Source organism: Halomonas sp. Mc5H-6, from assembly GCF_024124705.1.
Lineage (GTDB): Bacteria > Pseudomonadota > Gammaproteobacteria > Pseudomonadales > Halomonadaceae > Vreelandella > Vreelandella subterranea.
Genome location: NZ_JAMXSI010000013.1, coordinates 57,172 through 103,792, shown reverse-complemented (window position 1 = coordinate 103,792; position 46,621 = coordinate 57,172). Strand labels below are relative to the sequence as shown.

Sequence of the window (46,621 nt, the reverse complement as noted above, 5' to 3'; positions counted from 1 at the left end):
TCCGCCTAAAAGGCGGGAAACGGGCAAAAAACACACACATAACGGGAGAAGCGTGTCTGAATCTTTGATTTTTTGTCGACTCAAACCGCGATTGGCGATAATCGGCAGTTATTCAGACCTTCCCTAAGTAAACATGCAGGTGCGTTTATGCAATCATTAGGACGCTCCGTCTAACACCTGTTATGCATTTTATGAGGATATGTAGAATGGCGAAATTTTGCCTTTTCTTGTTAGTTTTTATCAGTGGTGCGACTTTCGGTGGTGATGCTGAAGGGAGTACGGCGAAGATGTACACGATTGACCTGTTCTCAATACTATCTTTTGCTCTAGCAATTGCAGCATTCTTTGTCTCAGCATTTTTAGGATGGCTTTCTTGGCAGTTCTATATGAAATCCAGCGAGGTCTCAGAAAAAACTAATGAGGCCGTCTCTCGGGTGGAAACAAGCATTTCAGGTATTCAGAGCGACATCACAGAGATTGTGAGGAGGGCTGTTGGATATTGGGTCGATGGTTCTGGAACAAATGATTCTCCAGAACAGATTGATGATTTGAATGATAAAGTCGAAGAGTTACGTAAACAAATATCAACCCTTGGGAAAGGGAAGCCAGAAGCTGAAGATATTGAGAAAAAGTTCGAGGATCTACTAAGTTTTCAGAGGAATCAACTAAAAAACCTAAACACCTCTCTGTTCGACGCAAAGGTTCGCTCGATATTTCCCTCGGCAGATAAAGGGCCAGCTGTCGAGTTGACTCAAAACACAACTAAGAACGATAAAAAGGCCAAGGAAGGGCAGTTGATTATCGAAGTAACGCGTCCGGTAAAAATTGCTACTGCAACAGGTAAGTTTTCTCCTCCGTTCGAGGATATCCCCGATCTTTCAGTAGAGCTTGAGTCATCGCCCTACGGAGATGGGGGCGACGTAGTTATTACCTCAGGGGTTGGGAAAACAAGCGATTTCAACGTTCATCTGAAAAGCTATGAAGGGCTGCTGAAATCAGGGCAGTACGTAGTGAACTACGTCGCAAAAGACAATGCATAACCAGTGGCTGTTGTCGGACGTACCTACGCTAGCGCTCCGGTGGGCCGCAAAGCCAAAGCGTTATGCGTCCGGGTAGTATGGAAGAACTATATATAAAATTGAGCGACATAGATGCGCTAGAAACATGGAAAGATCATGTTCAAGGCTTTTCTAGGCCTGACGTGGCAGAGGCATATGAGAGAGCGCAGCCTCTATGGGTTCATAGGATGATTTGTGAGAACAAGCTCTATTTACACCCTGATGTAATTGAGCAGCTTGAGCGGCAAAGCTGGATTCCAAATGATCTGCATAAGCGGATGATATGGGCTAGCCTCATAGCTTCTGATGAAAGCCCAAATAGCAAGAAGAGAATGTACAAGATAAAGGATAGCCTTATCAGAAAATATGGTAAGGATTGGTGGGAAGATGTTTATTTTCGCCTTAAGCATGTGTACGCAGCCAAAGAAAGAATAAAGAAAATTCACTCTGGGCCAGCGGTGTCAGCCTTTATTACTAATACATTCATTGGTTCAGAAGCCGCCAATGACGAACGAATTAAAGCGCTAAGAATGATTCCACGATCATGATGCACATAACAAGCCGCTGCAAGGGAAAAACTACGATCCGCTCTGTTTTTCCCCTGAGCGCGGCGTTAACTAAACAAGAGAGGAAATATGACGTCTGCCATCAACAAAGCAATTTTGCGACTTCCAAAACGTGCAGAGTCGTCAGCGAGACCAAAACTGATCCAGACTTTCGTCGATGTAGGTCCTTTATTTTCTCTCTTAAGTGGAATAGACCATCAGATTCTCTACGGAAGGCGAGGCACCGGAAAAACGCACGTATTAAATTACTTAGCGGATAGCAAAGAAAAAGAAGGCGATGCCGTTGTAGTCACAGACTTAAGGAATATCGGCTCTAGTGCGGGGTTATACGCTGATGCAACAGTTCCCCTTCCTGAGAGAGCAACGAGGTTGCTTGTTGATGCCCTGTTATCGATACACTCTTCTCTCTATGAGTTCTTCTTGGATCGAGCCGAAGAATTAGACTTGTCTCGGAGCGGACCAGCATTAGATCGATTGGCTGACGCAATTACTGAAGTGAAAGTTGTTGGAGATGTAGAGACTAGTAAGACTATATCGCATTCGCGCAGCCAAAGTTCGAATATTAGATTTGAATTGGGTGTTGCAGCGAATCCATCCGTTAAATTGGGATCTTCGGATAATGCCTCAGAAAACCAAAGCGGAGAAGAGACAACAAGCAGAAGTGGGAGAGAGCAGCTTTATGTAAACTTCGGTGCGACTAGCTCAGCATTTAGAGAGATCGTTTCTTGTCTGAATGGAAAGCAACTGTGGGTTCTATTAGACGAGTGGAGTAGCATTCCGATCGAGCTTCAGCCGTATCTTTCAGATTTGATACGAAGATCTCTATTTCCCGCTTATGGGATAACTGTGAAAATTGCAGCAATCGAGCACCGCTCAAACTTCATGATATATAAAAGTAATGGGGATTATACAGGGATTGAGACAGGTGCTGATGCTTCTGCAGATGTAAATCTGGACGATTTCATGGTTTTCGATAATGACTCTCATAGGTCTCAGGTTTTCTTCCAGGAACTTTTGGCTCAACATATTATTGCAGCTGCAAAAGATATTGGATTAGAAGATGATATTCCAAACAAAACGAGAGAGCTAGTCCGGCAATCTTTCACCGAGAAGCGAGCAGTAGAGGAGTTTGTCCGAGCATGTGAGGGCGTGCCACGAGACGGGATTAATATAATTTCTTTGGCCGCTCAAAAAGCGATAGACAGCGCAATCTCTGTTAGTGATATTCGAGCTGCGGCTAACAATTGGTATCAGCGGGATAAAGAAAAGGCTGTAAGTTCCAATACGATCGCAAGGGATCTCTTGCATTGGATTATTGATCAAGTAATTGGGCAGCGTAAGGCTAGGGCCTTCTTGCTACAAACGGGTGAAGAAAGCGAAATAATAGAAGCGCTATATGATTCCAGGGTTCTCCATATTCTGAAACGAGGAATCTCATCGCGTGATCAACCAGGTGTTCGATATGATGTTTACAAGCTTGATTATGGTTGCTACGTAAACTTGTTAAGTACGTCAAAAGCGCCGCAGGGGCTGTTACCCCTAGAGGATAGCTCTTCAGATGACTTTATTGATGTCCCGCCAGACGACTATCGCTCCATTCGTAGAGCGATTCTAAAATTGGATGAATTTCTTGAAGCTCGTCCCGTCAGTTAACCAAAGGCTCCAGCCGACAGGTTTTTCGCTATCGCTTCAAACTTGCGGCTGAGCCTCGCTTTATGTGTCAGCACTCAAAGATTAAGGATGGAACACCACAGGCATGATTAAAGCATATGACTAGGAAGTTTCTGCAAAACCCGCTTACGGAGGCGGCTCGCCAATCAGAGGAACACGGCAACTGGATGGTTGCTACTGTTGACCCTCGTATGAGCTGGCCTAATCAACGCCAGCTTGTTACGTTTAACGGGAAGGAATTTGTTCTTTTTCCCGATTCATCTGATGCAGACCAAACAGCTGCAATAGCCTTAAGGTCAGATCGTTATGGGTTAAGCTCCGAAGAAGCTCGCCAAGAAATAATGCGTTTCTGCAGTGCGCTCTCTTGGACAGAAGGAAGCGGCGTCTCAATTATTGCTTGGAGTGGAGGAAATCTTCCAAGACCTATTGGTGTTCGAAGGGGGCGAATCATCACTGATTTTTTAGAAGTCAGGGATATGCCGACTCCAAATACCGCTCAGGAGCGAGCAGCAATTGCGTTTTATCGAGAAGGAATATCACTTGATAATCCCTTTTATGGTTTTTTGTCGCTATTTAAAGTAATTGGTGCGCTTCTTCCTAAAGGAAAGCAGCGTGAAGCATGGATCACTGATGCATTAGAGCGTGTGGACGATTATCGAGCCAAAGAGAGGCGTGAGGAGCTTAGGTCACACAGTATAGATGTGAGCAAGTATTTGTGGGACGAATGCCGTAATGCTGTAGCGCATGCTGAGAGAGATCCGTATGTAAACCCTGACGAGGTTGATGACCATTTCCGATTATCGAAGGATATCCCCCTTTTAAGAAATCTCGCAGAATTAGCTATTGAAGAGAATACAGGCCTCAAAAGATCACATACGCTCTGGCGAGAACACCTTTATGAGTTGGCAGGGTTCAAGGAGTTTCTTTCAGAGGAAGTGATAGAAAAGCTGAAGAACTCGGTCCCGATTCCAGATGGTACAACTGTTCAGATACCAGACTCGTATACGGTAGTGGCTCGTCGTGGAGCTGAAGTTTATGCATTTGAGAACATGAAGCCAGAAATTGCGGGGCAGATTGAGGGAGGCATGGTTTTTGACCTAGTTTCAGATGACAGCGCAGTTCGTTTTAGAACTGTGCTGTCATTCGCCGATGAGCGATTGGTTTTTGATCCTGTTCAAGGGATAGGGTTTACACCAGATCGAGGGGATCAGACTCTTATTCGTCACGAGTTAAATGTGCTCCGCTTTCAACGATGCATACTAAGTAATGGGCATTTGGAAGTTTGGGATCAGGAGAGTGAAGTGATGCTTGGGCGATCTGAAGCATGTATACCCGTGAACTGCTTTGTTAATATGGAATATTACGATACAGAGTTCGCTACATTAGAGAAGTTGTTAAATGATGATTCTGAAGGCCTATAACAATCACATTAAATTCACTCCCTATCGGTCGCCGGACGCTCGTACCTCGCGCCGTTTATGTGGGTGTTATACGGCAGTTGGACCATCGGCGTGAGCCAATTTCTTGCATCTTTCGATAATCGTGAAATAGCGGCATTGTTTTGGCTCTCTGCAGCGCTTATTGCAGCAGCTTTGCACCCCAAAATTCGGGCCTCAATGGTGAGAGTGCTGCGAGCATTCTTCGTTCTGCCAATCTTGGTCGGCGTCCTTCTTTTGGTTGCATATTTTGGGTGTGTTGTCCTGCTTTTTGCGCAAATTGGTATTTGGGCGCCATCTCAGTTGAAGCTGACGCTTTTGTGGCTTGGGACGGCGGGATTTCTTGGCCTTTTCTCCGCGCCTAAAGTCAGCGAGGATCCTGATCTCATTTCGAAAGCTGCGAAGGAAATATTCCAGTTAACGGTCGTGTTTGAATTCTTCGTCAACTTGTATCGCATGCCTCTTGTGGCGGAGATCGTCTTCGTTCCACTATTAGTGCTTCTGGGGGCACTGATCGCAGTATCTGAGCTGGATAAAGCTCAACGCTCCGTCAACAGACTCTTGACGGGGTTTGCCGTTGTCATCGGTTTCGTGTTCTTGGCTTATGCCGCTTGGAAGACAATTAGTGATCCTGCATCTGTCGCTACCTTTGAGACAGCTCGGAGTTTCATTCTCCCAATTGTGTATTCGCTTCTGCTCCTGCCATTCGTTTGGGCGGTCGCAGTATATATCGCCTACGAGTCCATATTCATTAGGCTAAAGTTTGTGGCGAAAGATGAATCTCTCCATCCCTATATCAAACGATCCCTGATTCTCAGGTTTCGTGGCAATATTCGGTATCTTCGGGCTTGGTTTCAAGCCGCCTGGTTTCGCACATTCGCTACGAGGAAAGACGTAGATGATTCCATCCGGTCCATGCTCGACGGTGTATCTGCCGTATAACCCAAACGTTGGGTGGATGTTTGATAGGAGAATTGTGTGTCTATTGATCCAATTGCAGTATGGGCGAATATGAAGTAAAAAAATTTGGCCTGAACGGTACTGGATGCTGGATCTGGTTGATGCATCAGCCCCAAAGCTGCTAGCTTGTTTATCGAAAGTGCTAACCGCTATAGCTGTTTGATCCGTGATCAAGCGGGTGTATCAGCCATTGTCGAGGAAACAGCATTTAAGCGATTAAAATCCGAAGTTCCGGTTAGGGGGGGGGGCTTCGGTCCGTGCCGAGTCGTGTCGACGGATGGAGACCTTCCATTCGATGTCATCGGATTCTTTCGCCCTGTTTTAGAATTGTTAAATGATGAGGGGATCAAAGCAGGCCCTCAGTGTGGTGCCGTGTTCGATCACCTGTTTATTTACGAACGGGATGTCGAGCGTGCAAGCTCTCTGCTAGAGGACTTCATTAGTAAGGCTCGGGATATAGATGATCCCACCCAACAATGCACGCCACATGGATGGCTTTTTCAGCTCCGCTCCAAAAGGCTACCGGTACGCTCTGCGTTATGCCGAAGGAGGCAGACCTAGGAACAGTAATGCGTAGTCGAGACGTTTACGTAATTGGTGGCCTTGGCGTTTTTCTCGTTGTCGCCACAGCTTGCTCGTTGTGGGCGGGTATCCTAGAGACTTCATCGGCAATTGGAGCGTTGGCCACCTTGTTGGCGGCGTTTCTTGGCGCATACTTCGCGTTTGCATTGAATGAGCAGCGAGAGTTGAGGAAAGTCCACGATGAGCAGAAGGTTGCACTCAACCGTTCATTGTTTGTCCTGGCTCGCCAAATTAATGCGATTGAGAACTATTATTTTCAAGCGGCGCCTTTCAGCTCGCCTCACGAAAGAGCATTTAGTATGCCGGCATTCAAGCCTCCCAGCTATGCGGAGCTTGCTCATGATTTCGACCGGCTCGCGTTCCTGCTTGACTCCTCCGAGTCTCAACTCTTGATGGATTTGACTGTAGAGCAGGAAAGATTCGAGCAGGTCATTGAATCAATCAGGATCAGAAACGAGTTCTACGTGGGCGAAATCCAGCCTGCAATGATTGAGCATGGGCTGACCGGAAGGCCGTTTACTTTCGAAGAGCTTTATCAGGCGCTAGGAGAGAGGCTTGTTTGTGGCGCGATGGATGGTTCAAAAAATGTCTGGGAACACCTTGAGGGATCCCGGAAATCATTGCCCGAAATGCATAAGAAATTGCTTGGAATGGGGCGAAAGCTTTTCCCAGGGGAAAGTCTGGTGATGTGGAACACTGAGGCATAACCAGTCGCTGTTGCCGGACAATTTTTCCACCGCTGCGCGGCTACAAAATTGCCGCAAAGCCAGGCGTTAACTGCGAATGAGCCCATGAACCAGAATCTTGCGGATGAGCTGGTCACTATGATGACAGAAGACCAGTGGTTGTTGCAGCAACTCTACGATTCCGGAAAACTGCCATCTGAGTCTTATCATCCCCGGATGAAAGCCTTGCATGAGCACAATGCTTCCCGACTGAAGGTGATTATTGCTGATAACGGCTGGCCCGGCGTTTCGTTAGTTGGGGAAGAGGCTGCCAAAGCTGCATGGCTGGTCATTCAACACTCTGTTTCAGATCCCGAGTTCATGGGTGAGTGTGTCTACTTACTAGAGGATGCCGTTGCGAGAGAGGATGTAGCGGGCTGGCAGTTGGCATTCCTCCAGGATCGGGTGCGTACGCTATCTGGCAGGCCTCAATACTACGGCACCCAGTTTGATGTTGATGAAAGCGGTTGGCCAACACCGTTTCCTATCGAGGATTCTGCTACGGTTAATGAACGCCGTGCGCGTCTTGGGCTGAACTCCATCGAGGAGCGCCAAGAACAAATGACTGAGCAGGAGCGGAAGCGCCGTGCCAATATCGAACAAACCAGTTAACAAAACGCGGCTCTCGTACGCCCTTGTATCTGTTTCGCTGCGTCAAGGTCGCCGGTCCGCTCTGTGTTAGAGCATGAAAAGTATGGACATATTTCTGTTGAGACATGCCGAAACTGAGTCAAACCAAGCTGGCTCACTCGCTTCGGGGAGTGGGGATGCGTTGACTGAGTATGGAAAATGGCAGGCCCAAGCGATTGTCGGCGACCTTATGAATTTAGATTTAGAAGCTATTCTCTGCTCTCCCTACTCTAGGGTTTTGGATACGGTTGTGCCTCTCGCTCAAACCGCTTCGATCCCCGTTGCGGTTCACCCCTGTTTAGCCGAAGGCCAATTGGTGCTTGATAGCTCAGTCTCTCACGAAGAACCCGTTTACATGCCGCACACGTCCGGCCAACTTTATCCAGCAGAAGATGAGCAAGCTGGCGCATTTCTCAGGCGAGCTTTGCAGGCGAAAGAGCTAATCTTGTCTCAATCCGCATCTAAAATCTTGGTAGTGACTCACGGGCACATGATCCGTGAGCTGCTGAACATTATTATGGATTTGCCAGAAAAAACACGATTCCCCCACGACAACTGCGGACTAAGTCTCGTTTCTTTCGGGGAAGTAAACACGATAGGCTTCCTTAATCGGGCTATGTGCTCTAACAAAACCGTGCACCGGAGGCTATAAGCGTCGCTCTCGCGTCACTTTTGGCTCCGGTGACGGCAACGCTATTTGTTGAGTACAAAAAGTACACAATGTGCTACATTTGACACATGAAAGCCATCACATGGAACCCAGAGAAGAATAAGCTTCTCCAAGAGGAAAGGAGCATCTCGTTTGAGGATGTGGTTTTGCACATCTCGATCGGAGGCATCCTGGATACGTTCGAGCATCCGAATCAGGAACGGTATCCGGGCCAACAAATCCATGTGATTGAGATAGAGGGGTATGCGTATTTGGTCCCCTTCGTGGAGTCGGAGGATGAGGTTTTTCTGAAAACGGTCATCCCAAGCCGAAAAGCGACCAAAACCTATTTGGGAGGTCCAAAATGAGCAGACTGTATAAAGAAGAGCAGGAAATTCTGGATGCGTTCGAGGCAGGAGAGTTGCAGCGTTCGCCAGACAGGGAAGACATGAATGTGCGGCATCAACAGTACGCTGAGGCCATGTTCAAGAAAGATGCCCGTATTAACATAAGACTCTCCTCCAAAGATCTTAGAGGGCTCCAGAAGAAAGCCCTGGCGGAAGGCATCCCCTACCAAACACTGGTTGCCAGCATCCTGCATAAATATGTGGAAGGTCGCTTGCACGAGGATCGATAGCTAACCAGGTCATGCACCAGATGCCAAAACCTCGGCTTCGTGCTGATTTTGTCACTGGTGGTGGCTGGCGTTAGAGCAGAAAAATATGATCCACGAACCGATTGCTCTCATCGTCATCGACATACAGCGCAGCATGAAGAGCCCCGGTACCTGAGGGAGGAGCAATGCTGGCGTCGTGATTGATGAATGCGCGAAGCCGATGCAATCATTGAGGGCAATGAACCAAAGCGCTTTTTCAGTCTACACTTTCAGTATTTGCCGCAGTCACCAAGGCTCAGCATCAGTAGAGTCTGCATGATATTTGGCAATAGACGGAGGAGCCTATGAACGACAACCGCATCAGCGTGCAGTGCGTGGTGGGCGATATTGCCCAACAGCCCGATGTCGATGCCGTGGTCAATGCTGCCAATGCGCAATTGAGAACCGGCGGTGGTGTCGCCGGTGCGCTTCATCGCGCTGCCGGGCCAGGCTTGGCGGAAGAAGGGCAGCCTATGGCGCCTATCGCCCCGGGCCAGGCGGTACTCACTGGCGGCCATGACCTGCCTAACCGTTGGGTGATTCATTGTCTGGGTCCGGTGTATGGCGTGGACAAGCCCGAAGATCAGTTACTGGCAGACTGCTACCGTAATGCGCTGACACTGGCTGAGGAGCACGGCATTGAGCGGCTGGCCTTTCCGGCGCTTTCCACGGGTGCCTTTGGCTACCCGGCGGAGCAGGCCGCACAAGTATGCGCGACGACCCTTGAAGCCATACTGCCCACTTTGCACAAAGTGCGTCTGATCCGCTTTGTTTTATTCGATGAAGTGGCCCGGCAAACACTCCACGACGCATTGTCTCAACGCTTGACCATTGATCCAGCGGGCTAGTAGCGGCGTTTATTCCCTCATTGAGACTACAGTGGGGGCATCAGAGTTGATGGAAGCACAACTGAAGGAGACCAAGATGGCATCTACCACACAGCGTCAGGGGGCTTGCCTGTGCGGTCTGGTCAGCGTCACTGTTACCACCAACAGCCACCATGTCGGCGTTTGTCACTGCTCAATGTGTCGAAAGTGGGGTGGCGGCCCGATGTTTGCGGTTGAGTTTGCCGGTGATGTGGATTTCCAAGGCGCAGAGCATATTTCCATCTTCAGTTCCTCAGAATGGGCCGAGCGTGGTTTCTGCCAGCAATGTGGCACTCATCTCTTCTATCGCTTAAAGCAGGATGGTCATTACGCGCTTCCCGTTGGGCTGCTTGATGGCTCGGATGATTGGCAAATAACCGAGCAAATATTCATCGACCAAAAGCCGCGCTACTATTCGCTAGCAGAAAAAACCAAGCAGCTGACCGGCGAAGAAGTGTTCGCCCAGTATGGTGAATAAAGGCCAGTCGACGGGTGCGTCTCCGTTTAAGCGATGAGGCGGGTCATTTCTAAAGAGGGAAGCGTCAATGTCTGAAAAAGGTCGGCACGATTATGCCGCTACCGTTGTCTGGACGGGGAGCTCAGGCGAGGGTACTAGGCATTATCGCGCCTTCTCGCGTGACCACGAGATAACGTGCGCCAGTAAACCGGCAATCTTCGGGTCGGCAGATCCCGCCTTCCTGGGCGACTCGTCCCGTTATAACCCGGAAGAGCTATTGTTAAGCTCACTGTCGGCATGCCATATGCTTTGGTATCTGCATCTGTGCGCCAACGCTGGCATTACGGTAACGGAGTACACAGACAACGCCACGGGTCGAATGATCGAGACGACCAATGGCAGTGGCTATTTCGAGAGCGTAACGTTGAAGCCACGCATCCGAATCGGGGCGGCTGACGACAGCGAACTGGCGACATCCCTGCACGATAAAGCACATTCGTTCTGCTTTATTGCCAATTCTGTCAATTTTGACGTTGGATGTGAGCCTGAGATTCTCACCGGGTAATCGACGTGCCTGACAAGTGCAGGCATTAACGGTACATGACGAATAAGGATGTAGCGTGGTAGAGCATTATGAACACCAGTTCATCAGCTTCATTAACGCTGAAATGGAGCAAGACACGGCGCATGATTTGAATCATGTATTGAGAGTCGTCAAAACCACCAAATCGTTATGTGCAATAGAAGGGGCGAAACTTGAAGTGGTTTTGCCGGCCGCGTATTTACATGATTGCTTTTCATTCCCCAAGAATCATCCCGACAGGGCGCGGAGTTCTTTTATCGCCTCCGATAAGGCGTTGGATTTTCTGGCGGCCATCGATTATCCGCCTGAGTATCACAGCGACATAGGACATGCGATTGTCGCGCATAGTTTCAGTGCGAATGTATATCCTCAAACGATAGAAGCACAGATTGTGCAAGACGCCGATAGGCTGGATGCGCTTGGGGCTATCGGGATTGCAAGGTGCCTTCAGGTGAGCACAGGTTTAGGGGTGGGGCTGTATGACCCAGAGGACCCGTTCTGTGAAGCTCGTGCGCCAAATGACCGTGTTAATACGGTTGATCACTTCTATACAAAGCTACTTAACATTGCTGAAACCATGAACACGAAATCTGCCAAGGAAGAGGCGGACAAGAGAACCGCCTTTATGAAGCAGTTTTTGACTCAGTTAGGCGCTGAAATATAAAGGGAAGCACGTATTCGAAAGCCAAGGCATTAACGCCTACCTTCAAGGGGGAGGTTGAGCCGTTAAAGGAGGCGTCACCCTGCCATGCGAAGGAATGCGTCTTCGATAAATGGGAAGGGCTTGAAGGGAGGTCGGCTCTACTGCCATTGCCAAGCCATCGAGGATCCGGAATACGTCAGTTTTAGACATCGGGAGGTTAAATCACGTGCAGATCGAAGACGCTACCTGGCAGACGTTACGTGAAGAGGTGCGCGCTCTGGCAGGGTCAGAGCCGATCCTGGCGAGCTACCTGCATGCGACGGTAATCAACCATTGTGAGCTGGAAGATTCGCTGTCTTACCTGCTTGCAGGCAAGCTTTCCTCGCCTGATCTCCCTGCCATGAGCCTTCGGGAGGTGATTTCTCAAGCCTTCGCTGATTCCCCCGACATCAGGAAGGCGATCCGCAATGATCTGGCGGCGGCCGCTGATCGTGACCCGGCGGCGCATGGTTTTGCGAATCCTTTTCTGAACCACAAGGGGTTTCACTCCTTGCAGGCGTATCGGGTATCCCACTGGTTCTGGACGAAAGGGCGGCGGTCTCTGGCGCTCTATCTGCAGAGCAGGGTCTCCGAGGTATTTGCTGTGGATATCAATCCTGCTGCTGTCTTGGGTGATGGGATATTCATCGACCATGGCAATGGCGTTGTCATCGGTGAGACGGCGGTGGTTGGCGACAACGTGTCCATGCTTCAGGGCGTAACGCTTGGTGGCACGGGGAAGGAAGCAGGGGATCGGCATCCCAAGGTTGAGAGTGGCGTCCTGCTGTCGGCAGGCGTCAAAGTGCTTGGCAATATCCGCGTAGGCGCTGGCTCCAAGGTTGGTGCAGGCAGCGTGGTGCTTCAGGATGTGCCGCCGCATACAACGGTCGTCGGCGTCCCGGCACGAGTCGTCGGTAAGCCTGGCAACGAGCACCCGGCTATTTGCATGGACCAGCGCTGTGAACAGGCAGGCAATACCTGACCACTGCCGTCGAGAAGCGGCCACCTGCCAAGGCAGTTAGTCAGAATACCAACAACAAAACTCATGGAGGATCACTAATGCGTACATTAATCACGGGCATCATGCTCTTGCTACTGTTGCCCAACCTTGCCTTTGCAGGGCAGCTTTGGGGGCCGACCAACGCCGGGATGACGGTAGAGGAGGTGTTGCACGCGGTGGATGGGGCCTACCGGGTAGAGGATGGTGGTCGCCTGGCCACCACGGCGATAGAAGAAGTGCGCAAGGATGATGTGGCGCTAGCCGGCGAGATATTTACTCAGCAGTTTTACTTCATGAACGGCCAACTTACCCAAGTCACCTTCAAGCTGGACGACGCGCGAGATTTCGAGACCAATCTGGGGCTGGTGGAGGCGCTGACGAACGACCTGCGCGAGCAATATGGGGAAGAAACGGATGCCGAAACCACCAAGGCCGGTATCATGCGAAAAGCTACCGTGACCTGGATCGAGGGTAGCCGCAAGATAAGGATTTTTCTGATGTCGATGGGGCAGGACAGTTCGTTGCTGAAGGTGAACTACCAGGCCTATTTTGGCGATTAGGCGTGAACTGAGGGATTGCGCGCCAAATACCTCGTCCCGGTACCCAAGTCTGGCATTGCCGCTTTGATGTGCCTTGTCGTCAATTATTCGCTTCTGCTTTCTTCCAGTGCCTCGATCATCATGCGCGCGGCGTTGGAGAGCGTGCGGTTGTTGTGCACCAGATAACCCAGGGGTCGATGGAGCGGGGCGGTGGCAACCTTGAGCTCCACCAGATCGTGGTCGATCATCTTTTCGGGCAGCAGGCTCCAGCCGAGCCCGACGCTGCACATCATCTTGAGCGTTTCCAGGTAGTTGGTCGCCATGCTTACCGGCAGTTCAAGCCCCGCTTGTTCAAACCGTTGGGCGATCAGCGAGCCGGTAAAGGTTTTGGCCCCCGGCATCACGCAGTTGTGTTGGCAAAGGTCGGCCAGTGACAGTGCGCTTTGCTGGGCGGCGAGCGGGTGGTCGGTGGCGCAGACAAAGCACAGCCGGTCGCGCCAGAGCTCCACGACATGCAGTTGCTCAACGGGGTGGGGCGCCAGGGTGACCACACCCATTTCCAGCGAACCATCGCGCACGCCCTGATAGGCGAATTCCGAATCAAGAAAGTGCAGGTCCAGCGCCACCGCTGGGTGGCGCTGGGTATACTGCTTTAATACCGGCGGTAAACGGTGCAGGCCAATATGGTGGCTGGTCGCAAGCGTCAGCGGCCCGCCCACCTGGCCGGACAGGTTGGCAAGCGCCCGGCGGCTGTCCTCGACCGTGAACAGAATTTGCCTGGCCTGGGGGAGCAGCACGCTACCCGCCTCGGTTAACGCGATGCGTCGGCCAATGCGGTCAAACAGTCGTGCGTCTACCTGCGATTCCAGAGTGGCAATGCGCTTGCTCACCGCCGGTTGGGTCAGGTGAAGCTGTTCAGCCGCCCGGGAGAAACTTTGCGTGTCGGCTACGGCCAAAAAGGCTTGAAGGCTTTGGGTGTCCATCGCGTCATGTATCCACTTGGCAAACTGTCTTGTATTCTAGTTTGGAATCTATTCTATGAATAACATGAATTGCTTTTATCTTCGAGCCGCGTGACACTCCTACAACACGTTAAAAAAGCAGCGCCAAAAAAGCTGCCGCTATGAACTAGCAGGGCCTAGCCCGGGAGAAACACATGTCAGGTCAAACGCTTTACGACAAATTGTGGAATCAGCACCTGGTCAAGCAGCGCGATGACGGCACCGCGTTGATCTATATCGACCGCCATATGCTCCACGAAGTGACCTCGCCCCAGGCCTTTGAAGGACTGCGTTTGGCGAACCGCAAGCCCTGGCGCCTGGATACCAACCTCGCGACCACTGACCATAACGTGCCGACGACCCTGATAGAGCGTTCTCAGGGTAATAGCGGTATCAAAGACCCGGTGTCGTTGATCCAGGTGCAAACCCTCGACGATAACTGTGTCGAATACGGGATCACCGAGTTCGGCATCAACGACCCGCGCCAGGGCATCGTGCATGTGGTCGGGCCGGAGCAGGGCGCAACCCTGCCGGGCATGACCGTCGTCTGCGGCGATTCCCACACCGCCACCCACGGTGCTTTTGGTGCGCTGGCCCACGGCATCGGCACCTCGGAAGTCGAGCACGTACTGGCGACCCAGTGCCTGCTGACCCAGAAGATGAAGAACATGCAGGTGCGGGTTGAAGGCGAGCTGGGCCTGGGCGTGACCGCCAAAGACGTGGTGCTGGCGATTATCGGCAAGATTGGCACGGCGGGTGGCACCGGCTATGCCATCGAGTTTGCCGGTAGCGCCATCGAATCGCTGTCCATGGAAGGCCGTATGACCGTGTGTAACATGGCCATTGAGGCGGGCGCACGGGTCGGCATGATTGCCGTGGACGACACCACAATTGACTACATCGGCAACCGTCCCTATTCGCCGACCGGCGAGCAGTGGGAAGCCGCCGTGGCAGACTGGCGCAACCTGGTATCCGACCCGGATGCCGTCTTCGACAACGTGGTTACCCTGAATGCCGAAGACATCGAACCCCAGGTGAGCTGGGGCACCAGCCCTGAAATGGTCACCGGTATTTCCGGCCAGGTGCCCGACCCCAACGCCGCGCCGGATGAAACCGTGCAGCGCAGCCATACCCGTGCGCTTGAGTACATGGGGCTGCAGGCCAACCAGAAAATTACCGATATCAAGCTGGACAAGATTTTCATCGGCTCCTGCACCAATGCGCGCATTGAAGACCTGCGCGAAGCCGCCAAGGTGGCGAAAGGCAATAAAATCGCCGACTCCATCAAGCTTGCCATGGTGGTGCCCGGTTCCGGTTTGGTGAAGCGCCAGGCGGAAGAGGAAGGCCTGGACAAGATCTTCATCGACGCAGGCTTTGAATGGCGCGAGCCGGGCTGCTCCATGTGCCTGGCGATGAACGCCGACAAACTGGGCGCGGGCGAGCACTGTGCCTCGACCTCCAACCGCAACTTTGAAGGGCGCCAGGGCTATGGCGGTCGCACTCACCTGGTAAGCCCCGCCATGGCGGCAGCGGCGGCCATTGCCGGTCACTTTGTCGATGTGCGCAGCCTGCCCGCTAACGATGCAACCCACGCTCAGGAGGCCTAAGTCATGAAAAAGTTCGAACGTTTTGAAGGCGTCGTCGCGCCTCTTGATCGCGCCAACGTGGACACCGATCTGATCATCCCGAAGCAGTTTTTGAAGTCGATCAAGCGGACCGGTTTCGGGGTCAATCTGTTTGACGAGTTACGCTACCTGGATGAAGGCGAGCCAGGGCAGGATTGCTCGCAGCGGCCGCTGAATCCGGATTTCGTGTTGAACAAGCCGCGTTACCAGGGGGCCGAAATACTGCTGACACGGCGTAACTTCGGTTGCGGCAGCTCCCGCGAGCATGCTCCCTGGGCGCTGGAAGACTTTGGCTTCAAGGTGGTGGTGGCACCCAGCTTTGCCGATATTTTCTACAATAACGCCTTCAAAAACGGCATCCTGCTCATCACCTTCGACGAAGACACGATCGATCGCCTGTTCGATGAAGTGGAAGCCAAAGAAGGCTACCGCATGGACGTGGACCTGGAAAATCAGCGCGTGATTACCCATCGCGGCGAAATTCTTGAGTTCGAGGTCGATGCGTTCCGCAAGCACTGCCTGCTGGAAGGCCTGGACGATATCGGCTTGACGCTGAAAGACGAAGACGCCATTCGACGCTTTGAGGAAAGCCATCGCCAGGCACGGCCTTGGTTGTTCCGCAAGCCTGCGTAAGCCACCGCTTGAATAAATGCTAAGGACGTTGCATGACACATAAGGTTCTATTACTGCCGGGTGACGGTATCGGCCCCGAAATTGCTGCCCAGGCAGCGCGCCTGCTGAAAGCCTGCCAGGACGCCGGGCTGGATATCGAGGTGGATGAAGCGCTGGTTGGCGGTGCCGCCTACGATGCCCACGGCGATCCATTGCCTGAGCAGACGCTGGATAAAGCCAAGGCCGCAAGTGCCATCCTGCTTGGGGCAGTGGGTGGCCCCAAGTGGGACAAGATTGAAGATCTATCCAAGCGGCCCGAAAAAGGCCTGCTGGGCCTGCGCAAAAACCTGGGGCTGTTCGGCAATCTGCGCCCGGCCATGCTCTACCCCCAGCTTGCCAGCGCCTCCAGCCTGAAACCGGAACTGGTGGCCGGGCTTGATATCATGATCGTCCGCGAGCTGACCGGCGGTATCTACTTCGGCCAGCCGCGCGGCATCGAAGAACGCAACGGCGAGCGGGTAGGCTTTAATACCTACGTATATTCCGAAAGCGAGATCGAGCGTATCGGTCGCGTGGCCTTTGAAATGGCCCAGAAGCGTGGCAAGAAGCTTTGCTCGGTGGATAAAGCCAACGTGCTGGAAGTGACGATCCTGTGGCGTGAGGTCATGGAACGGCTGGCACCGGAATACCCGGACGTTGAGCTGTCGCACATGTACGTGGATAACGCCGCCATGCAGTTGGTGCGCGCGCCCAAGCAGTTTGACGTAGTGGTGACCGGCAACATGTTCGGTGACATTCTCTCCGACGCCGCCGCCATGCTCACGGGGTCCATCGGTATGTTGCCTTCTGCTTCGCTCAATGAAAGCGGGCAGGGCATGTACGAGCCCTGCCACGGCAGCGCACCGGATATCGCCGGTAAAAACATTGCCAACCCGCTGGCGATGATGCTTTCTGTGGCCATGATGCTGCGCTACTCGCTGGGCGAAAACGCCATGGCCGAGCGTATCGAAGCCGCCGTGGGCAGCGTGCTGGATGACGGCCTGCGCACCGCGGATATCGCTTCCGAAGGCATGCAAACTATCGGTACCGACGCCATGGGTGATGCGGTGCTGGCGGCGTTTGGAAAACAGTAAATGAGTTGGTGGGCTAACCCGGCGATAGGCCTACGAGGGGGCGCTGTAAACCCTTCCCTGGGCGCTACATTTGCCATCCATGGCAAATAACCCCCTCTACGGCCTATCCCCGGCGCCCTTGCTTATCCATTCGTTATTATGGAGCCGCTCGGAACGGCTTCAAAATCACCATCAAGAATCGTGTATAATGCAAGTACTCATTCTTTGCAGGAGGACTTCAGATGTTGAAAGTCGGTTTCGTGGGATGGCGCGGCATGGTCGGCTCGGTGCTGATGCAGCGCATGCAGGAAGATGGTGATTTCAACGGCATTGAGCCGGTGTTCTTCACCACTTCCCAGGTCGGCCAGCCCGGCCCCGACATCGGTGTGGACGTCCCTCCGCTGAAAGACGCCTTTGATATCGAGGCGCTCAAGGCGCTGGATGTGGTGGTCACCTGTCAGGGCGGCGACTACACCAAGCCGGTCTACAAGGACCTGCGCAGTGCAGGTTGGAAAGGCTATTGGATCGATGCCGCCAGTACGCTGCGCATGGAAGATGAAGCGACCATCGTGCTGGACCCGGTCAACCGCGGCGTGATCGACGCACAGCTGGCCAAGGGCGCCAAGACCTTTGTCGGCGGCAACTGCACCGTGAGCCTGATGCTGATGGGGCTGGGCGGTCTGTTTGAAGCCGATATGATCGAGTGGATGACGTCCATGACCTATCAGGCGGCGTCCGGCTCGGGTGCCAAGCACATGCGCGAGCTGCTCAACCAGATGGGCACGCTGCACGATAGCGTCGGCGAAGAACTGAAAGACACCTCCAGTGCGATTCTGGATATCGACCGTAAAGTGACGGCGGCCATGCGCAGCGGCAACTTCCCCACCGAGAACTTCGGTGCGCCCTTGGCCGGTAGCCTGTTGCCGTGGATCGACAGCAAGCTGGAAAGTGGCCAAAGCCGCGAAGAGTGGAAGGGCAGCGTTGAGACCAACAAGATTCTGGGTCTCGACAACAACCCGATCCCCATCGATGGCCTTTGCGTACGTATCGGTGCCATGCGGTCGCATAGCCAGGCGTTCACTATCAAGCTGAAGAAGGACGTGCCGCTGGACGAGATCGAAGACCGCATCGCCAAGCACAACGAGTGGGTCAAGCTGATTCCCAACGAGAAAGACGCCACCAACGAAGGCTTAACGCCTGCTGCGGCGACAGGCACCCTGCAAGTGCCGGTTGGCCGCCTGCGCAAGCTGCAAATGGGCGGTGAGTATCTCTCGGCATTCAGCGTTGGTGACCAACTGTTGTGGGGCGCGGCTGAACCGCTCAAGCGCATGTTGATGATCCTGCGCGAGCAGTAAGTTTCCGTCGAGGCGAACCCGCCTCCTAAGCGGACGAAAACGGGGAGCGAATCAAGCGCTTCCCGTTTTTTTATGCGCGCGGATTTTGTGCCAGAAAGACGGTACTGTGGTAAAAACGCTATTGTGGTAAAAAAGTATGAAAGCGCTGCACAATCGAAGCGGCGGGTTATATAAAAAAGTTCAATTGGCAACAGGGGCATCCATGAAACAGCTAGGCGCGCTGGCCGTAGGGCTTTGGCTAAGCATGGTGGGGTCAATTGGCTGGGCGCTTGAGTTGGGGCCTGCCCAGGTTCAGTCGCGGCTAGAGGCCCCGTTGCAGGCCGTACTGCCGCTAGTGGATGGCGATGGGTATTCGCCGTCAGCGATTGAGGTCAGCGTCGCCGGTGAGGGCGCCTTTGCCGACGCAGGCGTTGAATGGACACCGATGGCGGGGCGCGTCCAGGCCGTTATTCAAGAGCGCCAGGGGCAGCCCGTGGTGGTGTTGACCAGCAACCAGCCCATTACCTCGCCTTGGCTGGACCTGCTGCTGACCGTGGAATCCCCCGATGGACGTCAATCCCAGGCCATCACCCTGTTGTTTGATCCTGCTGACTACGGTGCTGCCGATCGACCGGCGGCGTCAGTAGCGCCTCAACCTGCCGCCGGGAATCCTGCCGCCGGGAATGATGCCCCTGCCGTGCCGCAAAACCGTGAGGCCGCCCAGGGCGACGCGTACGTGCGCAGCGGCGATACGCTATGGAGCGTTGCGGCGCGTACCAAGCCCGAACAGGCCAGCGTCCAGCAGATGATGCTGGCATTGCTGGAAGCCAACCCCAGCGCCTTTCCCTCGGGCAATATCCATGAAATACGCGCCGCCCAGCGGCTGACGTTGCCCGATGAGTCGCGGGTGATGGCGCGTTCGGCGGAGCAGGCGGCCGAGACCATCCGGGCGATGAACGCGGCCTGGCAGCGCCGCGATGAAAATGGCCCGGCGCCGGTGGCAATGCCCGAGGTCGATGACCCTGCAGAGAACGCCACGGCCACTGACGCCGGTCCAGCTGCAAGCGAGCCCGTAGAAGAACCCCAGACAACCTCGCAGACACAGGCCTCCTCCGTCGAGGCGACTGCGCTCAGTGCGGCGCGAGTGCTAGCCAATGCGGCGACGAATGCAGCATCGCCGTCCACCTCGTCATCACCGGTGCCTTCCGCTGAAGCCGAGCCCAGTCCGCGGGTCCAGCAGTCGCTCGAGGATATGCGCGAGGAAATCACCACGCTCCGCGAGGAGGTGGATCGGCTGAGTGAAACCGTGGCAGCGCAGCAAGCGGTGCCCCCGTCGGCGGCGCCGGCAGTTGAACGGCCATCTTTCATGGAAAGCGTCAGCGATTATCAGTGGTGGCTGCTGTTACTCGCGCTGGTGCTGCTGGTGGTATTGTTGGTGGTGATGCGTCGTCGTCGCCAGCAGTGGGAAACGCCGCCGACCATGTCGGCGGCGGGCGCAAAGGCGCCTCAACAGCCTGCACCATCGACCGCTGGCAGGCCTCGCGTGTCTCCCTCGGTAGCACCGGCCGCATCTTATGATGATGCACCAGCGGTGACGCCAGAAGCGATGGATCAACCAGCGGCAAGCGAGGCAGCGAGCCAGGCGCCACCCAAGCATACCGACGAGACATATACCGAGGACGAGACGCCCTTTGATCGCTCGGCCATGGTCAATACCCAGGCGGCCGGGCTGGTCGAGTTGGGCGACGAGCGGCGGCTGGCGTTGAACGCAACCTCTGGAGGGCATAAGCCGTCGTTATGGCTGGCGCCGCCCGCTGACCCTGAGGCCGTGGCGGCCATGCTTTCGTCAATGGGTGCCAGCAAGGTGGATGATGCCCCGGCGTCTGAATCCAGCCAGGCGACAACAGCCCCGGACGATGAGGGGGCGTGGATTATCGATTATGAGCCGCCCACGCTTGCCTCGGAAAGCGCAACCCGGGAAGAAACGCCCATGCAGCCCACCGTTGATTTTGAAAGCAAGCCAGCGACGCCCTCGACGGCGCCTGCGTCTGCCGCTGCCCGCGAGCAAGCCCCAGAGCAGGAGTGGGAAATCGAAGAGGTGGCATTTGCGCCCACTCCTCGCGATAATGGCGCGCTTTCCTCCCCTGGCAATGTTGATAAGAGGCGATGACGCTGTTTTACCATTTTGATGAGACACAACCGTTAACCGGCCGCCTGGCGATGGGCATCGAATACGATGGCACGCGCTTTTGTGGTTTTCAGCGACTCAAGCACGCCGCCTCGGTGCAGGCATCGGTGGAAGACGCGCTGAGCAAAGTGGCGGGTGCGCCGGTACAAATTCATGCCAGTGGGCGAACCGACTCAGGCGTGCATGCCACCCGTCAGATCATCCACCTGGACCCACCCGCCCAGCGCTCGGAAAAGGCCTGGGTGTTTGGCGCGAATACCTACCTGCCGCGGGATGTGTCGGTTCGCTGGGTCAAGCCGGTATCCGATGATTTCCACTCGCGGCTGGGTGCGCTGGGGCGCCGTTACCGTTACCTGCTGTTGAACCAGATAAGCCGCCCGGTACTGGAACGGCACAATGTCACCTGGTGCCGCGATCCGCTGGATGCCGACGCCATGCATCGAGCCGCGCAGGCGCTGGTGGGGGAACATGATTTCTCGACGTTCCGCGCAGCGGGCTGTCAGTCGAAAACGCCGTGGCGACAAATGCACTTTATCGATGTCAAACGCTTTGGACCGCTGGTCATGATCGATATCCAGGGCAATGCGTTCCTGCACCACATGATTCGCAATATCGCCGGTGCCCTGGCAAGCGTGGGTCGCGGTGCCCAGGACGAAGGCTATATCGAGCGGCTGCTGGCGCTCAAGAACCGCAAGATGGGCGATGTCACCGCACCGGCCTGCGGGCTGCACTTTGTCGACTCGATCTACGATGAGCGGTTTGCGCTGCCCAAAGAGCCCTTGGGGCCAAACCTGCTGGTCTTTTCCGGCGAATGGACCGGCGAGCGCGAACTCCCCGAGACCCCGCGCGTGGCGGCACGGCGAAAGCTGACCTTTGCCAAGAAGCCCCAGGAGACACCGTGACACATACTGAGTCCATGCAACGCACACGCATCAAGTTCTGTGGCTTTACCCGCCAGGACGACATCGACACGGCGGTGACGCTGGGCGTGGATGCCCTGGGCTTTGTGATGTGGTCCAAGAGTTCGCGCAGCGTGGGTATTGAACAATTGGCAGCGCTGGCGGCAAAGGTCCCGGCGTTTGTCAGCCGCGTGGGGCTATTTGTCGACCCGTCTGCCGAGTGGGTCGAGGCATGTCTACCGCACCTCGACCTGCTGCAATTCCATGGTGATGAAACGCCCGAATTCTGTGCCAGCTTTGACCGCCCCTGGATCAAGGCGCTGCGCATGCGCGACACCATCGATCTAGCCTTTGAGGCAGAGCGTTATGCCCAGTCGCAAGCCTTGTTGCTTGACGCTTATCGCCCTGGCACGCCCGGCGGTACCGGTGAGTCGTTTGATTGGTCGAGAATCCCCGCAACGCTGGCAAAACCTGTTATTCTCGCAGGGGGATTGACGCCGGAAAATGTCTCGCAGGCCGTCCACCAGGTGAGGCCCTATGCGGTGGATGTTTCCGGCGGGATCGAGGCCTCGCGTGGCTGTAAAGATGCTTCCAGGATGGCGTCTTTTGTCCGTCAAGTGGCGTTGGCCGACGCCCGTTAAGTTCCTGGGTCCGCTCAGCTTGTCCCGGGCTGCGTTTTAAAGTGAATTCATTTATTGTTTGCCTGTTCTGGCGATCTTGTGAGGTATCCCTGTGACAGTCTCAGCAACTGGTGCTTCTGAAAGCGTTTCAAAAACACGTTTCAGTGAGTTGACTCAAATGCCGGATGCCCGTGGCCATTTTGGCCCCTACGGCGGCCGGTTCGTGTCAGAAACCCTGAGCTTTGCCCTGGAAGAATTGGAGCAGACCTACTTGAGTCTGCGTGATGACCCCGACTTTCAGGCTGAGTTTGACCGTGATCTTGCCCACTTCGTGGGGCGGCCATCGCCGTTGTATCACGCCGAACGATGGTCACAGGCCCTCGGTGGGGCGCAAATCTGGCTCAAGCGCGAAGATCTGAACCATACCGGCGCTCACAAGGTGAACAACACCATTGGTCAGGCGTTACTGGCCAAAAAGACCGGCAAACCCCGTGTCATTGCCGAAACCGGCGCGGGTCAGCACGGCGTGGCAACCGCCACGGTGGCGGCGCGTCTGGGGCTTGAGTGCGATGTTTACATGGGCGCTGCAGACGTCGAACGCCAGAAGCTTAACGTCTATCGCATGCGTTTGCTGGGCGCGCGGGTGATTCCGGTCGAGTCGGGCACTCGTACCCTGAAAGACGCCATGAACGAAGCGCTGCGCGACTGGGTCACCAACGTCGATAACACCTTTTACATCATCGGTACCGTGGCAGGGCCGCACCCGTATCCCCAACTGGTGCGTGATTTCAACGCCGTGGTGGGTCGTGAGGCACGCCGCCAGTCGCTCGAGCAGATCGGCCGCCTGCCTGATGCGCTGGTGGCCTGCGTGGGCGGCGGCTCCAACGCCATTGGCTTGTTCTATCCCTTCGTGGAAGACGACGATGTCGCCATGTACGGTGTCGAAGCCGGTGGTGACGGGGTGGAAACGGGGCGTCACGCGGCGCCGCTGTCTTCCAACGCACCGCGGGGTGTGCTGCACGGTAACCGTACCTACCTGATGTCGGATGAGGCCGGGCAGGTGTCGGATACCCACTCGATTTCGGCCGGGCTGGATTACCCGGGCGTGGGCCCCGAACATGCCCTCTGGAAAGACGTCGGTCGGGTAAATTACGTGGCCGCCAACGACAATGACGTGCTCGAGGCGTTTCGCGAACTCACGCACATGGAAGGCATCATGCCTGCCCTCGAAACGGCCCACGCGCTGGCCTACGCCAAGGTGCTGGCGCCCACCATGCGCCCTGACCAGCATATCGTGATTAACCTGTCAGGCCGTGGTGACAAAGACATTATGACAGTGGCCAAGATTGACGGCATCGACATTTAAGGGTCGGCAAGTTTTCAAGGCCAGAAGTATCCAAGGTCAGACGTTTTTAAGGTCATCAGTTTCTAAGGGCAAGCATGAACCGTATTGATCAGCGTTTCAGTGAACTAAAACAGCAGGGCCGCAAGGCCCTGATTCCCTTCATTACCGCCGGGGACCCGGCGCCCCAGCACACCGTTGGCTTTATGCATGCCCTGGTGGAAGCCGGTGCGGATATCATCGAGTTGGGTGTACCCTTCTCAGATCCCATGGCAGACGGCCCGGTCATTCAAAAGGCCTGCGAGCGCGCGCTCAAGCAGGGCACCCGGCTGGTCGACCTGCTCGACATGGTGGCCGAATTCCGCCAGACCGATACCACCACGCCTGTCGTACTGATGGGCTATCTCAACCCCATCGAGCGCATCGGCTACGATACCTTTGCCGATAAAGCCGCAGCAGTAGGCGTCGATGGTGTATTGACCGTGGATATGCCCCCGGAAGAAGCGGACGTGTTTGGACCGCTTCTGAAAGCGCGCGACCTGGCGGCTATTTTTCTCGTTGCACCTACCACTTCCCATGCCCGGGCCGCTACAATATGCGCCCACGGCGAAGGGTACCTGTACTATGTGTCACTCAAGGGGGTGACCGGTGCCGCGACGCTCAATGCCGCCGACGTGGCAGAGCATCTCGAGCCGTTACGCGGCATGACCGACCTGCCGCTGTGTGTGGGTTTCGGTATTCGTGACGGTGCAACCGCCGCGGAAGTCGCCAAGGTGGCTGACGGCGTGATTGTGGGGAGTGCGTTGGTCAACCGCATCGCCGAGAGTGCCGATGCCCCGGATACCATTGCCGCCCAGTTAAAGCAGGTGCTTGGCGAAATGCGTTCGGCCATGGATGCCTGATAAGTTATTTCATCGTCTACACTAACTGACATTAGTTTGACCCCATTCATCAAGCTTGGTCCCGCCAAGCGTTGACGTACAACGGAAGTCTTTTTGATATGAGCTGGTTAGATAAGATTGTGCCCTCCATGGGGCGTATCCAGCGTAAGGACCGTCGCGCTAGCGTTCCCGATGGTCTCTGGCGCAAATGCCCTAAGTGCGAAGCCGTTCTCTATCTTCCCGAGTTAGAGAAGCATCAAAGTGTTTGCCCGAAGTGCAATCACCACCTGCGATTGACCGCGCGCAAGCGGCTGGATTGGTTCCTGGACAAGACGGGTCGCGAAGAAATTGCGGCTGAGATTGAGCCGGTCGACCGCCTCAAATTCCGCGATTCCAAGAAGTACAAGGATCGCTTGACCGCAGCGCAAAAAGAAACCGCCGAAAAAGACGCGCTGGTTGCCATGCGTGGTGAGTTGAATGGCTTGCCCGTGGTGGCCGTGGCGTTCGAATTTACCTTCATGGGCGGCTCCATGGGCGCGGTGGTTGGCGAGAAGTTCGTGCGCGCCGCCACCCTGGCGCTTGAATCTCGGGTACCGTTGATTTGCTTTGCGGCTTCCGGCGGGGCGCGCATGCAGGAAGCGCTGTTCTCGCTGATGCAGATGGCGAAAACCTCGGCAGCGCTTGAAAAGCTCAAGCAGGAAGGTATTCCGTATATCTCGGTGCTGACCGATCCGGTCTTTGGGGGCGTTTCTGCATCGCTTGCCATGCTTGGTGACCTGAATATTGCCGAACCCAATGCACTGATTGGTTTTGCCGGCCCGCGGGTCATTGAGCAAACCGTGCGCGAAACCCTCCCGGAAGGCTTCCAGCGCAGCGAATTCCTGCTTGAGCACGGCACGGTGGACATGATCGTGCATCGTCACGACATGCGCGAGCGCGTTGGTGGTGTGCTGCGCAAGCTGACCCACCAGCCGCTGGCCGGTAGTGATCCTGAGCCTGAAGAAGAGCCGCTGGTGTTCGAACCGGTCGTCGACGAACCCCAGGTGGCCGAGCAGGCGGAAGACCCCGAGTGGATCGAGGCGATTAACGGCAGCAGCCAATCAGACATTGCCAAGCGCGACGATTCCTCCCGCAATGCCTAAAACGCTGGCACAGTGGCTTGACCATCTGGAAACCCTCCACCCGGTGGGGATCGAACTGGGGCTGGATCGGGTCAGTCGGGTAGCTGACCGAATGGGCCTGTTGCAGCGCCCCATTGCCAAGCGGGTCATCAGCGTTGCGGGGACCAACGGCAAGGGCTCGACCCTGGCAATCATCGATAGCGTGGCGCGCGCACACGGTCTGCGAGTGGGGACCTATACGTCTCCCCATTTGCTGCGCTACAACGAGCGCGTTCAGCTTGATGGCAGCATGGCGAGCGACGAACAGCTGGTCGCGGGCTTTGAGACCGTCGAGCAGGCGAGGCTAGCCGCACCGGCGGTCAGTCTGACCTACTTCGAAGCCGGGACGCTATGTGCCCTCTGGTGCCTGTGTCAGCAGCCGCTTGATCTGGCCGTGCTTGAAGTAGGGCTTGGCGGGCGTCTGGATGCCGTCAATATTGTCGATGCCGATGTGGCGATCGTCACCACCATTGCCCAGGATCACGCCGGGTTTTTAGGTACCGACATTGCCCAGATAGGGCGCGAGAAAGCCGGTATCTTCCGTTCGCAACGGCCTGCCGTCTTGGGCAGCCGCGATCTGCCAGAGAGCGTGGCGGATATCGCCGACGCCCTGTCAGCCCCCGTTTATCAACTTGGACGTCACTTCGAGCATACAGCAGACCCCGCATCGGCCTGCTGGCGCTGGCAGGGCCACACCACCTCAGGCGATGCGCTGACACTCGATGCCTTACCCGACCCAGGCTTGCCCATGGATAACGCCGCGACGGCACTGCAAGCCTTGGTGCTGGCTGGCGTTGTGCCGGAGGCGTATCCGACCCAGAGGGCCCTGACCAACCTGGTGGTGCCCGGGCGAATGCAGTGGCACGGTCAATGGTGTCTCGATGTCGGGCATAACCCCCATGCAGCGGATTATCTGGCGCGTCACCTGCCCCTTGTCGCGGCAGGTGCGACGCAATGGGGGCTTATCGGCATGTTAAGTGATAAAGATGCCGATGGCGTGATCGCCGCGCTATCATCGCGTATTGGTGACTGGGTGTGCGTGAGCCTTGACGGTGAGCGCGGCCGTGAAGCCACTGAACTCGCCGAGCGGATTGCAGCCCTGGGCGGACGCGTGCATCATTGCGCGGCATCCCCGATGGCGGGAGTGGAGTGGCTGGCGACGCGGCTGGGCCCGGAGGATCGTGTGCTGGCGACAGGCTCTTTTTTCACGGTGGCGGCGCTATCAGCGCAGCCATTGCCACAGGCGTAGCATCGCTTGATGGAGAGGGATATGAAATACGGTAAAACGGAACGGATCAGCGGTATCGTCATTCTGCTCGCGCTGTTGGCCATCATCGTGCCGTGGCTGATGAGTGACCCGGCGCCGCGTGAAGAGCGTCCCCAACCGAATTTTGTCATCGAGCAACCGGTGGAAGTCGAGCGCCGTGATGTTGACCCTCCGCAGCGCCCTGAATCGATTGGCGACCCCGCCGAGCAGGTAGATCCGAGCGTGGCCGCTCAGGCAACTGAGGAGCCGCTTGAAGTGGATCCCGCCAGCCCGGATACTGATCAACTGACTCGTAATGATGATGGCGCCTCAGACGAAGCGCAGGCAGCCAGTGACGCCGACGAAGCACCAGCGAGCGAGCAGAGCGATCCGATTGCCGACCTGATCGCTTCAAATAGCCAGTCAGTGAGTGATACGCCTGAGGAGCAACCCGCTGGCGCCCAGGCAGCGTCGACGCCGCAGGCCGATTCAGCTGGCGAATGGGCGGTTCAGGTTGGCAGCTTCGGCAACCCTGATAACGCTCAACGCTTGAGTGAACAGCTAAGCAGTGAAGGCTTTGCTGTCTACCAGCGCGACCGCGACAATGACATGACAACCGTCTATGTCGGCCCCTTTGCGACTTCGGAAGAGGGTGAAGCGGCAATGAGCGATGTTAAACAGCGAGCCAATGTCCAAGGCCTGCTGGTTCGAGTTCGGGAATAATCATGGCGCTTACCTGGATAGACGCCGCCTTTTTAGCGGTGCTGGCGTTGTCAATGCTGGCGGGGTTTGTACGCGGTTTTGTCCGGGAAGCGCTGGGGCTGGCGGCCTGGGTGATTGCCCTGATGGTGGCCAGGGTGCTGGCTGAGCCCGTCGCCGAGTTGATGAGCGGTTTCATCGACAGTTTTGACGCGCGCCTGGTGCTGGCCTTTGCGTTAGTGATTTTTGCGGTCATTCTGCTGTGTGGCATTGTTATCAGGTTGGTGCATGCGGCGGTCGAGTGGGTCGGCATGGGGTTGCTTAACCGCTTTGCCGGTGCGGCGTTTGGCATCGCGCGTGGGGCGGTCATCCTGCTGGTGGTGACCGTGCTGATTATGCTGACGCCACTATCAGAGCTTCAGGCTTGGCAGCAGGCAACGCTACGCCCCACCTTTATCGAATTGCGCAACTACGCCATTAACCGGCTGGATCAATGGGGCGGTGAACTTCCCGAAGCGCCGTCCACGCTCAACGACATCACGCTGCCGGATTTACGCCAGGGGCGTGAACTTTGATAGTTTTATCTGACATGTACCGGCTTACGTAGGTTAAGCCAGCATCAAGCGAGGTAACGGGAATGTGCGGTATCGTCGGCCTTCTGGCCAAGCAAGCGGTAAATCAGGGTATTTACGACGCCCTGACCGTTCTTCAGCATCGCGGCCAGGACGCTGCCGGGATGATGACTTGGAGCGAGGGACGCTTTTTACTGCGCAAGAGTAACGGCCTGGTGCGCGATGTGTTTCATACGCGTCACATGGCGCGTTTGAAAGGCAACCTGGGTATCGGGCACGTCCGCTATCCCACCGCCGGTTCCTCCAGCGAAGCCGAATCGCAGCCTTTTTATGTCAACTCCCCTTATGGTATCGCGCTTGCCCACAACGGCAACCTGACCAATTCCGAACAGCTCAAGCAGGAACTGTTTTCGACGGACCTTCGCCATATCAACACCAGCTCGGACTCCGAGGTGCTGCTCAATGTATTTGCCCACGAGCTGGGCAAGCAGGGCCTGCACCTGGAAGCCGAGGATATCTTTGATGCCGTACGCCGGGTGCATCGTCGTTGCCAGGGGGGCTATGCCGCCGTCGCGATTATCAACGGGTTTGGCATGGTGGCGTTTCGTGACCCTCACGGCATTCGGCCGGTGGTGTTTGGTACACGCCAGGCAGAAAACGGCCAGGATGTCATGATCGCCTCCGAGTCGGTTGCCCTGGATGTGGGTGGCTTCGAGCTGGAGCGGGATCTGTCGCCGGGTGAAGCGGTCTTTGTCGATATGCAGGGCAACGTGCATACCCAGGTGTGTGCCGACCGTCCCCAGCTGCGCTCGTGTATTTTCGAACACGTTTACCTGGCACGGCCCGATTCGATTCTCGACGGCGCCTATGTCTACGGTACCCGCATGCAGATGGGGCGTAAGCTCGGTGACCGTGTGCTTAATGAATGGCCCGATCACGATATCGACGTGGTGATTCCGATTCCCGATACGTCGCGTACCTCGGCGCTGGAAATGGCGCAGCACCTTGGCGTTACCTACCGCGAAGGGTTCATGAAGAACCGCTATATCGGTCGAACCTTCATCATGCCGGGGCAGACCCAGCGCAAGAAATCAGTCCGCCAGAAGCTGAATGCCATCGACATCGAGTTTAAAGATAAGAATGTGCTGCTGGTGGATGACTCGATTGTGCGCGGCACCACCTGCAAGCAGATCATCCAGATGGCCCGCGACGCCGGAGCGCGGAAAGTCTACTTTGCCTCTGCGGCACCGCCGGTGCGTTATCCCAACGTTTACGGCATCGACATGCCTGCGGCTTCTGAGTTGATAGCCCATGGGCGTACGGAAGAAGAAGTCGGCGAGTTGATAGGTGCCGACCGGATTTTCTATCAGGATATCGAGGACCTGAAAGATGCCTGCCGTGAAGTGAATCCCGAACTGGAAGCCTTTGACTGTTCGGTATTCGACGGCAACTACGTCACGGGGGATATTGACGATGCCTACCTGGCGGTGCTGGAGGCCAGCCGAAATGACCTGGCCAAGGACCAGAGCGCCGGTGACCATGCCCTGGTCGACATGCATAATCAGGATGACGACGACCTGGACGATTAAATGGTGTGTTTGAACAAGAGACTAGCCCATGCAAGATGACAGCCAGCAAGACGCGTGGTCGCTGGAAACGCTAGCGATTCGGGCGGGACACGAGCGTACCTTTGAGCAGGAACACGCGGAGCCGATTTTTCCCACGTCCAGCTTCGTGTATGACAGCGCCGCTGAAGCAGCGCGCAAGTTTGGTGGTCGCGAGGCTGGCAACGTTTATTCCCGCTTCACCAACCCGACCGTTCATACCTTTGAGCGCCGGTTAGCGGCGCTGGAAGGCGGCGAACGCTGCGTGGCCACCAGTTCGGGAATGTCCGCTATCCTGTCAACGGTGCTGGCGCTGCTATCGGCAGGCGATGAAATCGTCGCTTCGCGTTCATTGTTTGGCTCCACGGTGAGCCTGTTCGATAAATATTTCGGCAAGTTCGGTATTACCACCCGCTATGTGGAGCTCTCCGATTTGGCGGCGTGGGAAGCGGCGATCACCCCCAATACGCGCTTGCTGTTTGCTGAAACGCCGTCGAACCCGCTGTCTGAAGTAGCCGATATCGCTGCGCTGTCAGCGTTGGCTAAACGCCATGATGTCTGGCTCGCGATTGATAACTGCTTCTTAACGCCGGCACTTCAGCAGCCCATCGCACTGGGGGCTGACCTGGTGATTCACTCTGCAACCAAGTACCTCGATGGGCAGGGGCGTGCGGTAGGCGGTGCCGTGGTGGGTAAGCACGACGTGCTGGAAGAGGTGTTCGGGGTCGTACGCACCTGTGGCCCGTGCATGAGTCCGTTCAACGCCTGGATATTTACCAAAGGGTTGGAAACGCTCTCGCTGCGGATGAAGGCTCACTGTGAACAGGCACAAACCCTTGCCGAGTGGCTTTATGCCCACCCGGCGGTTAACAAGGTGTTCTATAGCGGCCTTGTCGACCATCCGCAGCATGAACTCGCCAGGCAGCAGCAGGACGGCTTTGGCGCGGTGCTTGGGTTCGAGGTCCTCTATGGTCAGGAGGGCGCGTGGCAGGTGATTGATGCGACCCGTATGCTGTCGATCACCGGCAACCTGGGAGATGTCAAAACGACGATCACCCATCCCGCCACGACCACGCATGGCCGCTTGAGCGATGAGCAACGAGCGGCTGCCGGTATTTCGCCGGGGCTGGTGCGTGTCGCCGTCGGGCTGGAAAACCAGCGAGACATTCAAAATGATCTCGCCAGAGGGTTGGATGCCTTGCTGGCAGGTTAGTCGCCTGCCAAACGCGATCTGAAACCGGCCCATGGCCGGTTTTTTTAGCCCGTCCTGATTGTGTAAAGGCGTTGTCCAACGTTTTTTACGAATGGTGTGTTCTGCTTTTTTCAGCGGTTTACAATCCATTTTGCCGCTATCATCACTTTCAGATCACGCCTAAGGAAGGCGTCCAAGAAAGGAATATCCGATGTGGGGAAACACGCAGGCTGGCTGGGGCATCATCAGTATTATGTTGCACTGGCTAAGTGCCATCACGATTGTCGGGCTCTTTGCCCTGGGCTGGTGGATGACCGGGTTGGGGTATTATGACCCCTGGTACAATCTGGGCCCCTGGGTACATCGCTCGATTGGCATGCTGCTTTTCGCCGCGACCCTGGCGCGCATCGCCTGGCGGTGGTCGCAGCCTACGCCCCGGGGGCATGGAAGCCGACTTGCCATTCTGATGGCGCACCTGGGCCACGTAATGCTGTATGTCACCCTGCTTGTGGTCATGACCACGGGGTATTTGATCTCCACGGCGGATGGAAGCGGTATTAATGTGTTTGACTGGTTTGTGGTGCCTGCGCTGGTGCATGGTTTGCCCCAACAGTCGGTGATTGCCGGTGACCTGCATTGGTACAGTGCCTGGGCCTTGATGTTGCTGGCTGTGGGGCACTCGCTGGCAGCCTTCAAGCACCACTTCCATGATCGCTACGACACATTACGGCGTATGTTGAAACCCACATCGCGTTGACGTATCAGGCTTTCCCGACGGGATGGCTTCAAGGAGCACCTTTCAAGACGGTGCTTTTCATCGAGAAAGGAGTTGCAGCATGTTGAAGAAAACCTTACTGACCACGGCCGTTGCCGCCGCAGGGCTTGTCACGCTGGGCCAGGCTCAGGCAGCTGATTACACCATCGATACTGAAGGGCAGCACGCCTTTGTTCAGTTCAAGATCAGCCATCTGGGCTATTCCTACATCCTGGGTAGCTTTGAAGATTTCTCGGGTGAGTTTAGCTACGACGCCGATGATCTCGATGCATCATCTGTCGACATGGAAGTCCAGGTAAGCAGCCTGAACAGCAACCATGGCGAACGCGATCGTCACATTTTGAGCAGTGATTTCCTCAACGCAGAAGAATATCCCACGGCTACCTTCACTTCGACAGGTTTTGAGTCGACCGGTGATGATGAAGGTGTGGTGACCGGCGATCTGACCCTGCATGGTCAAACCCAGGAAATTGAAATGCCCGTTACCCTGATGGGCGAAGGCGAAGACCCCTGGGGTGGCTACCGTGCTGGCTTTGAAGGTAGCACCATGATTACGCTGGGTGATTTTGGTATTGATATGAGCGACTTCCCCGAAGCGATGCATGAGCTGGAGCTTTATGTGACCTTCGAAGGTATTCGCCAGTAATTCAGCGCTTCTAAAAGCGCCACCACGCCTTCGGGGGTGGTGGCGTTTTTTGCGTTTATTCAACAGGAGTATAGGTGTTGGCGGCTAGCACTCAGCAAACGGCAGGATTGGGCAAAACCCTGTGGCAGCAAACCTGGCCGATGGCGATTGGGGTATTGTCGCTACTTGGGTTTCAACTGGTTGATAGCGCCTTTATTGCCCGCCTGGGCACGGTACCGCTGGCTGCCCAGTCGTTCACCTTCCCGCTGTCGTTTCTGATCATCGGGATTCAGGTGGGGATGGGAATCGCCATTGCGGCGTTGATATCCCGTGCGCTGGGGGCTGGTGAAAAGGCCCGTGCCAAGCGGTTGAGCAGTCTGGTGCTGATGGCGGGTGGCGCCGTGATTGCTTGTCTAGCTATGCTGCTGTGGGCCTTTCAGATGCCGATATTCAGTTTGTTAGGCGCCGAAAGTAACACCTTTGGGTATTTGCGCAGCTATTGGCCACCGCAGCTTCTGGCAGCCTGGCTGGGGGCGCTGCTCTATTTTGTCTACAGCGTTTTTCGTGCCCATGGCGATACCCGGCTGCCGGGAAAAATGATGGTGATCACCAGTCTGATCAACCTGGTCCTGGATCCTGTGCTGATCTTCGGCATAGGGCCGTGGTCCGGCTGGGGACTGCCGGGAGCTGCCTGGGCGACGGCGATTGCCTTTGGCTGTGGGTTGCTGGCAACCGGGGGCCGTTTGTTGAAACGCGGCTGGGCTTCGCGAGAAGGGCTATGGCAGGAAGGCCGACAGTCTTGGCGGCCTTTCATGGGCATTGCGGCGCCGGCCATGGTGAGTCAGCTTATGCCGCCCCTGGCCGCCATGCTGGCGATTTCGGTGGTGGCTGGCCTGGGTGAGAGCCAAGTCGCTGCCTGGGGCTTGGCAAGCCGCCTGGAAACGCTGTCGTTAATGGTGATCTTAGCCATGACGATGTCGTTGCCGCCCTGGCTGGGTCGTTGTTATGGGGCCGGTGATTGGGACCAGATCCATCGTCTTCTACGCCTGGCACTGGGTGTGGCGGTGGTCTGGCAGTTGACCCTGGGTATATTGCTGGCGCTGGGGGCGCCCTGGCTTGGCATGGCGCTGGCAGGCAACCCGGATGTGCAGCATGAACTGGTGCTGCTGATTCGCTTCCTGCTGCCAAGCTATGCGGCGCTTGGCGTCTGTATGCTGGTGGTGTCCGCGGGCAATGCGTTGGGCTGGCCGCTACGCGCGATGCTGCTGTCTGGCGCACGCTTGTTTGTGTGCTACTTACCCTGCCTGTGGCTCGGTGAGCAATTGGCCGGATGGTGGGGATTGGCCGCCGGAGCGGCCTTGGGTAATGTGCTTGCCGGGTTAGTCGCCTGGCTGCTGCTGAGACGTATTCTGTCCCGTCCTCACCGGCAAGCGGGGGTTAATGCGGGCTAGATGGTGTGGGCTTTTCCTGAAACGCAAAGTAGCCGAACAAAAGTGCCATCGCCAGATAGCCCATGCTGAAACTGGGCGCCGCGTTGATGCCGAGCTCTGACGCGTGCATCAAGCCGACAAACGAGAAAGCCGCTGCGATCAGGGCGAAGATGGCTGCCCGTCGAAACTGATGATCAATCACGGAGACCGTCATGGCGCCCAGGAAAATGGCCATGAACATGGCGCCCTGGCCGGTGGCCACAATGGCGGTGGAAATATCGCTGACGATGTCTTCAGCGCCACGGTTAAAGCGGGTCATCACGTAGTTGGCAAAGTAGGGCAGCATGGCCAGCGCGACCGCGGGGTAGTAACGGCTGTCGTTGGACTGAAACGCCGTGGCGATCATGGAAATGCCCACAAAGACCAGGATAGGAGCGACCACCGAGACGGGGATGATCGCCGAAATCATGGCGATTAACCCGAACATGGTGGCGATGGCGTAAACGGCTCCGTTCAGCAGGCTATAGCCACGCCCGGCCCCCATCCACTTCGCCCCAACGGTGGCAATATACACCGTGGTGGGGAAGACGCCGCCAAACAGGGCGCCCAGCATGGTGCCTACCCCATCGACCGCCTGGCATTCACGTACGTCGTACTTGTCGCCGGCGGCTTCCATGGCCTCGACGTTGTTCATGGTTTCAATGGCGTTATACAGCGTAATCGGCAACACCACGGTCAGAATGGCAAGCATGCCAGTGGCCAGCAGCCCCAGGCCTTCCCACCAGGCCAGGTTGGGCAGCAGCGGGTAAAAACCCAGGTGGGTAAAGGCGTCGCTGAAGCGATCTCCGCCTGCATCACCAATCAAGTAGGCCATGGCGGTGCCCAGGATGATCGCGAATAGCGAGGTGGGGATTTTCAGTGGCATGCTGACCCGGGCAAGCAAGCCGACAATGATGATGGCCAGTACCAGCAAGCCAATCACCGGCATTTCCAGCGTTTTGAACAACATTTCGCCAGCAATAAAGGTCAGCGCCACCCCGGCAACGGCACCGAGCATGGCAGCTCGCGGAAGATGATATTGTACCCAGCGGCCGATCAGGCTGATGGCGGCTTCAATGGCGCCGCTGATAAAGCAGGCGGCCACTGCCACCTGCCAGGCGAGGGTGACATCTCCCGTCAGCTCCTTGGCGGGCAGCAAGACGCCGAACAGGAAGACGAACATGACCGGCGTGGAAATGCCGTAGGACAAGGCGGTCACATCCGTGCGCTGCTCTTTGCGGGCTAGCCGTGAGGCGCTCCAGGCGTAATAGAAATTGCCGACCATCACGGCAACCGCCGCCCCGGGCAGCACTTGTCCATAGACGATGGAGGCAGGAAAACCCATGCCAAGCATGGTGATGGCAATGATGACAAAGTTCGCAATGTTGTTCTGGAACAAAGCGAAGAATGCGTCGGTGTCTTCTTTCTTGTACCACGGGTAGTGATGTTGCGTCGCCATGACTGCCTCTGGTTAATGGGGTGTCGGTGAGGGGCTAAACAAAAATGCCCAGGCAAGCCTGGGCATGGAAACGCACTCTGCCTGCGTGTTTAGTCGTTAACCGCGGCAATCGCCTTCGCCAGGTAAGGCAGGTTTTCCTGGGAGAAACCGGCCACGTTGGCGCGGCCTGAGCGCACCATATAGATACCGAACTCGTCGCGCAGTCGGTCGACCTGTTCCGGCGTCAGGCCGGTATAGGAGAACATGCCGCGCTGCTCGGCAACACACGCATACTTCTCATCCAGCCCGTAGGGTTTCAGGGCTTCGACGAAATCACGACGCAGGGTGTTGATGCGGTCGCGCATTTCGGTCAACTCCTCGCGCCACATGACGGACAGTTCCGCGTCATGCAGAATCTCGCTGACAATGGCACCGCCGTGGGCGGGCGGGTTGGAGTAGTTTTCCCGCGCGACAATGGCGACCTGTGAGCGGATGTTTTCCATCTGCTCGGCATCTTTGGCCACCATGATCAGGCAGCCGGTGCGCTCGCAGTAAATGCCGAAGTTTTTCGAGCACGAGCTGGTGATGATCACCTCGTCCAGCTGCTCGGCAAACAGCCGAACACCGTAGGCATCTTCATCCAGGCCTTCCCCGAACCCTTGATAGGCAAAGTCGATGAGCGGCAGTAACTGGCGCTCTTTAACCACCTCGAGCACTTGCTGCCACTGGGACTTGGAAAGGTCGAACCCGGTAGGGTTGTGGCAGCAGGCGTGAAGTACGACCACATCGCCTTCGGGGATCTTCTTCAACGCCCCCAGCATGCCGTCAAAGTCGAGGCGGTTATCGGGGTCGACATAGGGGTACTTGTGCAACTCGATACCCGCGGCGGTAAAGATGCCATGGTGATTCGGCCAGGTCGGGTCGCTGACCCAAATGCCCCGGTCGGGCAGTTGGGTGGCAATGAAATCGGCCGCTAGACGCAGTGCCCCAGTGCCCCCGGGCGACTGGGTGGCGCTGGCACGATTGGCTTCCAGTACGGGTGAATTGGCACCCAGTACCATTGGCAGCACAACGCCCCCGTAGGCGGGAGCGCCGTGTGAACCAATATAGGTTTTGGTGGTTTCATTGCTGAGCAAGCGAGCTTCGGCCTCTTTGACCGCACGCATTACCGGCGTATTGCCGTGCGCATCGCGGTAAACGCCAACGCCTAAGTCGACTTTCTGAGGATTGGTGTCTTTTTTGAAAGCTTCGATTAGCCCAAGAATGGCGTCTCCGGGGACTCGCTCAATATGCTCAAACATTTATTCGGCTACCTCGTCGGTTCTAGCGGCAAGAATGAAATCATTTTGGTGCAGACCATCAATCGCGTGGCTCCACCAGGTGACCGTGGTTTTCCCGTACTCGGTGGTGATCACGGGGTGATGGCCCGCCTGTTCGGCCAGTTCGCCCACGCGCTGTGTGAACGCCAGCGCATTGGCAAAATCACGAAACGTAAAGCTGCGTGACAGCTTCATAATGCCATCGTGATCGACAATTCGCCACTCGGGTAGGGTCTTTAGCTGGCTTTCGCACTCGCTGCGCGTCATGGGGCGTGCGTCGCCGCTGCAGGGTTCACACTGTTGTTGGGCCAGTGAGGTCATTTGACTACCTCCTTAATAAGGATGATGAATGTCTTGCACTATCAGGATAGAAGGCAGACGCAGTCACGACCAACATCTTTGGCACTATAAAGCGCCTGATCCGCGCGCTCGATCAGGCTCGCGATGGGTTCGCCACAGCGATACTCGGCAACGCCGATGCTCAGCGTGACCTTGCCGACGCCGATGCCGAAATCATGTTCGGCAATTTGATGGCGTAATCGGTCTGCCAACTGATGGCATTGCTTGACCGGGGTAAGCGGCAAGAGGGCCATGAATTCTTCACCCCCCAGTCGGGCAATCATGTCTTCACTGCGCAGTAGCGATTGCGCCAGGGTGGCCAGCCGTTTCAGGACGTCATCGCCCTGGAGATGCCCCCATCGGTCATTGATATGTTTAAAGTGGTCGATGTCGAGCATCATGATGGATAGCGGAGTGCCGTGTCGCGAGCTCAGCGATGCCAGGTGGGTCAACTGGACCATTAGCTTGCGCCGGTTAGGCAGGCTGGTAAGGGGGTCGGTATCGCACAGCTTGCGAAGCCGCTGTTCTTCGCTGACCTGGTCGCTGATATCCATCATGATGCCATGCCAGCGAACGCCATTCGGCATGGGTTCGGGGGTGGCGCTGACGCCTATCCACTTTGCTTTATGCCCGGGTGGCGCAAGGCGGAACCGAGTGGCCAGCGGCAGCATGCCCTGGGCCGAACGTTCAATGGCTGACATCAGTTTCGGATAATCCGCGCCGGTCAACTGCTCGAGCGCCGTATGGGCATCTTCTGCCAGTTGGTCGCGATCAATCGGTGCTGACGTCACCCCGGCGCCTTCCATGAACGGAATGGACATATGGCCATTGTGGTGCCGGAAGAACTGAAAGACGACGCCAGGAATCTGACTGATAAGTTGCTCGGCGTTGAGCGATAAGGGGATATCATTCACGGACATGCGTGAATCTCCGAAGCTGTACCATTGGAAAGCGGTGCCATCAAAAAAACAATCGGCTAGGATAGCCTTAAAAACGTAATTGGAATGTAAGCCATTTCCTACAATTTGATACATTTACATATTTTTTTGCTATATCTAAAAAATCAATGAGACTAAAAAGATATATAATACGTTGGTTTAACGTTGCTAATGGCATATACGAGCGAAAAGCATTACGTTTATGCATATAAAATATTCTTTTTATTCCGATGAGGTGTGTTTTGTCGCACAGCACGTCTATACAAGATGACGCATGCATGCAGGGGCGCGTCAGCCTGGTAGGGGCTGGGCCAGGGGATCCTGAGTTACTGACGCTCAAGGCGTTCAAGCGCTTGCAGCATGCGGATGTGGTGTTGCACGACCGCCTGGTAAGCGACGAGATCCTGGCGCTGCTGCCGTCAAGGGTTCAGCAGTTTTATGTAGGCAAGGCACGTTCGTCGCACAGCGTCCCTCAGGAGGGTATCAACCAGGCCCTGGTGGACTGGGCCAGGGCAGGCAATCGCGTGGTTCGGCTCAAGGGGGGCGACCCGTTTATTTTTGGCCGTGGAGGGGAAGAGCTTGAAACCCTGATAGAGGCGGGTGTCCCCGTGGAGGTGATTCCGGGGATTACGGCAGCGTCGGGCTGTGCAGCCTATGCGGGTATTCCGCTGACCCACCGCGACCATGCTCAATCGGTGCGTTTTGTCACCGGCCATCTCAAAAACGGTGAGTGTGATCTGGACTGGCAGACATTGGCGTGCCCGGGTCAGACGCTGGTGTTTTATATGGGGTTGGGGAGTGTCGAGGTGATCTGCAAAGCGTTGATCACTCACGGTATGGCCGACGATACGCCGCTGGCGCTGATTGAGCAGGGCACGACACAGCAGCAACAAACGCATATTGGCAGCTTGCGCGCCCTGCCTGATACTTTCTATACCGGTTACATAAAGCCGCCGACCTTGTTGATTGTCGGTCATGTGGTGTCATTGAACGCACAGCTGGCATGGTTCGACGTGGATCAGACCGATGCCAAGGGGTTTCGACAAGGTAAGCACCCAACGCCACCCGCCGGTTCTGGCGACTAGCGTTAAACTGTCAACGCTAGCGTCTTGTCCTCAGAGTGGCTAGATACTCTAAGCTGTGTATGCTGGTAGCTAGCAGGCTGATAGTTATCACTGTCTGCTGCCCAATGCGCAGCCAACACCGGTACGCGTAACGCGCAGCGAATACCAAAGGGAGAGGCGACATGTCAGACGAGCAGCAAACCGATCAAAAGCCGACCGACAGCAAGCCGGATATGAAGACACTGTTTCGTGATAATCGCGTGAAGGGGATCGCGGGTATCGCCGCAATAGCCGTGATCTGGGCGATCATGGCGCAGTCAAACGTCGGCACCAGCCGGGACCGTGTCGCGGCGCTGGAAGAGCAGGTGGCAAACGTTGAGGAAGAAAACACATCGCTGACCCAGCAACTCAACGAAGTTGACGATGCCGAAGCGAATCTATCGGCGTTGCAGGAGGAAATGGGGGCGCTTGAAAACCAGCAGTCCGAAGAGCAGCAGGCCCTGGAAAACCTCCAGCAGCAAGTGAGTGATACGCGTTCTGAGCTTGAGTCATTGCAAGAAGAGCGCGACTCGCTGCAAACCAGCGTTGACGAACTGAACCAGCAGGTAAGCGACGCAGAAAGCGAGCTGGAAACCCTGCGCGCAGAGCGTGATCAGGTTCAGCAGGCCAGCGAGGAAGCTGATCAGGCGCGCCAGGAAGCCGAAGAGGCTCGTCAGAGCGCTGAAAATGCGCGCCAAGAGGCAGAAGAAGCCCGGCAGGAAGCGGCCAACGAACGCCAGCAGGCGGTTGAAGAGCGTGACGCCGCCAGAGAAACGCTGGATGACGTCAACAGCCAGATTGAGCAGGCGAATGAGCGCTTGTCCAGCCTTCAAGACGACATCGCCAACGCTGAAGCTGAGCGCGATGAGGTTCAGCAGGCCCGTGACAGCGTTGCCAGCGAGCGCGATGCGTTGCAAGAAGAGGTCGATTCGCTGAAAGCGCTGCGCGAGGAGGAAGAGAGTAGTCTGAACGATGTGCGCAGCGAGATGGAAGATATCATGGTCGCCATCGAAATGGGCCGCGAGGAACTGGCCAAGATTGAAGATCAGGTGTCTACCCGTGAAGAGCAACTGGAGCGCTTGGAAACCCAGTTGAATGAATGGCGTGACGAGCTATCCACGCTGGATTCGCGTACCGGTAATGCGGCCAATGATGCCGGTGAAAGCGCCAATCAAGGGGGCGGCGATGACGATACTAGCCAGAGTGGTGACGAGCCATCGTCTGACAGCGAAAGCGACAACCAGGAAGACGAAGCCAGCTAGGCATTGTTGACCAGCGTCGTAGCCTGGATGAGCGGGTGCTGATACGTCAGCACCCGTTCTTTTTGGTGCCGGTTTATGATTTGGCCCGCGAGGAGTATGATTCTTGCACTTATTGATTCAATGCCAGACGAGGAGTCTGTCTAAATGGAAGGCGTAAAACATATCATCGCTGTGGCCTCGGGTAAGGGGGGCGTCGGCAAGTCTACGGTTACCGTGAACCTGGCGCTGGCGTTATCTGCCCAAGGCTATCGTGTGGGGGTTCTGGATGCGGATATCTATGGCCCCAGTCAGGCGCAAATGCTAGGGGTCGCCGAGGGCGTGCGGCCGCAGGCGGCGGGTGACGATAAATTCCTGCCGCTTGAGGCCCATGGGCTGCAAGCCATGTCGATGGCGTTCATGGTCAATACCCGGGAAGCCATGGTCTGGCGTGGGCCCATGGTGGTGGGCGCTTTCCAGCAGATGCTCAATCAAACCCAGTGGGATAATCTGGATTTTCTGCTTATCGACATGCCACCCGGCACTGGCGACATCCAGTTGACCCTGGCCCAGAAAGTCGCCGTTTCCGGGGCTGTGATCGTGACCACGCCGCAAGATATCGCCCTGCTGGATGCGCGGAAAGGCATCGAGATGTTCCGCAAGGTGAATGTGCCTGTACTGGGTGTGGTGGAAAACATGAGCCTTTACCACTGCGAAAAGTGCGGCCATGAAGCCCCGATATTCGGTGCTGGCGGCGGCGACCGTATTGCCGAGGAATATGACACCGAGGTGTTGGGTCGTTTGCCATTGACCCTGTCCATTCGTGAGCTGACCGACTCAGGTCGGCCAAGCGTCGTTTCGGAGCCGGAAGGGTCGGTCAGCCAGACGTTTGCCGCAATTGCCACGCGGGTGGCGCAAAGTGTTGATGGCCAGAATAAAGAAAGTCCCACTATTTCCTTCAGCGAGTGACGACGTAACTAATGAGCATCAAGTCCGATAAATGGATCCGGCGCATGGCAGAAAGCGATGCCATGATTGAGCCTTTTGAAGCGGGCCAGGTCCGTTACATTAACGACCAGCGCGTTATTTCCTACGGCACATCCAGCTATGGCTATGATGTCCGTTGCTCGGATGAATTCAAGGTCTTTACCAATATTCATTCGGCGATCGTGGACCCTAAAGCGTTTGATGATAAAAGCTTTGTCGACGTCAAAGGCGATGTCTGCATTATTCCGCCCAATTCCTTTGCGCTGGCGCGGACGGTGGAGTATTTCCGTATTCCGCGCAATGTGTTGACGATATGCCTGGGTAAATCCACCTATGCTCGTTGTGGGATCATCGTCAATGTCACTCCCCTGGAACCGGAGTGGGAAGGGCACGTCACCCTGGAGTTCTCGAACACGACCAATCTGCCGGCCAAAATCTATGCGCACGAGGGTGTCGCGCAGATGCTGTTCCTGGAATCCGACGAAGTGTGCGAGACCTCCTACAAGGATCGTGGCGGCAAGTACATGGGCCAGCGCGGCGTGACGTTACCGCGTACCTGAATGATGCCTGTCTGCCAAGCAAAAAAGCCGAGCGGTGTTGGCCGCTCGGCTTTTTTGTACGATGGCGTAGGGCCTGCCTAGACGGACTCGGACTCGTCGAGCTCTTCGGCAGCGTCGGCGTGGGACAGTCGCATGCCATGGAGGGGCAAGAGGTGGCCGTCCATGGTGGCGCCGTCACCGCTGTATTGAAGGCGCCCCTGTAAAAACCACTGTACGGCGATGGGCAGGATCAGGTGCTCACGGGCCTGGACTTTCTGCTTCAGCGATTCAACGTCATCGTCAGAGGTGACGTTGAGTTCGGCCTGTAAGACCACCGGCCCGCCATCCAGCTCCTCGGTAACGAAATGAACGCTGCAGCCATGCTGCTTGGCCTCGTCCGCGAGGGCGCGAGCGTGGGTGTTGAGACCCTGGTAAGCCGGTAACAGCGAGGGGTGGATGTTCAGCATCCGGCCCAGAAAGCGCTGCACAAAGCGGGGTGTCAAAATACGCATGAAACCCGCCAGCACGATGAGGTCGGGCTCATGGCGTTCGATCACCTTGATCAGTGCCCCGTCGTAAGCCTCACGACTGTCGTATTCCCGGTGCGGCAGTGCAACGGCATCAATACCGGCGTCACGGGCGCGCTTGAGGCCATAGGCATCGGCTTCGTTGGATATAACGGCCACAATCTCGCCGCCCAAACGGTCGTGTGACTGTGCCTCGATAAGCGCTTGCAGGTTGCTGCCACTGCCGGAAATCAACACGACCACACGAGGCGGCGTAGTGGGCTCGGGGGTCATGTCCGTTAAGGTGTCGCTGTTGTAGTCGGTGCTGCTCATGCCGGTAAATTCTCCAACACCACGGCATCCTGCTGGCGTGGTTTAATCTGTCCCAGTCGATAGACGGTTTCGCCTTGGGCTTCGAGGTGGCGAATTGCCTGGCTGGCCTCGGCTTCAGGGACGACGACGACCATACCGATACCGCAGTTCAGAACCCGGTACATTTCGGTGTCGGTGACATTTCCCTGGGTTTGAAGCCAGTCGAATACCGCTGGTCGCGTCCACGCCTGGGTGTCGATGCGTGCTGCGAGCGAGTCGGGGAGCACGCGGGGAATGTTCTCGAGCAGCCCGCCACCAGTGATGTGGGAAAGCGCATGAACCGATAGGTCTGTGTCTCGTAGCAGGGAAAGCAGCGCCTTGACATAAATGCGCGTCGGCGCCATCAGGGCATCGCCCAGCGCAACACCGTCGACCTCGGTATCCAGTGGCGCATTGCTGTGCTCGATAATCTTGCGAATCAGCGAGTAGCCGTTTGAGTGAGGCCCGGAGGAGGCCAGGCCGAGTAAAACGTCGCCTTCCGCTACGCGGCTGCCATCGAGGATCTCGCTTTTCTCGACCACGCCAACGCAGAATCCGGCCAGGTCGTAGTCGTCACCTTCGTACATGCCGGGCATTTCGGCGGTCTCGCCACCGACAAGCGCGCAGCCTGCCTGTTCACAGCCGGCACCGATACCGGTGACCACGTCCGCCGCGATATCGACATTTAATTTACCCGTGGCATAGTAGTCGAGGAACAACAAAGGCTCGGCACCGGCAACGATAAGATCGTTGACGCACATGGCCACCAGGTCAATGCCGATGGTGTCGTGTTTGCCGAGCGTCATGGCGAGACGCAGCTTGGTACCCACGCCGTCGGTGCCGGAGACCAGTACCGGCTGTTGATACCCTTGAGGTAGCTCGCAAAGCGCGCCGAATCCGCCGAGCCCGCCCATGACTTCCGGGCGCGTCGTGCGCTTGGCAACGTGCTTGATGCGATCTACCAGCGCATTGCCAGCATCGATGTCAACGCCTGCGTCTTTATAACTGAGTGACGGTCCCGATGAGGCGTGCGAAGAAGAGGTGTCGGTCATGACAGGTCCTATGGAGCAAAGTACGGTGCGATAGTGACTGGCGTACGCCGCCAGAGCCGGGCAATGATTGAACGGGATTGTAACACCCGGTGGCAAGGCTCGCATCGGCTGGCGTATGACGTTAACAAAAGCAGGCGGTTTTTCTTTATATCCGGCATAGTAGGCTATCGTGACAGTGGCCATCTAAAGGAGTTATATGCGCAATTCATGGTGGGGGATCCTGTTATTAGTCCTGGTGTTCGGACTGCTGTATTTACTGGATGCCGTTTTAATGCCGTTTATTGCCGGTATCATCCTGGCCTATCTGGCGGACCCGCTGGCCAATCACTTCCAGCGCTGGGGGATGAATCGTGCGGTGGCCGTCAGCAGCGTTTTCTGTGTGCTGCTGTTGGTGCTGGTTGTTAGCCTGCTGATCATCATCCCCCTCGTGATTCAGCAGTTGAAGCAGTTAAGTGACGCCGTGCCGGGTATCTTTGCCTGGGGGGAAAATACCCTGGCGCCGCAGGTGTTCGAATGGACCGGTTACGATCTGCGTTCTGAACTGGTCAATGTGCGCGAGACGCTGGTCGAGAACTGGCGCGATGCCGGTGGTTATCTGGCCCAGGCACTCGGGCAGATAGGCCGCTCCGGGATGGCCTTCGTGTCTTGGATCACCTACGTGGCGCTGATCCCTGTCGTGACGTTTTACCTGCTGCTGGACTGGGATCGCCTTATCACCAATATTGGCAACCTGATCCCTCGCCAGTGGGCGGATGATGTTAGCCGCCTGGTGAGCCGCTGTGATGAAGTGCTGGCGTCGTTCCTGCGTGGCCAGCTGCTGGTCATGCTTTGCCTGGGCATTATCTATGCAAGCGGGTTGACCCTGATCGGGCTGGACTTTGGCTTGTTGATCGGGGTGGTTTCCGGCCTGGTGAGCATCGTGCCGTTTCTTGGCTTTATCCTGGGGCTGTGCGTAGCGCTGATTGTCGCGCTTTTCCAGTTTGGTACTTGGTGGGGACTTCTGGGTGTTGTCGCCGTGTTTACGATTGGCCAGGTGGCGGAAAGCGTGGTGTTACAACCCAAGCTGTTAGGCGACAAGATAGGCCTTCACCCGGTCGCGGTTATTTTTGCAGTGCTGGCGGGTGGGAACTTGTTCGGCCTGACGGGGGTGTTGCTTGCCTTGCCCGCCGCGGCGGTCATCATGGTGCTGCTGCGCGAGGCCAGGGACCGTTACATCAACAGTGATCTGTATAACGCCGATGACGATCACAACGCCCACGAGATGCCCGCGATCGGCGATGATAGGGAGTCTTCATGAGTCAGGTGCCGGCGCAGCTTCCCCTCGGGGTGGGTTTGCGCGACGACGCTACGTTTCATAACTATTACGCTGGGGAGGTCAATGCGGCGTTGCTTGACCGCCTGCAGCAGCAGTGGGCGCAAACCGGCGAGGATTTCATTTATTTATGGGGCCTGCCGGGTTCAGGGCGCAGCCATTTATTGCAGGCTGCCTGTCATGCCGCTTCCGATCGAGACAAGCGGGCCCTTTACCTGCCGTTGGCCGAGCTAGGTCATTTTCCACCCTTGATGCTGGAAGATATCGAGCGGCTCGACCTGGTCTGTATCGATGATCTGGAGCAGGTGATAGGCCGAAAGCGCTGGGAGGAAGCGCTTTTTCATGCTTTCAATCGCCTGCGCGATGCCGGCAAGCATCTCGTGATTGCCGCCAATGCGCCGCCTCGCCAATTGAAAGTGGTATTACCCGACCTGGCCTCGCGGCTGACCTGGGGGACGGTGTTCCACCTGCATCCGCTCAATGACGATGACCGTCTGGCGGCACTAAAGTTAAGGGCCCATGCCCGCGGGATGCAATTGCCCGACGATGTAGGCCGCTATATTCTGCATCGCGGGCCGCGTGAACTTGGCGCGCTTTGCCGAGCGCTGGAAACGCTGGATCAAGCCTCGCTTTCCGCCCAGCGTAAATTGACCATCCCGTTTGTGAAATCCGCACTGGGCTGGTAATGCTGGTCGGGTAATAAGGCCAGGGCAATAAAAAAGCCACCAGCGGTGGCTGGCGGCTCGTCAAATATCGTCTACCTTTATGCGCATGACGCTCGGTCATGCAAGCGACCCGTTATGCCAATCAGGCCGTTTTACCCATCTTGCTGGCAGCCGTTTGCGCCTGCTTGATGTTGTCTTCGGTAATCTTCTGGCTTTTCTGAACGAAGTCCTGCTGTAGAGAAACAACGTTATCCGCATCGCTTTTGAGGCGTTCTGCCACTTCTTTAGCCACTTTCTGCTGATTTTCCATGTAGCTGCGAAGTTCTTCGGCGTCTTTGACGCTCATCAGCTTGCGTGCCTGGGCAAGGCTGGTATCGACATAGGCTTTCTGCGCATCAAGCTGCGCATTGAAAAGCTTTTCTGTCATGTCGACACTCAGCGCGGCATAAGCGCGTGCGGGAGCCATGAAGAAGTTGTCGAACTGCTGTGTCCACTCGTTGGTGTTGAAAGTGCTCATGATCAAATCTCCTGATTTAGCGGTGCTAACGCATCTAAATGAAAGGGGTAGCATCGCTGGACGAGACATCGTCCTGTGGTGCTTTTCCCTTGTGTCATGCGCTGCAGCATAGCAGGCACTTTTGTGCAGTGCAACATGCGTGCGGTGCAATTTGATCGGGCAATAAGGCTGATAGCAGGTCGCTTGAGTTTTATACTGCGGCCATTAGTCTAGAATTAAATCCGTTTCACGATGGCATGTCGGTAAATTACCGTGCCGACGTTTACCTGCCGATATCGACAAGGAGGATTACCATGAAAACG

Annotated in this window: 49 protein-coding genes (1 of these 49 cut by a window edge); 41 read left to right on the top strand and 8 right to left on the bottom strand. The window is 56.2% G+C overall.

Going from position 1 to position 46,621, the window contains the following annotated elements; genetic code table 11:
* Positions 1–206 precede the first annotated feature (206 nt).
* From NH395_RS15800 to NH395_RS15725, 16 genes are all read left to right on the top strand, one after another.
* A complete protein-coding gene (locus NH395_RS15800) occupies positions 207–1,040 on the top strand; it encodes a hypothetical protein (protein WP_253026223.1) in 834 nt (277 codons plus the stop codon).
* Positions 1,041–1,117: 77 nt separating this feature from the next.
* Positions 1,118–1,606, top strand: coding sequence for a hypothetical protein (locus NH395_RS15795; protein WP_253026221.1), 489 nt, complete (start codon positions 1,118–1,120; stop codon positions 1,604–1,606).
* 87 nt (positions 1,607–1,693) lie between these two features.
* A complete protein-coding gene (locus tag NH395_RS15790; RefSeq protein WP_253026219.1) occupies positions 1,694–3,277 on the top strand; it encodes an ATP-binding protein in 1,584 nt (527 codons plus the stop codon).
* A 116-nt stretch (positions 3,278–3,393) separates the two neighbouring features.
* Entirely contained in the window at positions 3,394–4,716 is a 1,323-nt protein-coding gene (gene mauJ / locus NH395_RS15785) for a methylamine utilization protein MauJ (RefSeq protein ID WP_253026217.1), read from the top strand.
* A gap of 90 nt (positions 4,717–4,806) precedes the next feature.
* Entirely contained in the window at positions 4,807–5,673 is an 867-nt protein-coding gene (locus NH395_RS15780; RefSeq protein WP_253026215.1) for a hypothetical protein, read from the top strand.
* A gap of 587 nt (positions 5,674–6,260) precedes the next feature.
* Positions 6,261–6,980 carry a hypothetical protein gene (locus tag NH395_RS15775; protein ID WP_253026213.1) on the top strand — a complete coding sequence of 240 codons (720 nt, stop codon included), beginning with the start codon at positions 6,261–6,263 and terminating at the stop codon, positions 6,978–6,980.
* A gap of 84 nt (positions 6,981–7,064) precedes the next feature.
* On the top strand, positions 7,065–7,610 hold the full coding sequence (locus tag NH395_RS15770; protein WP_253026211.1) for a DUF6624 domain-containing protein: 546 nt from the start codon (positions 7,065–7,067) through the stop codon (positions 7,608–7,610).
* 73 nt (positions 7,611–7,683) lie between these two features.
* Positions 7,684–8,280 carry a histidine phosphatase family protein gene (locus NH395_RS15765; RefSeq protein WP_253026209.1) on the top strand — a complete coding sequence of 199 codons (597 nt, stop codon included), beginning with the start codon at positions 7,684–7,686 and terminating at the stop codon, positions 8,278–8,280.
* Between the two features lie 86 nt (positions 8,281–8,366).
* Positions 8,367–8,645: a BrnT family toxin gene (locus NH395_RS15760; protein ID WP_253026207.1), complete on the top strand. Its 279-nt coding sequence runs from the start codon at positions 8,367–8,369 to the stop codon at positions 8,643–8,645.
* Positions 8,642–8,914, top strand: a complete 273-nt coding sequence (locus NH395_RS15755; protein ID WP_253026205.1) for an antitoxin — start codon at positions 8,642–8,644, stop codon at positions 8,912–8,914. The genes NH395_RS15760 and NH395_RS15755 overlap by 4 nt, the downstream gene beginning before the upstream one ends.
* 323 nt (positions 8,915–9,237) lie before the next feature.
* Positions 9,238–9,780 carry a macro domain-containing protein gene (locus NH395_RS15750; protein WP_253026203.1) on the top strand — a complete coding sequence of 181 codons (543 nt, stop codon included), beginning with the start codon at positions 9,238–9,240 and terminating at the stop codon, positions 9,778–9,780.
* Between the two features lie 76 nt (positions 9,781–9,856).
* Positions 9,857–10,276, top strand: coding sequence for a GFA family protein (locus NH395_RS15745; protein ID WP_253026201.1), 420 nt, complete (start codon positions 9,857–9,859; stop codon positions 10,274–10,276).
* Between the two features lie 67 nt (positions 10,277–10,343).
* Positions 10,344–10,820, top strand: coding sequence for an OsmC family protein (locus tag NH395_RS15740; RefSeq protein WP_253026199.1), 477 nt, complete (start codon positions 10,344–10,346; stop codon positions 10,818–10,820).
* 55 nt (positions 10,821–10,875) lie between these two features.
* A complete protein-coding gene (locus tag NH395_RS15735; RefSeq protein ID WP_253026197.1) occupies positions 10,876–11,502 on the top strand; it encodes an HD domain-containing protein in 627 nt (208 codons plus the stop codon).
* Positions 11,503–11,707: 205 nt separating this feature from the next.
* On the top strand, positions 11,708–12,502 hold the full coding sequence (gene cysE / locus NH395_RS15730; protein WP_253026195.1) for a serine O-acetyltransferase: 795 nt from the start codon (positions 11,708–11,710) through the stop codon (positions 12,500–12,502).
* Positions 12,503–12,579: 77 nt separating this feature from the next.
* Positions 12,580–13,080: a hypothetical protein gene (locus NH395_RS15725; protein ID WP_253026193.1), complete on the top strand. Its 501-nt coding sequence runs from the start codon at positions 12,580–12,582 to the stop codon at positions 13,078–13,080.
* Between the two features lie 83 nt (positions 13,081–13,163).
* On the opposite strand, the gene NH395_RS15720 is transcribed toward NH395_RS15725, so the two are convergent.
* Entirely contained in the window at positions 13,164–14,042 is an 879-nt protein-coding gene (locus tag NH395_RS15720; protein ID WP_253026191.1) for a LysR family transcriptional regulator, read from the bottom strand.
* A 173-nt stretch (positions 14,043–14,215) separates the two neighbouring features.
* Between NH395_RS15720 and leuC the strand changes: the two genes are divergently transcribed.
* The 18 genes from leuC (at position 14,216) to NH395_RS15630 (ending at position 33,997) form a co-directional block, all read left to right on the top strand.
* Positions 14,216–15,667, top strand: a complete 1,452-nt coding sequence (gene leuC, locus NH395_RS15715) for a 3-isopropylmalate dehydratase large subunit (RefSeq protein WP_066315242.1) — start codon at positions 14,216–14,218, stop codon at positions 15,665–15,667.
* 3 nt (positions 15,668–15,670) lie between these two features.
* On the top strand, positions 15,671–16,318 hold the full coding sequence (gene leuD, locus NH395_RS15710) for a 3-isopropylmalate dehydratase small subunit (protein WP_253026189.1): 648 nt from the start codon (positions 15,671–15,673) through the stop codon (positions 16,316–16,318).
* A 32-nt stretch (positions 16,319–16,350) separates the two neighbouring features.
* Positions 16,351–17,430: a 3-isopropylmalate dehydrogenase gene (gene leuB / locus NH395_RS15705; protein WP_253026187.1), complete on the top strand. Its 1,080-nt coding sequence runs from the start codon at positions 16,351–16,353 to the stop codon at positions 17,428–17,430.
* Positions 17,431–17,651: 221 nt separating this feature from the next.
* Positions 17,652–18,764: an aspartate-semialdehyde dehydrogenase gene (asd, locus tag NH395_RS15700; protein WP_253026185.1), complete on the top strand. Its 1,113-nt coding sequence runs from the start codon at positions 17,652–17,654 to the stop codon at positions 18,762–18,764.
* Between the two features lie 202 nt (positions 18,765–18,966).
* A complete protein-coding gene (locus tag NH395_RS15695) occupies positions 18,967–20,913 on the top strand; it encodes a FimV/HubP family polar landmark protein (RefSeq protein ID WP_253026183.1) in 1,947 nt (648 codons plus the stop codon).
* A complete protein-coding gene (gene truA / locus NH395_RS15690; protein ID WP_253026181.1) occupies positions 20,910–21,833 on the top strand; it encodes a tRNA pseudouridine(38-40) synthase TruA in 924 nt (307 codons plus the stop codon). The genes NH395_RS15695 and truA overlap by 4 nt, the downstream gene beginning before the upstream one ends.
* Positions 21,830–22,471, top strand: a complete 642-nt coding sequence (locus NH395_RS15685; RefSeq protein WP_366066078.1) for a phosphoribosylanthranilate isomerase — start codon at positions 21,830–21,832, stop codon at positions 22,469–22,471. Before truA ends, NH395_RS15685 begins: the two co-directional genes overlap by 4 nt.
* A gap of 157 nt (positions 22,472–22,628) precedes the next feature.
* The gene (trpB, locus tag NH395_RS15680; protein ID WP_199285239.1) at positions 22,629–23,816 is read left to right on the top strand and encodes a tryptophan synthase subunit beta; all 1,188 of its coding nucleotides are present in this window, start codon (positions 22,629–22,631) and stop codon (positions 23,814–23,816) included.
* Positions 23,817–23,890: 74 nt separating this feature from the next.
* Positions 23,891–24,694, top strand: a complete 804-nt coding sequence (gene trpA, locus NH395_RS15675) for a tryptophan synthase subunit alpha (protein WP_253026179.1) — start codon at positions 23,891–23,893, stop codon at positions 24,692–24,694.
* 98 nt (positions 24,695–24,792) lie between these two features.
* Positions 24,793–25,815 (top strand): acetyl-CoA carboxylase, carboxyltransferase subunit beta, encoded by a 1,023-nt coding sequence (gene accD, locus NH395_RS15670; RefSeq protein ID WP_253026177.1) that lies wholly within the window; start codon positions 24,793–24,795, stop codon positions 25,813–25,815.
* Positions 25,808–27,082: a bifunctional tetrahydrofolate synthase/dihydrofolate synthase gene (folC, locus tag NH395_RS15665; RefSeq protein WP_253026175.1), complete on the top strand. Its 1,275-nt coding sequence runs from the start codon at positions 25,808–25,810 to the stop codon at positions 27,080–27,082. Before accD ends, folC begins: the two co-directional genes overlap by 8 nt.
* 21 nt (positions 27,083–27,103) lie before the next feature.
* Positions 27,104–27,802, top strand: a complete 699-nt coding sequence (locus tag NH395_RS15660) for an SPOR domain-containing protein (RefSeq protein WP_253026173.1) — start codon at positions 27,104–27,106, stop codon at positions 27,800–27,802.
* A 2-nt stretch (positions 27,803–27,804) separates the two neighbouring features.
* A complete protein-coding gene (locus tag NH395_RS15655) occupies positions 27,805–28,353 on the top strand; it encodes a CvpA family protein (protein WP_066315286.1) in 549 nt (182 codons plus the stop codon).
* A gap of 62 nt (positions 28,354–28,415) precedes the next feature.
* Positions 28,416–29,939 carry an amidophosphoribosyltransferase gene (gene purF, locus NH395_RS15650; protein WP_066315288.1) on the top strand — a complete coding sequence of 508 codons (1,524 nt, stop codon included), beginning with the start codon at positions 28,416–28,418 and terminating at the stop codon, positions 29,937–29,939.
* 28 nt (positions 29,940–29,967) lie between these two features.
* Positions 29,968–31,167 carry an O-succinylhomoserine sulfhydrylase gene (locus tag NH395_RS15645; protein WP_253026171.1) on the top strand — a complete coding sequence of 400 codons (1,200 nt, stop codon included), beginning with the start codon at positions 29,968–29,970 and terminating at the stop codon, positions 31,165–31,167.
* 190 nt (positions 31,168–31,357) lie between these two features.
* Positions 31,358–31,903 carry a cytochrome b gene (locus NH395_RS15640; RefSeq protein WP_066315292.1) on the top strand — a complete coding sequence of 182 codons (546 nt, stop codon included), beginning with the start codon at positions 31,358–31,360 and terminating at the stop codon, positions 31,901–31,903.
* Positions 31,904–31,982: 79 nt separating this feature from the next.
* Positions 31,983–32,567, top strand: coding sequence for a YceI family protein (locus tag NH395_RS15635; protein WP_253026169.1), 585 nt, complete (start codon positions 31,983–31,985; stop codon positions 32,565–32,567).
* 140 nt (positions 32,568–32,707) lie between these two features.
* Complete coding sequence (locus tag NH395_RS15630) at positions 32,708–33,997, top strand: MATE family efflux transporter (protein ID WP_253026225.1); 1,290 nt, start codon at positions 32,708–32,710, stop codon at positions 33,995–33,997.
* Here NH395_RS15630 and NH395_RS15625 read toward each other — a convergent pair.
* The 4 genes from NH395_RS15625 to NH395_RS15610 form a co-directional block, all read right to left on the bottom strand.
* Positions 33,984–35,474, bottom strand: a complete 1,491-nt coding sequence (locus NH395_RS15625; protein ID WP_253026167.1) for an NCS2 family permease — start codon at positions 35,472–35,474, stop codon at positions 33,984–33,986. The two genes, NH395_RS15630 and NH395_RS15625, sit on opposite strands and share 14 nt — an antisense overlap.
* Before the next feature lie 89 nt (positions 35,475–35,563).
* A complete protein-coding gene (locus tag NH395_RS15620; protein WP_253026165.1) occupies positions 35,564–36,754 on the bottom strand; it encodes an amino acid aminotransferase in 1,191 nt (396 codons plus the stop codon).
* Positions 36,755–37,093 carry a 4a-hydroxytetrahydrobiopterin dehydratase gene (locus NH395_RS15615; protein WP_066315311.1) on the bottom strand — a complete coding sequence of 113 codons (339 nt, stop codon included), beginning with the start codon at positions 37,091–37,093 and terminating at the stop codon, positions 36,755–36,757. It lies immediately after the preceding gene.
* Between the two features lie 41 nt (positions 37,094–37,134).
* The gene (locus NH395_RS15610) at positions 37,135–38,031 is read right to left on the bottom strand and encodes a GGDEF domain-containing protein (RefSeq protein ID WP_066315320.1); all 897 of its coding nucleotides are present in this window, start codon (positions 38,029–38,031) and stop codon (positions 37,135–37,137) included.
* Between the two features lie 296 nt (positions 38,032–38,327).
* Between NH395_RS15610 and cobA the strand changes: the two genes are divergently transcribed.
* From cobA to dcd, 4 genes are all read left to right on the top strand, one after another.
* A complete protein-coding gene (cobA, locus tag NH395_RS15605; protein ID WP_253026163.1) occupies positions 38,328–39,134 on the top strand; it encodes a uroporphyrinogen-III C-methyltransferase in 807 nt (268 codons plus the stop codon).
* A 161-nt stretch (positions 39,135–39,295) separates the two neighbouring features.
* Positions 39,296–40,414, top strand: coding sequence for a kinesin (locus tag NH395_RS15600; RefSeq protein WP_253026161.1), 1,119 nt, complete (start codon positions 39,296–39,298; stop codon positions 40,412–40,414).
* A gap of 144 nt (positions 40,415–40,558) precedes the next feature.
* Complete coding sequence (gene apbC / locus NH395_RS15595) at positions 40,559–41,359, top strand: iron-sulfur cluster carrier protein ApbC (RefSeq protein ID WP_092828835.1); 801 nt, start codon at positions 40,559–40,561, stop codon at positions 41,357–41,359.
* A gap of 11 nt (positions 41,360–41,370) precedes the next feature.
* The gene (gene dcd, locus NH395_RS15590) at positions 41,371–41,937 is read left to right on the top strand and encodes a dCTP deaminase (RefSeq protein ID WP_066315332.1); all 567 of its coding nucleotides are present in this window, start codon (positions 41,371–41,373) and stop codon (positions 41,935–41,937) included.
* A gap of 77 nt (positions 41,938–42,014) precedes the next feature.
* Here dcd and purN read toward each other — a convergent pair whose 3' ends face one another.
* Both purN and purM read right to left on the bottom strand, forming a co-directional pair.
* Positions 42,015–42,755 (bottom strand): phosphoribosylglycinamide formyltransferase, encoded by a 741-nt coding sequence (gene purN, locus NH395_RS15585; protein WP_253026159.1) that lies wholly within the window; start codon positions 42,753–42,755, stop codon positions 42,015–42,017.
* On the bottom strand, positions 42,752–43,825 hold the full coding sequence (gene purM, locus NH395_RS15580) for a phosphoribosylformylglycinamidine cyclo-ligase (RefSeq protein WP_253026157.1): 1,074 nt from the start codon (positions 43,823–43,825) through the stop codon (positions 42,752–42,754). The genes purN and purM overlap by 4 nt, the downstream gene beginning before the upstream one ends.
* A gap of 196 nt (positions 43,826–44,021) precedes the next feature.
* Here purM and NH395_RS15575 point away from each other — a divergent pair, with 196 nt between their 5' ends.
* Together NH395_RS15575 and hda are read left to right on the top strand one after the other, a co-directional pair.
* Positions 44,022–45,122 (top strand): AI-2E family transporter, encoded by a 1,101-nt coding sequence (locus tag NH395_RS15575; RefSeq protein WP_253026155.1) that lies wholly within the window; start codon positions 44,022–44,024, stop codon positions 45,120–45,122.
* Positions 45,119–45,823, top strand: a complete 705-nt coding sequence (gene hda, locus NH395_RS15570; RefSeq protein ID WP_253026153.1) for a DnaA regulatory inactivator Hda — start codon at positions 45,119–45,121, stop codon at positions 45,821–45,823. Before NH395_RS15575 ends, hda begins: the two co-directional genes overlap by 4 nt.
* A 121-nt stretch (positions 45,824–45,944) precedes the next feature.
* Here hda and NH395_RS15565 read toward each other — a convergent pair whose 3' ends face one another.
* Positions 45,945–46,319 carry a phasin family protein gene (locus NH395_RS15565; RefSeq protein WP_066315349.1) on the bottom strand — a complete coding sequence of 125 codons (375 nt, stop codon included), beginning with the start codon at positions 46,317–46,319 and terminating at the stop codon, positions 45,945–45,947.
* A gap of 293 nt (positions 46,320–46,612) precedes the next feature.
* On the opposite strand from NH395_RS15565, the gene NH395_RS15560 reads away from it, so the two are divergent.
* Positions 46,613–46,621: the 5' end (the start) of a class II fumarate hydratase gene (locus NH395_RS15560; RefSeq protein ID WP_253026151.1), read on the top strand. The gene runs 1,380 nt beyond the window's last position; the window shows 9 of its 1,389 coding nt (coding positions 1–9); its start codon is at positions 46,613–46,615; the stop codon falls past the right edge of the window.

Bases quoted from the DNA above. Each gene is read 5' to 3' on its own strand.
- NH395_RS15565 (WP_066315349.1), bottom strand. From the start codon at position 46,319: ATGAGCACTTTCAACACCAACGAGTGGACACAGCAGTTCGACAACTTC.
- NH395_RS15765 (WP_253026209.1), top strand. From the start codon at position 7,684: ATGAAAAGTATGGACATATTTCTGTTGAGACATGCCGAAACTGAGTCA.
- NH395_RS15750 (WP_253026203.1), top strand. From the start codon at position 9,238: ATGAACGACAACCGCATCAGCGTGCAGTGCGTGGTGGGCGATATTGCC.
- leuD (WP_253026189.1), top strand. From the start codon at position 15,671: ATGAAAAAGTTCGAACGTTTTGAAGGCGTCGTCGCGCCTCTTGATCGC.
- NH395_RS15630 (WP_253026225.1), top strand. From the start codon at position 32,708: ATGGCGATTGGGGTATTGTCGCTACTTGGGTTTCAACTGGTTGATAGC.
- NH395_RS15795 (WP_253026221.1), top strand. From the start codon at position 1,118: ATGGAAGAACTATATATAAAATTGAGCGACATAGATGCGCTAGAAACA.
- NH395_RS15645 (WP_253026171.1), top strand. From the start codon at position 29,968: ATGCAAGATGACAGCCAGCAAGACGCGTGGTCGCTGGAAACGCTAGCG.
- NH395_RS15740 (WP_253026199.1), top strand. From the start codon at position 10,344: ATGTCTGAAAAAGGTCGGCACGATTATGCCGCTACCGTTGTCTGGACG.
- cobA (WP_253026163.1), top strand. From the start codon at position 38,328: ATGCAGGGGCGCGTCAGCCTGGTAGGGGCTGGGCCAGGGGATCCTGAG.
- NH395_RS15620 (WP_253026165.1), bottom strand. From the start codon at position 36,754: ATGTTTGAGCATATTGAGCGAGTCCCCGGAGACGCCATTCTTGGGCTA.
- NH395_RS15770 (WP_253026211.1), top strand. From the start codon at position 7,065: ATGAACCAGAATCTTGCGGATGAGCTGGTCACTATGATGACAGAAGAC.
- NH395_RS15725 (WP_253026193.1), top strand. From the start codon at position 12,580: ATGCGTACATTAATCACGGGCATCATGCTCTTGCTACTGTTGCCCAAC.
- NH395_RS15615 (WP_066315311.1), bottom strand. From the start codon at position 37,093: ATGACCTCACTGGCCCAACAACAGTGTGAACCCTGCAGCGGCGACGCA.
- trpA (WP_253026179.1), top strand. From the start codon at position 23,891: ATGAACCGTATTGATCAGCGTTTCAGTGAACTAAAACAGCAGGGCCGC.
- apbC (WP_092828835.1), top strand. From the start codon at position 40,559: ATGGAAGGCGTAAAACATATCATCGCTGTGGCCTCGGGTAAGGGGGGC.
- NH395_RS15695 (WP_253026183.1), top strand. From the start codon at position 18,967: ATGAAACAGCTAGGCGCGCTGGCCGTAGGGCTTTGGCTAAGCATGGTG.
- NH395_RS15660 (WP_253026173.1), top strand. From the start codon at position 27,104: ATGAAATACGGTAAAACGGAACGGATCAGCGGTATCGTCATTCTGCTC.
- NH395_RS15745 (WP_253026201.1), top strand. From the start codon at position 9,857: ATGGCATCTACCACACAGCGTCAGGGGGCTTGCCTGTGCGGTCTGGTC.
- NH395_RS15640 (WP_066315292.1), top strand. From the start codon at position 31,358: ATGTGGGGAAACACGCAGGCTGGCTGGGGCATCATCAGTATTATGTTG.
- NH395_RS15800 (WP_253026223.1), top strand. From the start codon at position 207: ATGGCGAAATTTTGCCTTTTCTTGTTAGTTTTTATCAGTGGTGCGACT.
- NH395_RS15790 (WP_253026219.1), top strand. From the start codon at position 1,694: ATGACGTCTGCCATCAACAAAGCAATTTTGCGACTTCCAAAACGTGCA.
- dcd (WP_066315332.1), top strand. From the start codon at position 41,371: ATGAGCATCAAGTCCGATAAATGGATCCGGCGCATGGCAGAAAGCGAT.
- NH395_RS15760 (WP_253026207.1), top strand. From the start codon at position 8,367: ATGAAAGCCATCACATGGAACCCAGAGAAGAATAAGCTTCTCCAAGAG.
- folC (WP_253026175.1), top strand. From the start codon at position 25,808: ATGCCTAAAACGCTGGCACAGTGGCTTGACCATCTGGAAACCCTCCAC.
- NH395_RS15600 (WP_253026161.1), top strand. From the start codon at position 39,296: ATGTCAGACGAGCAGCAAACCGATCAAAAGCCGACCGACAGCAAGCCG.
- leuC (WP_066315242.1), top strand. From the start codon at position 14,216: ATGTCAGGTCAAACGCTTTACGACAAATTGTGGAATCAGCACCTGGTC.
- leuB (WP_253026187.1), top strand. From the start codon at position 16,351: ATGACACATAAGGTTCTATTACTGCCGGGTGACGGTATCGGCCCCGAA.
- accD (WP_253026177.1), top strand. From the start codon at position 24,793: ATGAGCTGGTTAGATAAGATTGTGCCCTCCATGGGGCGTATCCAGCGT.
- purF (WP_066315288.1), top strand. From the start codon at position 28,416: ATGTGCGGTATCGTCGGCCTTCTGGCCAAGCAAGCGGTAAATCAGGGT.
- purN (WP_253026159.1), bottom strand. From the start codon at position 42,755: ATGAGCAGCACCGACTACAACAGCGACACCTTAACGGACATGACCCCC.
- trpB (WP_199285239.1), top strand. From the start codon at position 22,629: ATGCCGGATGCCCGTGGCCATTTTGGCCCCTACGGCGGCCGGTTCGTG.
- NH395_RS15635 (WP_253026169.1), top strand. From the start codon at position 31,983: ATGTTGAAGAAAACCTTACTGACCACGGCCGTTGCCGCCGCAGGGCTT.
- mauJ (WP_253026217.1), top strand. From the start codon at position 3,394: ATGACTAGGAAGTTTCTGCAAAACCCGCTTACGGAGGCGGCTCGCCAA.
- purM (WP_253026157.1), bottom strand. From the start codon at position 43,825: ATGACCGACACCTCTTCTTCGCACGCCTCATCGGGACCGTCACTCAGT.
- NH395_RS15655 (WP_066315286.1), top strand. From the start codon at position 27,805: ATGGCGCTTACCTGGATAGACGCCGCCTTTTTAGCGGTGCTGGCGTTG.
- asd (WP_253026185.1), top strand. From the start codon at position 17,652: ATGTTGAAAGTCGGTTTCGTGGGATGGCGCGGCATGGTCGGCTCGGTG.
- NH395_RS15575 (WP_253026155.1), top strand. From the start codon at position 44,022: ATGCGCAATTCATGGTGGGGGATCCTGTTATTAGTCCTGGTGTTCGGA.
- NH395_RS15775 (WP_253026213.1), top strand. From the start codon at position 6,261: ATGCGTAGTCGAGACGTTTACGTAATTGGTGGCCTTGGCGTTTTTCTC.
- truA (WP_253026181.1), top strand. From the start codon at position 20,910: ATGACGCTGTTTTACCATTTTGATGAGACACAACCGTTAACCGGCCGC.
- NH395_RS15610 (WP_066315320.1), bottom strand. From the start codon at position 38,031: ATGTCCGTGAATGATATCCCCTTATCGCTCAACGCCGAGCAACTTATC.
- NH395_RS15755 (WP_253026205.1), top strand. From the start codon at position 8,642: ATGAGCAGACTGTATAAAGAAGAGCAGGAAATTCTGGATGCGTTCGAG.
- hda (WP_253026153.1), top strand. From the start codon at position 45,119: ATGAGTCAGGTGCCGGCGCAGCTTCCCCTCGGGGTGGGTTTGCGCGAC.
- NH395_RS15625 (WP_253026167.1), bottom strand. From the start codon at position 35,474: ATGGCGACGCAACATCACTACCCGTGGTACAAGAAAGAAGACACCGAC.
- NH395_RS15720 (WP_253026191.1), bottom strand. From the start codon at position 14,042: ATGGACACCCAAAGCCTTCAAGCCTTTTTGGCCGTAGCCGACACGCAA.